This is a genomic window from Psychrobacter sp. FME13 (assembly GCF_014861395.1).
GTDB lineage: Bacteria > Pseudomonadota > Gammaproteobacteria > Pseudomonadales > Moraxellaceae > Psychrobacter.
In genome coordinates this window covers 1-48,874 of the sequence record NZ_RRYV01000009.1, presented here as the reverse complement: position 1 = coordinate 48,874, position 48,874 = coordinate 1, and the positions used below count along the sequence as shown (strand labels likewise).

Genomic DNA, 48,874 nt, shown 5'->3' with positions numbered 1-48,874 from the left:
GCAATCGGTAATACTCTACAGATTGGCTCGACTCCATATTGTTGTTTGTGATCGTTAATAAAATCAACCATTACTTGGGTTTGCGGTCGAGCTCCGCCTGGGCGAAAAAAGCAGCTGCTTTCTTTATAATCTCATTGGCTTGCTTTAACTCTCTGTTCTCACGTTCAAGCTCTTTGATACGCTCCGCTTGGCTTTGAGCTTGAATGTTTGCACCAATGGTTTTATCAATGTGCTTTTTATGCCATGATCGTAGGGTCTCAGGCGTGCAACCTATCTTTGGCGCTATGGCTTTGATGGCTGACCAGGTGGATGGGTAGTCGTCTTTAGCTTCAATTAGCATACCAACGGCGCGCTCTTTCATTTCAGGGGTATAGTTTCGTGTTTTCATTGTCGTATTCTCTCAGAAAATTGAGTCTCCGACAATACCGGGGCGGTTCAGCTTTAAAAACCCATTTATTCGAAATGAGTCTGGCCATACATTATCAGAGCAAGACCAATTAGAAATGATTGAAACTATTAACTTGATAGTTAACAATCATGATAAGGCTGTTGAAATATTTGATGAGCTTTACAGTAGCTATACGTATAAGATTGATAACAATATTACCTTGTATAATGACCAATCAATTAAAGATAAAATTTTTCATACCTATGTTTCATATGACGACTTATATTTTGAGCTTTGGGGCGTAAGACAAACAGGTCATCCTATAGCCGAATGTAATTTTGACATGATAGATAAATTAACGATTAGTTAGACCGATATTGTACTTTCTTATCATATTAAACCTTGAACGCTCATAGAGTCATTCACTGAATTCCTATCATTGATTCGAATATTACCAATTTCCTAGTACCTAATCGCCTGATCCCTAATCTCCTAGCACTCAATTATTAGTGCTTATCAATCACAGAGCGCCTTGCCTCACGTCTTGAAGTCATCCCTAAGCTCGCTTCAAACGCAATGCATTCAATACCACAAATAATGAGCTGAGCGACATACCAATAGCAGCGAGCCATGGTGGCACGTAGCCCAAAGCGGCTGGTATGAGAACAATACTATTATATGCAATTGCCCAGCGGAAGTTTTGCTTGATGATACGTTCTGTTTTATCAGCGATACGTTTGGCCGCAGTAATAGCTTCTATTTGACCATTTAAGATAATACTATCACTCGATACTTGCGCCAAATCTGCTGCGCCAGCAATCGAGGTCGAGACATCTGCCGCTGCCAGTACAGGTGCATCATTGATACCATCGCCAACCATCAGAACTACTGCACCTTCAGACTGCAATTTTTGAATATGATTGACCTTATCCGTTGGTGATAGACCATTATAAGCAGACTCCATGCCCAAACCTTCAGCCATGACTAATGCTTGTGGACTTGGGTCACCGGTCAGCATCACAGACTCAATGCCCACTTCTTTAAGGGCATTAATCATCGACTTCGCACTGTCACGCACCTTATCATTGAAATAAAAGCATGCCAGCGCCTGCCAGTTTTCTGAATCATAATTTTGACAAGACAAAACTACCGCTGAACTAGCACGCTGTGCTACTAAATCAATAGTTATACTATTATTTACACTAGCATCATTGGTATTGTCTAAGGCAAAACCCACATGACCAATTCGATATGACATACCATCAATTGTCGCTTCTACCCCACCCGCTGGATAATGCTGTAATGCTTGCGTGGTTGGCAAATGCAGTTGATAAGCCGCCGTGAGCAATGCGTGGGCAATGGGATGGCGACTACCCACTTCTAGAGCAGCAGCGATGGCTAATATCTTATCTTTTTGATCAGATAATGCTAAACCTTCTGTCTCTGTTTGATTTAAAGAATCCGTTAACTCGATATTGAGCAAGTTTGGCTGACCATAAGTCAGCGTTCCCGTTTTATCAAATGCTACATGCGTGATTTCAGCAAGCGTTTGCAGCGTATGTCCACGCGTGGTCAGAAACCCATAGCTAGCGAGTCGGTTGGTCGCTACCGTTAGCGCGATAGGCGTCGCTAAGGATAGCGCACAAGGACAGGTCGCGACCAATACCGCAACGGTCGCCCATATTGCTTGGCTTGGGTCAACGATATACCAACCGACAAACACCAAGACAGACAATACTAAAATCCGCGCCACGAACCAGCGTGCCAGCTTATCCGCTTGCTGCGCCAGTTTTGGTTTTTCACTCATGGCACGGTTCATAAGTCTGTCAATCAAGCCGATCTGACTGTCTTCTGGTAATGCGGTGACCAGCATCTCAAATGGCTGACTGTCATTTTGCGCACCGCCAACGATATAGTCGCCTTGAGATTTGGTAATCAAGTCACCCTCACCCGTCAGCAGACTTTGCGAGACGGTGGCGGTTGGGCTAAGCAAAATACCATCACTGATAATCTCAGATCCAGCTTCTACCATGATGATGTCACCCACTTGCAAGCTGTGAGCAGTCACCATCTTTTTGTCTTCTGTACTCTCTTGTGTGTCTTTACTGCCTTTGATATTTGACAGTGGCAATCGTTGATTACGCGACTGTTGCCAATCTTGGGCAATACGTGTGGTTAGCTCATGAACATTAGCATCTATGCTCTTCATAAAATTGGGCATAGCGCTAGATAAATCTTGGCTACTCATGCTATCTAGAGCATTGTTTTGAGTGGCAAGATTATCTTTTTGAATAGCAGTAGCATCGTTTTGAATAGCAATAGTGTCATTTTTAATAGTAAGCGTATCGCTTTGAATATCAGCGGTATTATTTTCTGTACTCACAGCCGTTTCATGCAGCAGGTTCTGCGAGATTTGTTGCAAGATACGCTCAGCCGCTTGCTTATCTTCAGCAATTTTTTGCACCAGTACAGGCTCTACTACCACCAAATCATTGGCCATGGTCGCAGCTTTGAGGCGGGCATTATGTTCGATGTAACGCCCTGCCAACAAGAAGAAAATAAACATACTGACCGAATCATAATACGTCTCCCCTTGCCCAGTAATGGTGGCATAGAGGCTAGCAAAAAAAGTCACAACCAGTGCAATACTGACAGGCACATCCATATTAACTTGACGGGCGCGAATCGCTGACCAAGCTGACGTAAAAAACGGTAATCCAGCATAAAAAAACACTGGCGTACTGACAAACAATGAGACCCAGCGCAAAAAGTCACGCTGCAATATCAGCATGTCGCTATATTCACCAAAATAAAGCGCCACCGCATACATCATCGCTTGCATCGAGCCTAGTGCTGCGATACCAAGCCGCAGCAGCATTTGATTGGTATGACGTGCCAGCATAGCCTCATGCGTGTCTTGACGATAAGGCTTGGCTTCATAGCCGATTTCATTGATAACCGCTAAAATACGACTAATCGGTAACTTATCTTCGTTCCAAATCACCCGCATACGCTGATTGGTCAAATTGACCTGACATTTACTGATACCGTCCAACTCATCGAGACGTGACTCAATCAACCACGTACACGCTGCACAGCGCAGGTTGTTCACAGACAGCTCTGCCACCGACATGCCATCCTGCGCATACACAAACTGCTGCTTTATTTCATCATGATCATAAACCTCAAGGCGTGTCATCTCTACCGGTAAGCTGGCCGTACGGCTGATCTCTGAGCGATCCAGATAATATTGCTCAAGCCCAGCCTCTACGATGCTCTGCGCTGCCAACTGACAGCCCATACAACACATCTCACGTGATTGACCCAATATATCGGCATAAAACGGCGGCTGCGGTACAGGATCACCGCAATGAAAACAATGGTCCTCGAGTGGTAGCACCAAACCTTCGGTAATCGAGCTATTTTCATGATGATGATTTTGGGTAGAGGCTGTTGATGGAGGGACACTAGACATAATCGCGCTTACTTCCTTTAGACAGGTTTGCTCGAACCATATTCACTTGCAGTAAATTCGCTTTTATATACATACTCATCATTAAAGATGCTCAAATCCTATGAAAGTATATAACAACAATAACAACTGATAATTCATAAAAAACACATCGTTGCAGCAATATTAAACTGCTATCGTAGATAACGATCTTATATGGCGCTCGTCATCTAAATTAAAAGCACTAAAAGCTTTAATACTAATATAAAGGTATCGATACGAAGATATTGATACAAGTGTTTTTATAGAGATTATACTACAAGCAAGTGCTGTGAGTGGCGTCACTACTCACAGTCTAATACTCATGAATGCCTGCTTCAGCGATGATAGATTGAAAAATTTGTCAATTTACGTCATTATGAAGCAGTTTTTTATACCAAAATGGTGCGACATCAGTGCAAAAATCAAATCCAAAGCTACCAAATACTAAATTATCACAGTCTTCTAAGGCTATGACAAATACGCTACCTTCAAAACAGCGTGGTTTAGTACTTAGTAGTCTCATATTAATTATTATTATCGTTGGTATGGTGCTGTTGGCACTATACTTGATTAAACTTGATCGCACCATTACCCAAAAATTTGAGGGTAAGCGCTGGGATATCCCTGCAAAAGTATACTCGCAGCCACTTGAATTATATCAAGGTGCAAATGTCGATACAGATACGATGAAGACGTGGCTAGAGCTGCTCAACTACCAGAGCAACAAAGCCTATGATCGTACTGGTACTTATCATAAGACTGGTAATACCTACTTTATCCATACGCGTGGCTTTACTTATAGCGCTAATGATGTGGATAAAGAGCAAGTCATCAAAATGACTATTAATGGTAATAAAATTGCATCTATCCAAAGCACGTTACCTGCCAAAAGTGGCATTATCCGCTTAGAGCCCGTTAATATCGGTGGTATTTACCCAGACAGCAATGAAGATCGTATGGTCGTCTCGTTAGAGGATGTGCCACAACCGCTTATCGATGCACTGATAGCCACTGAAGACCGTGCATTTTATGAGCACAAAGGTGTTTCTATACGTGGGATCGCACGTGCTGTCATAAACAACTTCTCTGGCGGCTCTCGTCAGGGTGGCTCAACGATTACTCAGCAGCTTATTAAAAACTTCTATCTCAATTCAGACCGTACGCTCAAACGCAAAGCCAACGAAGCATTAATGGCTGTATTGCTTGAATTACATTATAGCAAAGACGAAATTCTACAAACCTATCTCAACGAGATTTACTTAGGTCAAAACGGTAAACGCTCTATTAATGGTTTTGGCTTGGCGTCACAGTTTTACTTTAACAAACCCCTCAAAGAGCTCAGCCTAGACCAACAAGCGCTGTTGGTAGGTATGGCAAAAGGCCCGAGTCTTTACAATCCACGCCGCAATCCAAACGACTCAAAAGAACGTCGTAATATTGTGCTTAAAAACATGTTGACGGTGGGATCGCTGGCTCAAGAAGATTACGATGAAGCAATAGAGCAACCACTGGGTATTGCTGAAAAGGCAGTCGAAGGCAAGAGTCAATTCCCTGACTTTTTGGACATCGTTAAACGTGAGTTGAATGAAGTATACTATTCTGACGACCTCAAAAACGAAGGTCTGACAATCATCAGTACTTTAGATCCTATCGCCCAATTAGCAGCAGACAAAGCGGTAGATAAAAAACTGGGTGAGCTACGTCGTAAAAACAGCAAAACTAAAGACTTACAAGGTGCGCTCGTCAGTGCCAATCCTGAAACTGGTGAACTGGTATCTGTGGTAGGTAGTGGTAGTGAGTTTACTGGTTTTAACCGTGCTGTCGATGCCAAACGCCAAGTAGGCTCGATACTAAAACCTGTTATCTATATGACAGCACTCGAAAGTGGTCGCTATAATCTAGCAAGCCCAGTCGATGACTCCCCTATCACAGTCAACCTCGGTGATGGCTCTAAGTGGAACCCTAAAAACTACGACAACCGTGACCACGGTTATGTACCTCTGACGACAGCACTTTCACAATCATATAACCAAGCGGCGGTACATCTAGGTATGGAGTTCGGTGTCGATACCTTTGTCAAACAACTACAGCGCATGGGCGTCAAAGAAGAAGTACCACCTTATCCTTCGGCATTGCTAGGTTCTGTCAACCTTAGCCCAATGGATATGTTGGGTGTATACCAAGTCTTTGCCACAGGCGGCTTTCGTACACCTATTCATAGTATTCGTACTGTTATTGATGATCGCGGCAGTATCTTACAACGTACTGGTCTTAATACTCAGCGTAGCATTCCACCTGAGGCCAACTTCTTGACTAACTATGCGTTACAGCAAGTGGTGGAAACTGGTACGGCTAAACGGGCAAAATCACTGGGTAGCAATTTACACTTAGCAGGCAAAACAGGTACTACAAATGATTATCGTGATGCATGGTTTGCAGGCTACAGTGGCAACTATGTCAGCGTGGTTTGGGTAGGCCGTGATGATAACCAACCCATTGGTTTGAGCGGTGGTAGTGGCGCATTACCAGTTTGGATCGACTATATGGACCGTCTCAAACTGACGCCTGTATCGCTACCAGAGCCGAAAGGAATTGAATGGTTATGGCTAGAGAACAACTCAGGAAAGCTGTCTAATGAGCGCTGTGCTGATGCACGCTATTTACCAGTACTATCATCTCACTTGCCACAAGAAGCCAGTAGTTGTGCGATAGGCTTGTATCAACAAGATCGTGCTCGTGAACTGTCACAATTTCAAAACCAACAAGGTGATAATGGCGGTTTTGGCAGCACCGATGGTGAAGCTATTGATTCGGAAAATCAAGAAGGCAACGAGCAAGATGAAAACGATGCGGATACTTGGTTTGACCGTGCGGTTGAATGGTTCTAAAGTTGCTTTTAAACATTACAAAAGGTCTCAACATGTTGTCAATTTCCAAACAAACTATGTCAGTTAAGCAAGCTGTTATTGGTTTTCCCAAAAACACCATCCCAACCAATACAGTATTGATAACTGGTACGCTTATCAGCATGTTGAGCCTCAGCGCTTGTCAGACCGCACCCACGACGATGAATACCACACCGATTCAGACAGCGCCATCATCACAGATACCCGAGACACCTGCGGCAACTGTGACACCAACAACTGTCACTGAAGCGGATGACGATGACCAATATGTCATTGAACCGAGCATCTCATCTGAACAAACGACTCAGACAAACCCGTTGACGCAAGAGCCTCCAGTCTTTGTCCCATCCGAGCCTATACCAACTCAACAACCTGACACCGTTATTATTATTCCTTCTGGTGAGGAGTACGTCGTCCCTGAGCCGTCTCTACCGTCACACAGCGAAATGTTGGAACGTGCTAGAAATAACTCGCAGCAACGAGCGCAACAAACTACCTCTAATAATAGTAACCTACCAGCGTTTCGGAGTTTAATGCAGACAGGGATCAGTCAGCTTAAAGCAAATCAGCTAACCAATGCTGAAAACAGCTTTACCCGTGCACAGCGCCTAGCACCCAAATCATCGGCTGTGTATTTCTATTTGGCACAAGTCGCATTGAAAAAAAACCAACCCCGTAAGGCAGAGGCTATGGCACGCCGTGGCCTTAGTGTCTCTCAAGATGCCAACCGCAGACGCGCACTATGGCAAATCATCTTGCAATCAGGACAAACACAAGGCAATTCACGTGTGATCAGTGAGGCGAAACAAGCCTTGCGCTAATAACATAGTAGATCTAGCAGCATATCTGAGTGAATAGGTTTCAAGTTTACAACCTATTCGCTTTCTGTATTTTCTATATTCAGAATTCATCCAAAATATATATTTATTTTCAATTTAGCTTAAGGTTATCGTTATGGCATGGCAACAACTACATTTACAATGTGAAAAAGCAAACGTCGATTTGGCTGAGGCATTGCTACTAGAAGCAGGTGCACTATCCATCGCCTTAGATGACGCAGGTGACCAACCTTTATTTGAGCCATTACCAGGTGAGTCTCCATTATGGGATGAGGTCATACTTACAGGACTGTTTGATGCCACGACCGATGCTGGCAGTCGCCAAGCTGTCGAGAAATTAAGCCATGAAATCGCAGCACAAGTACAAGCCACTCGTATTTGGTTAAGTGCTGTCGATGACAAAGACTGGGAACGTGAATGGATGAACAACTATCATCCAATAGAATGTGCCAATGATCTATGGATTGTGCCCAACTGGATAACACCGCCCCATCCTGACGCGACCAATATTATTATGGATCCAGGGCTGGCCTTTGGTACTGGCTATCATGCTACTACCCGATTATGTTTAGACTGGTTAACAGAGCAAGAGATTAAAGATAAAGTGGTTATTGATTATGGTTGTGGTTCAGGTATTTTGGGTATCGCTGCTTTACTGTTAGGTGCACGTAAAGTTTATGCGGTTGATATCGACCCACAAGCGGTCTTGGCGACCAACCAAAATGCAGCACGCAATCATGTCGACGATCGTTTGCAAGCTTTTTTGCCAGAAGAGTTTACCGATTATTGCTCACAAAACGACATTATTCCAGTCGACATCATTGTAGCCAATATCTTAGCAAAACCCCTCATTGGCTTAGCACCTTACTTTGCTACTTTAATTGCACAGAAAGGCCGTATTGTTTTGGCAGGACTGATCGAGTCACAAACAGATGAAGTGACTGCTGCTTACCAAGCTTACTTTGCGCTTGATGCAAAGCATGCTTTTACATCACAAGAAGACCAACATTGGCAACGTTTATCTGGTACATTTACAGGCTAGCAACATTTAATTACATCTGTTACGATAGAGGGTAGTCAGATATTATGTGTTTGACGCCACTCTATTTTTGCCTATGACTCGCAGCCTTTAAGAGCTTTTCAACAACTCTCTTGGCGTCATAGGCGACCTTTATTGAGTGGCGAATCGGTATTGATAACCATACTTTTTTGGATTCGACCCTATGACCACGCCCATAAAAACTCAGTGCCCTCATTGCAAAGCTTGCTTTAAAATACAATCAACCCAGTTAAATAAAGAAAACGCCATTGTAAGCTGCAATCAATGCCAACAGAGTTTTTTGGTAAACAAAAATCTTGTTGTGACATCTGATACCACCACAGCACCTAATCAAGCAGACACTGTGAAAACTGATATTAATAATAAAAATGGCTCAAACGATTCTAAATCTTCACTCAATAAACAACGTCCAAAGAAACCGTCTTCTGATATATTAATCTATGACGACATGGATGCTTATGAGCCAGAAGAAACCCCTTTAGAGTACGATTCTTTAGAGAGTATGGACGCATGGCTAGATCAAATAAATAATGCATCCACCCCTTCGGCTAATGAATCCTCAAAGAGCGCATCTGAAACTATCAATCAAAGTACCAGTTCAGCAGCATCAAATGATATTCATGCCAATGTTGATGAAAAGAACGACGACTTATGGCTCGAAAAACTGCTCAAAGACCAAAACAAACATGAAGACATGCCACAGGATGATACAGACCTGTCTCGATTATTGCTAGATATGGGTGTGCCTCTCAAAGACGAAGATAAAGCTCTTAACGAGCGTAGAAGAAAAACACAGGAAAGCTTCATACCAACGCCGAAAAAACGTTCGGCAGCATCGTTATTATGGATACTTGGATGCTTGGTATTGGCACTGCTACTTTTTGCACAGTATGTCATTTTCAACTTAGAAACCTTAGTAAAAAACCCCACTTATGCTGAAAGGCTACAAGCAATATGTTCAGCAGCTGCTTGCAGTTTGCCGAATGCTGACATAAATGCTTGGAAAATTACTAATGCCACTCATAAATCGAGTCAAATAAAAAGGTCTAGAAAATTCAGCGATATTAGCGCTACATTAAATAATCAAAGCGCAAATACACAGCTATATCCGAGTGTTAAAGTCAGTGTATATGGTGAAAATGACCTGATTGGTGAGTTTATCGCTGATCCAGGTGACTATTTATTAAGCAAACAAAGCCAATTGGCTGCAGAGAGTAGCCGCAATATACTTTTCACTGTGCCTGTTTCTAATGCAAAAATTCGTGACATTAGCGTAAGCCATGTATATTAGGGCGTCTTTTTGGTTCAAACGATAGTCATCATCTAACTGAACTGAATGCTGCCAAACATCGTCAAATAGTTGATCGATATCTCGATATTACATTACCTACGCTATCTTTCTCGTTTGATGACAGTTTTTTCCATTTTTGCAATAAGGACAAACTCTATAGTCAAGGCAATTCAAAAGTAATACAGACAGCCAACTGTAGATTGTATGTCTAAGTACAGTCGATCCACTATAAAATAAACACAGCGATACTGGGTGCATTTTGCGTAGCCTCTGTCTGCGCAGGCACAGCAAGCAAGGAAAATATATGCCTGTATCGCATGGTTACATTTGTATCTTTTTTATTTAGGACTGACTATTGGGTAACGCCATAATATTTTTATAGTGGCATGACTATACTGCAAAACTAACTGTCAATCTATCAGTGCCAAATGATATTAATTTGATATAATACCTCAATATCTTATGGTTTGATTCTCACCAATCCCAAGGACATTATCTTATGGCACCTCATGCACAGCATTATGCGCCTCATTTTGCTACAAGCTCTGAGCATCCTGCCGACTATAATAAAGAAAACCACCCTCATTATTCTCAGCACCGTTTTAGCAGCTCAGAAGATGGCTATGCGAACCATGCGCACGAGCCACTACGGGTGCATGTTGAACGCGTGGTACGGCAGTATTTTACGATGCTAGGCGATGAGATACCCACCGACTTATACGATCTAATCTTAAAACAAGTAGAAGAGCCACTGTTATCCGTTGTCCTTGAAAAAACTCGTGGAAATCAAACCAAATGTGCGCAAATCCTAGGTCTCAACCGCGGTACTTTACGCAAAAAACTCAAAACTTATGACTTAATGTAGCCCCTGCTCTATGAGCGCACTTACCTTTAATAACTATCATTATGCACGGCAATTTAATATTCGTGACATTATCTATCCTGATACTGTCTACAGTAATTGTCTTGATCACCTTGCCAGACGTTTGTGTCAGGCTTTTTTTATGGAAGTTTTTTTATGAGTACTACCCCACTTGCTCTATTATCGGTCTCCGATAAAACTAATATTGTTGAATTTGCTCAAGGCCTTATCAAAGCAGGTTTTGGCTTACTGTCTACTGGCGGGACTTATCGACTGCTCACAGAAAACAACGTCGCTGTCACCGAAGTCTCAGACTATACTGGTTTCCCTGAAATGATGGATGGTCGTGTAAAAACGCTACACCCTAAAATCCATGGTGGTATCTTAGGGCGCCGCGGTACAGACGATGCTGTCATGAGCGAATACGCCATTGAGCGCATTAATTTGGTGGTAGTAAATTTATACCCATTTGCTGAAACCATTGCTCGTGCTGATGTGACTATGAATGACGCTATCGAAAATATCGATATTGGCGGCCCTACTATGGTACGTTCGGCTGCAAAAAACCACGCCCACGTGGGTATCGTCACTGATCCAACAGATTACGATCGTATCCTGACTGCTTTAGGCGATAGCACCAAACTGTCCTCTGCTCTACGCTATGACTTAGCAGTTAAAGCTTTCGAACATACAGCCCAATACGATGGTATGATTGCCAACTTCTTAGGTAGCCGTGTGAACGAAAACCAAGAACCAGAAAATTTCTCGCGTACATTCAATGTGCAGCTTGAGAAAGCACAAGACTTACGCTACGGCGAAAACCCACATCAAAACGCTGCTTTCTACATCGAAAATCAACCTCTAAAGAGCCAACAGGCCTCTATAGCGACTGCTAAGCAGCTACAAGGTAAAGCACTCTCTTATAACAATATCGCTGACACTGATGCAGCTCTTGAATGCGTTAAAGCTTTCAGCACTCCAGCTTGTGTCATCGTAAAACACGCCAACCCTTGTGGTGTCGCGGTTGACAATGACCAAGTAGTTGCCTATAACACTGCATTTAGCACCGATCCTGAGTCTTCATTTGGTGGTATTATCGCCTTCAACCGCCCATTAACACTTGCAGCAGCAAAAGCCATTATCGACAATCAATTTGTAGAAGTGATTATTGCGCCTAGTATCGAAGATGGTGTGCTCGAAGCAACGGCTGCTAAGAAAAACGTACGTGTATTGGTATGCGGTGAGCTACCAGCACCAAATCAACGTGACCCTCAACTTGACTATAAGCGCGTCAACGGCGGCTTACTAGTCCAAGAACAAGATCTTGGTTTAATTACGGCTAACGATTTAAAAATCGTCACAGACGTACAACCAACCGAAGCACAAATTGCAGATCTATTGTTCAGCTGGAATGTGGCCAAATACGTTAAATCTAACGCCATTGTCTATGCTAAAGGACAGCGCACTATCGGTGTGGGCGCAGGTCAGATGAGCCGCGTTAACTCAGCTCGTATCGCTGCTATCAAAGCAGAGCATGCTGGATTAGCGACTGAAGGCGCTGTTATGGCATCAGACGCTTTCTTCCCATTCCGTGATGGTATCGATAACGCTGCTGCAGTAGGCATCTCTGCTATCATCCAGCCAGGTGGCTCTATGCGTGATGACGAAACCATTGCTGCAGCAAATGAGCATGGCATCGCGATGGTCTTCACTGGTATGCGCCATTTCCGCCATTAAGAAACCAGAGTCCACGTCATACGCAATAAGACTGACGTGGATAGTACGAGCATAAAAAAGCCACTGTAGATATATCTACAGTGGCTTTTTTTGTACTTATCAATACTTAACTTAACGCCCTTGCGCATTCGCTACATTGGCATCATTGATCTCAACTTTATATACCAAACGTAGATAATCCAGATAATCTTGCAGTTGATCTTGACCCAAATTATCACGGATAATAGTCGCCGTTTGCGCACGTTGGTCATCAGTCAATTGAGACTGCGGTTCTGTTTTAATACGATCACCGACTAGCAGAGTAGCACCTATTTCAGTCTCACTAGCGATAGCAACGACACCATTGTTAGCAGCTTGCTGACTAAACGCCAATCCGCGCTCTTTTTCTGTCAATAGTGGTGTTTGACGATTTACTGTACCTAATGACTGAAGTGCAACTGGTTGCTGACTAATATCAGCTGGAATCTTAATACCAGTGGCCAGTGCTTTGGCTTCTTTTAGTGCCAATGCTGTGGCTTTTTGCTGATGTAGTATCTGAGTCACTCTTGGCGTGGCAGCTTCTAAAGTCAGCGTCTTAGTAGGACGATAGTTACTTGGTTGCACCCATACTGTTCCAGCACCTACTTCAATACCGGCAGTCACAGCCTGATCCTGAAGGGTAAATTCATCAAAGGCTTGCTTAATCACTGCTGGTTGAGGCAATGCTGAGCTATTATTCTCTTTACGATAATCTTTGATGCTTTTCAATGTGACATTCTCTTGCTCAGCGATATCTTCGATACTAAAGCCATCTGCTGCCATGTCATTAATCGCTGTCATTTTGTCTGCATACATCTCTTGACGCTTATACTCTGTCGCTCGAGCTGTTAACTCATCACGCATGCTTTCTAGTGTCGGTATAGCGCTGCCATTGTCTTCAGTAACCGTAAATATCTGATAACCAAAACTGGTCTTAACAGGGGTTGTCACATCGCCAACACTCAGTCCTTTTAGGGCATCTTCAACGGCTACCGCGTCATTACCAAATACCGAAGGGTTAAAGAGACCGATAGCACCACCTGTTTCTCCTGATGGATCATCTGACTCTGATTTTGCTAAGGCGACAAAAGACTCTCCATTATCTAGACGAGCTTTAACCTGATCTGCTCTTGCTTTAGCATCATCACCGGTTAATAGAATTTGACTGATTTGACGCTCATCAACGATTGCTTGCTCTTGCTTATAAGCCTCATATTGCTGCTGCAAATCTTCTGTCGTAATGTCAGTTACCTGAATAGTTTGAGGGCTGAGTTGCAGATAAGCCAAATCTACCATTGCCGCACTTTTGAGTGTCTCTTTATTGGCATCATAATAAGTTTGGATATCACCCGCACTTACGTTAACCTGATCCGTATAATCTTGCCAATTAAAACGGTACAACCAAATATTGCGCGACTCAAGCTGCAGGTCTATCAACTGACTGACCGCTTGCATGGGATACACTGCGGTACTAACGATACTGGCATTGAGCTGGTCCAGACTGAGCTGATTACGAAACTCAGCAAACAGTTGATTTTTCGTCATATTGCGCTGACGCAAAAAACTGGCAAATTGATCGTTAGAAAAGTTACCATCAGCATCCTGAAAAACCTCTTCTTGACGTAACAAACGGTTAATTGTGTCATCAGAGACGGTCATACCCAACTTGCCGGCTTGCTGCTCTAGTAGCGTACGGTCAATCAAACCTTTTAATACTTGCTCATGCAGCACATCTTCATTTAATAAGCTGGCATCATCAACTTGTTCTAATACCTCAGTACGACGGCTATTGACAGCAGACTGATATTGAGTCAGTCCCACGCTGGCATCACCTACCTGAGCAACTTGGTTGGGATCGACTCCTGCTCCCAAATAGCTTTCGATACCCAATAGAGCGAGCGGCGATAGGCATAAAATCAATAAAATGCGACCTGGCCAGGTTTTTAAAAAATCGCGCAACTTATCCATAGTTATCTCTGCTTTATTAACCTATATTGATGAAAAACCATTGTAATATTAATATGAAAATCAATGCTATTTAAACTGGCAATGGTAAGAGTAAGCACGCGTGCATTTGATATAAAAGAATAAGGCGAATCAAAGCCATCTTATTTAAACAACGTATCTATCGCGCGCGCCCTATGATACGTGATTTTTGGTGTAGACTCAAAATATTCACGCTGCATGCTACAAACTGTCGCAATAAAAAAAGCACCTAATATTTAGGTGCTTTTTGATAATGTACATTATAGCTTAAAGCGATACGATACATCATCTATTATTTCATTATTTACAGACTTTGCTTTGTCGTATATTACGTCATCACACAATGTCTGCTTATAATAAAACGGCTTAGTTCAAGCGCTCTTTTAAGTTTTTGCCAGCTTTAAAGCTTGGTACTTTGCTTGCTGGAATGCTAAGCTCTTCACCAGTCTTAGGGTTACGGCCAGTGCGGGCTTTACGGTCTTTTACGCTAAAAGTACCAAAACCAACTAATGAGATGCTATCGCCAGCTTCTAGCGCTTCACCAACACTTTCCATAACAGCATTCAATGCATCACCAGCTTGGGTTTTATTTAGACCACTTTTGTCTGCGATGCTATCGATTAATTCTGACTTATTCATAAAATTTCCTTCAAGTTTAAGGGGGATAATAAACGCTCACGCCAAGCATTTTAACGCTCTCATAGCATTTAAGCAATAAAAACCGCCTGATTAATGTACTAACAGGTCTCGCTTTGTTATCGTCTTTATATCAAGGCAGCATAAGGAGCGCAAGCGATTTTACATATTTTTGTCTACTGTACTACGTATTTGACACTCAATGTTACGCAAAGTATCTGCAATTGCTCTATCAATGCTTAATATTAGAGAGACTTGATTGTTTTTGAAATAACTGACTATATGTCGTCCTTTCGTGTCAAAGACTTGGCAGCTAATACTAATACATTATCAGTCATAAATACCAGTGTCTTTGTTGACTTGTAAATTGTAAAGTAATAACTTAAGCACTGACAGAAACTAGCGTTACTTTTTATTATAAAGACGTTACTATAGGCAAAATATCACTGCATACTGATAGTCGAACGATATATTTCAGATGTGTTGTGACGCTTGTTTATTTCTAATTTTTAATGTAATACATACAAAAACGGATTATCTACATGAAGCGTTCTACGTTGTCTCACTCTTTTTCTAATATCGTTCTGATGTTCACCGAGTCGGCGTTGACATTATTGTTACGTTTAGATCCTGAACTACGTAAAGCCGCTTATCCCCTTGCTAAGCAAGGTACTGTCGTCGCCCTACGCTTATATCTACCTCATGTTGAAGTTTTTGCTACTTTCAGTACCAAAGGCGTTTTATTGGATGCCCAGTTACCAGTGGGACGCAGTGAGCCTGATGTCATCATCAATGCTTATAGCATCCAAGTTATCAATGCCATCACGACACACGACAGTGAAACGACTGAAAAGTTACAAATGCGCGGCGAATCCGTGCAAGTACAGCTGGTCAAACAGTTTATTATGCAGCTCGGAGTTGCTAGCTTGATTCAAGGCTTGGTTAAAAAATTTAAAGGCGGCAAAGACAAGTCTAAACCTACCGAAGCTGAAACCGAAGAAAAAAAAGAAAACTACAAATTACGTATTAAAGAACAGCAAACCCAAATCAATACCCTAACCATGAAAAATCGCGAGCTTGAAACCACGACCAAAGAATTACAAAGCAAGCAAAAAACACTTATTATCGTAACCATCGCTGCACTTATTATCATGATTATCGCAATCACTGCATTATTGATTAGCTGATTTAGCTCACTTAACCCGAAGCTATGGCTTTTTTATGAGTGAAACATGGTGCATATTCAGTCATCATATATTTGACTCACTATAAAAAAAATACAGCAACACTGGGTGCATTTTGCGTAGGCTTTGTTTCCGCAGTCATAGCAAGGAAGATGTATGCCAGTATCACATGGTTGTATGGGTGCCTCCTTTATTTAACATTGATAACAATGTTCAACCTACCTTTGATTCAGCCAATGGTCATTTAAATGGGTTGACCTTTACTACGCACAACCTGATTTCCACCCTCCTCTCCGACCATTGTTTTTATCAATCACCATTGTTTTTATCAATCATAGTAATAAGATTGATTAACCATTCAACCACATTTTAATCTTGACTAATTTACTCAGGATTAAGTATAATTACCTTAATCGTTGCACACATCGGGTTAACCATCTGTTGTTTAATAGCGATAAGACACAACTTAGCTATTCAGAATTTATATCAGCAACTTATACATTGATATAAGTTATGACAAATATCATTCCGCTAAGATCGTTGTTAAATAAAAATAATGTAAAAGTTTGGAGATAACACATGCGTTTGACTACTCGAGGCAGATATGCCGTTACTGCGTTACTAGATTTGGCATTACAAACGAGCCAACAAGAAAACGCAGTATCTTTATCTGATATCGCTCAACGGCAATCGATTTCTATCTCTTACCTTGAACAACTATTCTCCAAACTTCGCAAACGTGGACTTGTTACCAGTATTCGTGGTGCCGCAGGTGGTTACTATTTAGCCAAGCCATTACATGAAATAGATGTCATGAGCATCATATCAGCCGTCGATGAGTCAGTTAATGCGATGCAGTGTGAAGGACGCGGTGATTGTCAAGGTGGTACAATGTGCCTAACCCATGATTTGTGGTGTGCACTGTCCAATCATATCGAACAGTACTTGAATAATATAACATTAGCACAATTATTAGACATGGAAAATGTGCAGTCGGTCTCAGAACGCCAGCATAGCTCTACTAAAGAGATTTCCATAAAAGATATAAATACTATTACTCTATCGAACAGCGAGGCAAACCCAGCATGAGCCAACATAACAACCTTATATACTTAGATTATGCCGCCACTACACCAGTTGCTAAGTCAGTTGCTGCCAAAATGAGCGAGTATTTGACTGTAGATGGTGTCTTTGGCAACCCGGCCTCACGCTCGCATGGCTATGGCTGGCAAGCAGAAGAAGCAGTAGAAACGGCGCGTCAGCAAGTGGCTGAAGTTATCCATGCCGATCCACGCGAAATCGTTTTTACTTCAGGTGCAACTGAATCTGACAACCTAGCTATTAAAGGCGCTGCACACTTTTATCAGTCTCGTGGTAAGCACATCATCACCAGCAAAATTGAACATAAAGCAGTACTAGATACTTGCCGTGAGCTTGAGCAAGAAGGTTTTGAGATTACTTATCTTGAGCCACAGCCAAGCACTGGTCTTATTTTGCCAGAGCAAGTGAAAGCAGCATTACGCGATGATACCATTCTAGTGTCGTTGATGATGGTAAACAACGAGCTTGGTACAATTACTGATGTTGCCGCAATTGGTGAAATCACTCGTGAAGCTGGTGTCGTATTCCATGTCGATGGCGCACAATCTGTAGGCAAAATATCTGTTAATCTTGAAGAGATGAAAGTGGATTTAATGAGCTTTTCAGGCCATAAAGCATACGGCCCTAAAGGTATTGGCGCATTATTTGTTCGTCGCAAGCCACGTATTCGTTTGAAAGCAGAGCAACATGGTGGTGGTCATGAGCGTGGTATGCGTTCAGGTACTTTGCCAACGCATCAGATCGTTGGTTTAGGAGCAGCATTTGCTTTAGCCAATGAGCGCTATGAAGAAGACCATGCACACGCAGCTGAATTACGTCAACGACTTTGGGATGGCCTACAAGACATCGAAGAGATTTACTTGAATGGTGATCTTGAAAATAGCGTACCTAATATTGTAAATATCAGCTTCAACTTTGTTGAAGGTGAGTCGCTCATGATGTCACTTAAAGACCTCGCTGTATCTTCAGGATCAGCCTGTACATCAGCGACGCTTGAGCCATCATATGTACTACGTGCTATTGGTCGTCCAGACGAATTGGCACATAGCTCTATTCGCTTTAGCTTTGGCCGTTATACGACTGATGAAGACATCGATACTGTTATCAAACAGATGCACGAAGCCGTTGATAAATTACGTGCCTTATCACCACTTTGGGATATGTACCAAGAAGGTGTTGATTTAAATTCAGTGGAATGGGCTGAACACTAAAGCCACCGCAAACAACGATATGGTTATCTAATAATAACCATTAAACGATTGATCAGACAATTAAAATTAAGTGTTTGACCCCAATTACCAATGAGTGGAGCACCTTAAAGCAATTAGCACTGCTCATTATCTAACTAGGAGAAAACCCCATGGCCTATAGCGACCAAGTTATTGATCATTACGAAAATCCACGCAACGTTGGCAACCTTGACAAAAACGCTAAAAACGTTGGTACTGGTATGGTTGGTGCCCCAGCCTGTGGTGATGTAATGCGCTTACAAATTCAAGTCGATGATAACGGTATCATTGAAGATGCTCGCTTCAAAACTTACGGCTGCGGTTCAGCCATTGCTTCAAGCTCACTTGTTACCGAGTGGCTCAAAGGCAAAAGCCTGGATCAAGCTGGTGAAATCAAGAATAGTCACATTGCTGAAGAATTGGCACTACCACCAGTAAAAGTACATTGTTCTGTACTTGCAGAAGATGCTATTAAAGCCGCTATTAGCGACTATCAAGGTAAGCATGGCGCAGCAGTAGTAACCGAAGAAGCTACTATCTAAGCTGAACCTACTAGTCTGTATGTGGTGCTAGATTGGCCACGTACGGTAGCAGTAATACGTTAAAAACAGCTACTGACGCTAAAGAGGTGACAATGACACTTATGTAATTGTCACCTTTTATTTTCTACTTGAATTTCTTGATAGTCGCTAGCATATTACTTTGGCAAACTCATGATTTTGATTGCCAGTGTACACATATTTTGATATTTATGATTAATAGTCAATGGGAGTTGGCATGATAGAAATGACAGAACGCGCCGCTCAGCATGTTCGAGACTTTTTGGACAATCGCGGTAAAGGCGAAGGCATTCGAGTGGGTATTCGTACAGCAGGATGCTCTGGGTTGGCTTATGTCTTAGAATTTGTAGACACACCTGACGAAAATGACACACGCTATGAAAGCCGTGGTGTTAGCATCTTTATTGATCCTAAAAGCTTAGTATATTTAGATGGTTTGCTGATGGACTACGAAAAAGAAGGTCTTAACGAAGGCTTTAAATTCAGTAACCCTAACCAAAAAGGCGAATGTGGTTGTGGTGAATCGTTCACGGTCTAATGGTTTATATCTTCCAATATTGATGCCCAAATAACGGCAAACAGTTTACATCGTAAACTCAGTTATAAAACATCAGCCAAACAGACCTTTTTAAACAAATAAAAAAGCAAGGCGTATGATATGACAGACATTACACCAGAAACACAGTTTGATAACTTCTTTGCCTTATTTGAGCAGCCAGTACAGTTTGAAGTTAATCAAGACAGTCTCGATCAACATTTACGCCTGCTACAAAAACGTTATCACCCTGATAATGTCGCCAAAAATCAGACAAATATTATCCAAGCACAGCTAAAGTCTGAAAAATATTCAGCACTGATCAATCAAGCTTATCAAACACTAAGCTCACCTGATAGTCGTGCGAGTTATCTATTAGACATAGCAAATCAAGCTCAAAATCTAGAACATTCAATCGCAGACTTAGACTTCTTAGAAGACGCTATGGAAATGCGTATGGACTTAGATGAAGCCACCGAAGATAAAAATCGTCTAACTTTACAGCAGTTACATCCGCAAATTACAGAGCGCTTAGCTAACCAGTCGCAACGATTTAATGACGCTTACCAGACACAAAGCTGGAATACGGCGATTGATGCAACACAAAAACTAAAGTTCTTAGTAAAGCTAGATGCTGATGTCACTACTGCTCTTGATGAAGTAGCAACAGCAGAGCATCAAGACGATGATGACTTATATGTTTAGCTATCTGCAAGTTGCGCCTCTTATCCATAAACTAGAGTCGAATACCGATTTCTAAATATTTGGCTAAAATAGCAGTAGCAATCTCTTATCTCAGAACTGTGAGCCGTTACTCTTTTCTATTTGCAGAGTAGACTAACTATAGTCGAAGCAATGTAAGGTTGATACAAAACAACCAAACACAGAGGATATGGCTGTACAATAAATGAGATTGAAACCGTACCAAGTTACACATGCGTTGATTATAGTCATTGGACTACCCTAGTGCATACATACGCTGCACTGACTCCATTTCACTTATTCATTTTATCTCTGAGTTATTTTATGTCTTTATTGCAAATTGCTGAACCCAATCAAAGCGCCCAACCTCACCAGCATCGTTTTGGTATAGGTATCGATCTTGGTACCACACGATCATTGGTCGCTGTGGTACGTTCAGGTAAGGCACAAGTTTTAGAGGCAGGCGTAGCGACAGATACATTATTACCATCTGTTGTCTACTATCCAAGCACAGGTAAGCCATTAGTTGGCTATGATGCCCTAGCCCATTTAGCAGATGATCCAAAAAATACAATCGTCTCGGCTAAACGCTTTATGGGTCGTAGCCAAGCTGACATCAAATTTTCTCATCCTTATGAGTTAAGTGGCAGCACGGATGATATGCCTACATTTGTGACTGCTCAAGGCGAAGTATCTCCTGTGGAAGTATCAGCCCATATATTAGCCACTCTTGAACAACGTGCAGCGAGTGCATTGCCTGCAGATAGTATCGAAGGTGCTGTTATTACCGTACCTGCTTACTTTGATGAAGCCCAACGTCAAGCGACTAAAGATGCAGCTCAAGCAGCTGGCATCAAAGTTTTACGTTTATTAAACGAACCCACCGCTGCTGCCGTTGCTTATGGTCTTGATCAATCTGCAGAAGCAAGCGAAAAAGAAAGCTATTATTTAATTTACGATTTGGGTGGCGGTACGTTTGATGTTTCTATCTTAAAATTGACAGATGGTGTCTTTGAAGTATTGGCCACTGGTGGTAACAGTGCATTAGGCGGTGATGATATCGATCGTCTCATAACCAACTGGCTTATTAAGCAATTGAATATCGACCCTAAAAAGGTAAGTCTTCATGATAAGTCAATATTGGCGCAACAAGCCAAAGCTTATAAACAGGCACTGACGGATAGTGAACAAGTCGATATCGACATCACAGTCAATAATCAGTCTTATCAAGGTGTATTGAGCCGTGTAGATTTACTGACTATTATAGAGCCTGTTAGCCGCCGTACGTTAAGCGTTTGCGAGCAAGTACTGCGTGATGCCAAACTCTCTAATACTGATTTGGATGAAGTTATCTTAGTTGGCGGCTCTACTCGTATGCCCGCTATTCAGCAAGTCGTGACTGATTTTTTTGCCAAACAGCCCTTATGCCGTCTTAATCCAGATGAAGTAGTCGCCCTAGGCGCCGCACAAACTGCACACCAATTGGTTAATGGCGATGGTGACAACAACCTACTGTTGTTAGACGTGACACCTCTCTCGCTTGGTCTTGAAACCATGGGTGGCCTAGTGGAAGTACTGATACCCCGCAATACCCCTATTCCTGTTAAAAAACGTCAAGTATTTACCACGTATCAAGATGGTCAGACAGGTATGGTGATTCATATAGTACAGGGCGAGCGCGAAACCGTAGATAATTGCCGCTCACTTGGCCGATTTGAGCTGTATGGTATTCCAACAATGAAAGCTGGATTTGCTCGTATTGAAGTCACTTTTAGTATTGATGCAAATGGTCAGCTAACTGTCAGTGCACAAGAAACGACAACCAAAACAGAAAGTAAAATTGAGATTGTACCTTCTTATGGTTTATCAGACGAACAGAAAGAGCAGTTATTGATTGCTGGCTTTAAGTATGCCGAAGAAGATAAAAATGCACGCTCTTTAATTGAGACCAAAGTAGAAGCTGAACGCGAAGTACTTGCGCTAGAGTCTGCACTTCACGAGTTTGCAGCATTACTATCTCCTGAAGAACAAAACGTATTATCTGAGCAAATACAAATGTTAAAAACAGCGCTAGGCACTGATGATCTAGCTGTTATTGAAGCTCAACAAGTACAACTTAAGCCCCATAGTGATAATTTTGCATCCCGTATCATGAATCAAAGCGTTAAAACCAGCATGGCTGGTACTAGTGCCCAAGATTGGTAGCCAGATGCGCTCAATGATACCAAACACGCCTATTACACTTTTTATTTCTTTAAATTGATTAGCCTCGGAAAGACGATTTATGCCAAAAATTACTGTACTACCCCATCACGAAATTTGCCCTGACGGCGCCGAAGTCGAGCTAGAGGCAGGGAGCAACCTGTGCAAAGCATTGGTAGAAAAAGGCATTAAAATTGAACATGCCTGTGAGATGTCAAAAGCCTGCACAACCTGTCATGTGGTCGTACGTAAAGGCTTTAATAGTCTAGAAGAGATGGATGATATCGAAGCGGATTTGTTAGATCGTGCTTGGGGATTAGAGCCTGATTCACGCTTATCTTGTCAGGTGATACTCGATGATGAAGACTTAACCATCGAAGTACCTAAATATACGCTAAACCACGCTAAAGAAAACCATTAGGCATGAATTAGTAAGCATTTCTTTATTATCAGATTAAAAAGCCAACTATCATAATGGTAGTTGGCTTTTTTGTACTTCGTTTGAAAGACTACTTATACCATTCACAAGAATACGATTATCTGTGTCAAAATCGCTTAGCCTACAATGTGTAGTACTTGCACTCTTTTTCCTTGCTACTCTAATTTTTGTGAATGGTATTACTTACGTATCAGCTACTTAAATAATGTTTTTGGCTTTGGCTACTATTTCTAGAAATCTAATTACGATTACTGTCACTGCGTTGACTCTCTGCGATACTATCAGTGACCGCTTTTTCTTTCTCTTGTTCGACACGCTCCAATGCAAAGTTTAACCGTGCTCTAATATCTTGATAATCGTTATAATCCATGTCTTTGAAATTTAAATGTAAGTTAAATCCAGGTAGTGTGTAATCAACCCATTTTGACAGATGAACTTTATTAATATCAGGATCAAACACTCGCCATGCATGTACTTTACTATCAAATCCTTTTAGCTGAAATGCACCTGCATGCTGACACTCATAATTATGACAAATATAATCGTACGTACTTTCGCTGATCAATATCTCATCTTTCCCAGCACTCGACTCTAATCTTGCTGCCAAATTGGCTTCCTTACCAATCAATGTGTAACTAAGTCGGTTGTTACTACCAAAATTACCCACATGGCAATACCCTGTGGTAATACCCATACGTATATACAAACCCTCAAAACCCATCAGACGCCACTTCTGTCTTAACGTTCGCATTTCACGACGCATGTCTATCGCCATGGCAATACAGTCCAAGGCATCTTGCCGCGCACCTTGGCTATTAGGCTCACCAAAAAAGCATACCATACCATCACCAATGAACTTATCAAGCACTGCTCCATGCTTATTGGCAATCATAGTCATACAATGCATATAAGTATTTAAAATATCAGCCAAATTATCAGAACTCAGACTGTCAGACAATTCCGTAAAACCAACGATATCTGAGAACATAATAGTCAGCTTAGCACGTTTATTAGAGACAGCCACGGGAACATCAGACTGTACAATCGGCTCCCAAATCTGCGGTGGAATAAAACGTGTTAGCTTATTAATGACTGAAACCATCGTAGTCGATCGTCCAGTTGCCTGATTAGCACGTACTTCATAATCAATATATCCTTGATAAATATGCCTGAACTGCCATAGAATAACAACCATACTCGCCAATAAGACCAAAGGCGACAGCCAGCCTTCTTTACAGTCTACACCTGTACCATTCAATGTCACGCTGACATAATAAAAAATGATGATGGCAGCTATCGCTATAATTATCAGCTTAAATCGGTTTTCACGGCCACTGAGAATAATACGTAAGATTATTAGTGCAATTAAGCTAATAGATATTACTGCACAAAACTGTATCGACCCAATAACTGAAGACAATAAAATAATAACAATATTAGACGTCCAAAAGCTGGCTTGGCGACGGTAGTTGTAAATCAAAATCAGTAAACTAGGCAGGACAACAACAACAACAACCAATGCCATTGCCGTGGCTCTGAAATCAAAATGCCAAGCAAGAAACACAACAGTCATTATCAAAACGAAGACTTCTGGATAGTCAAATCGATAGGCCACTTTATTTTTTAATGGACGATTCGGTGTTGGCGTATCTAGAAAAGGCATATTAAATATTCGCTTAAGAAGAACAGACGATCAGAAAGCCGAGAAGGCATGAGGATAATCGAGAGATAATGGAAATGCAGGACTCACCTTTATAGTTATTTGGATGTAAAAACACTTAGTCAACGTATTATTATACTTTTCAAATATGATAAAAACTATGTCATTGATGGCTAAAAGCCTACCACTTGTCACTCATCTTGCCTTAAAAGTCATATTAATAAAATTATAATATTCATTATCTATACTGACAATAGAAAAGCCAGATAATAAATATCTAGCTTTTTTATACTTAAATGATAATAAATATTCAGTGACGGACTAAAAGGGTCTGTGTAATTAGAAAGACCCTCATTTAAGAAATAACTGAACTACATTTGCCAATCAAACGGCATTTGGTGGTGGCCACGTAGTGCCATCATTAGAGTCTGCTGCATCTGCGCCAATACTTCTTTAGTATAAGGAACAGCGGGAACACCCCATACAGGATTGGGCCATTGCATATCATTTTGATAGCGAACGATATGATGAAAATGTAGCTGCGGCACTTGATTACCCAATGCTGCCACATTCATCTTATCTGCTTGAAAGGTCTTGGCAAGTTGGCTTGACAACCAGCTCGACTCACGTAAAAATTGCGCTTGGTCTGCTTCAGTTAGTTCATACAATTCTTTGATACCTGATACACGGGGGACCAATATCAACCAAGGAAACTGACAATCATTGATCAGACGACAAGTTGATAATGGAAAATCACCTACTAAAAAACTGTCAGCAGCAAGTTTATGATGAAGTTGGAACATAATAACGGTTCTCTTGTTATGAAGCTTAAATAAAAGCGTAGAAAGATTTAATCTTTCTATTTTATCAGTTATCTATCCGATAAAATAGCGCCATCACTCGCATACTGTTACGCATATACATAACTAGACAGGCTCTGCCACCATATGCTCGCTAAAATAGCGTAATAATTCTTGAATCACTGTCACACGCTGTTGTGGTGTTTCGAGTTTATCGGCATGTTGATAACGAATGCCAGACGCACCGTTCATTCGATAACGCTGACCATCTGTCTGAATTAATTTAATGATAGCTAAGGCATCAACGGGCGTATCAGGCGCAAACTCTAGTGTCATGCTATTGCTATTCGCATCAATTTTATTAATTTTCAGTGGTTCTGCTTGTAAACGCAGGCCATGAATGGCGAACAGTTGCTTGGTTTGATCTGGTAGCATACCAAAACGGTCAATCATTTCAGTCCGAATATCCGTCAGCGCCTCTTTATCATCGGCATTACTGATGCGTTTATAAAATAACAAACGTTGATGCACATCATGTAAGTATTCTTCTGGTATCAGTGCAGAGCTGTGTAGATTAATCTCACTGGTGAGTGATAATGGCGTACTCAAATCAGGCTCTTTGCCTGCTTTTATCGCCTTTGTCGCACGCTCTAGCATATCCATATATAAGCTAAAGCCAATCACTTGCATATTTCCACTTTGCTGCTTACCGAGTATCTCACCTGCCCCGCGAATCTCTAAATCCTCACTTGCCAGCATAAACCCTGCGCCCAATGTGTTGGCACGTTCAATCGCATGTAATCGGCGTTTAGCATCGCCTTTTAGACCTTTAATAGAAGGCACAAGTAAATAACAATAAGCCTGGTGATGACTACGACCAACACGGCCACGTAGCTGATGCAACTGAGCCAGACCAAATTTATCAGCACGCTCAATAATAATAGTATTAGAGTTGGGCACATCAATACCCGTTTCGATAATGGTCGAGCATACCAGCACATTAAATTTTTTGTGATAGAACTGCTGCATCACTTGTTCAAGTTGACGCTCTTGCATCTGTCCATGTGCAACACCTACTCGTGCTTCAGGAACCAACTCACGAATGGTCTCTGCCATGCGCTCAATGCTCGCTACATCATTATGTAATAGATAAACCTGTCCACCGCGCAACAACTCACGCAAGATAGCTTCTTTCATCAAGGCTTCTGTCTTTTGCATGACAAAGGTTTTAATCGCCAGACGGCGTGCTGGTGGTGTTGCGATAATCGACATATCACGCATGCCTGACAACGCCATATTAAGCGTTCTAGGGATAGGAGTTGCCGTCATAGACAAGCTATCGACATCGGTCTGAATGGCCTTAATACGCTCTTTATGACGCACACCAAAGCGATGTTCTTCATCGACAATCATGAGACCTAAATTAGAAAATTTTACATCAGGTTGCAATAACTTATGGGTACCAATAACGATATCAACTTTACCCTCTGCTAAATCCGCTAAAACCGTATCTTGATGCTTTTTGCCACCAAATCGTGATAGTGTTTCGATACGTATTGGCCAGTCCGCAAAGCGATCACGGAAATTGTCTTCATGTTGACCTGCCAGCAATGTAGTCGGCACCAATACAGCCACTTGATAGCCTGCACTCACCGCAATAAAAGCGGCGCGCATAGCAACTTCTGTTTTACCGAAACCAACATCGCCGCAGATAAGACGATCCATCGGCTGATTTTGTCTCATGTCTTCGATCACTGCATGGATAGCATTTGCTTGGTCAGGTGTTTCTTCAAACGCAAACTGACTGGCAAATAGATCATATTGTGAAGCATCTATTTTAAAATGAATACCCACTTTGGCTTCGCGCCTTGCTTGCATATTAAGCAATTCAGCTGCGACATCATGAATTTGCTCCAATGCTTTTTGCTTAGCTTTGTCCCATTTACCACTACCAATCTTATGCAGCGGTGCAAGTGCTGGATCGCCGCCGCTATAACGGCTAATCATTTGCAAGTTAGCCACTGGCACATAAATGCTGGCATCATCGTCATATTTAAGATGGATAAACTCTTGATCGCCATCACCCACATCTAACGTAATCAAGCCATTATAACGCCCAACGCCGTGTTCAATATGAACAACAGGACTGCCTGCTGTTATTTCGGTAACACTCTTTACTAAAAATTCTTCTGACACGCCGCTTTGACGACGGCGCCGGGTTTGCAGTACCTGACGACCAAATAGTTGCGTTTCACTAATCAGTACTAGGCGCTCAGGGACATAAACCCCACGTTCAATAGGCGCAACGGTTAGACCAACCTGTGGTAACTTTTTATGACCAGCACCACTCGTTTTGTCTGCTACTAGAAAAGCTTCAAAGCTATCATAGGCTTTAATATCGATTTTACCTTTGAACAGCTCAGTTAGAATCTCACGACGACCAGCTGTTTCGGCAACAATCAATACTGGCGTTGCCGTTTGTGCTTGTCTCTCTAAGAAACCTAACAGCTCAGTAAGCGGCTCAGCTTTTTGATGATTCACTGCTAGCTGCGGCGGTTCTTGGGCGGTTAGGGTGACCACACCTTGTTGTTTATTCGTCGCAACCTCGTCACGAGCACTTAAAATGACACGGGGGTAGTGATTAAGCTGCTCATTAAGGGTATTGGATAACAAGTATAGTAACTCAGGAGCAACGATTGGCTTATCAATATCATGGCGACGCTCTTCATAGCGGCGCTGAATTTGTGACCAATAATCTGCTTGTTTTTCAGTTATCAACTCATCGGTGATAAACAAGGCATCGTTTGGTAAATAAGAGAATAAGCTGCTTTCAGCTTCCCACTCTTTTATGTCAAAAAACAATGGTTGATAGTATTCAAGTCCACTACTAGCAATACCTGCCATCACATCTTTGTGTAGTTCAAACTTACGACTACTGCTATTAGGGAACATCGCGGCAAAATTGGTACGAAAAGTCTCACGCCCTTCATCGAGCGGGAACTCTTTTGCGGGTAATATTTGGAATTGCTGAAGGGGTTTTGAGATGTCTGGCAATTTATGTAGTAGTGATAGTGACTCTTTACCAATATTACTATCATTACCACTCATCATTGACTTGAGGTCATCGACGGTTAATGTACGCTGAGTCTGCGGGTTAAAAAATCGAATCGTCTCAATCTCATCATCGAATAAATCAAGACGCAACGGAAACGGCTGACCCATGGCAAAGATATCAATGATACTACCGCGCACAGCAAACTCACCTGGTTCAAAGACATTATCAACAGCTCGGTAGCCTGCCTTTGCCAATAATCCGCGCTGGGTACTGATATCAAACTGATCTCCCACACTCAAATCAAAATGTTGACCAATCAACCAGCTAGGTGGCGCCACTCGATGCATCAACGCTTGTACTGATATCAGCAATACACCTGATGTTGGCATATCGGTTAATAGGTTGATGCGCTCACTAACAATGTCTTGATGTGGTGACAACTCATCATAAGTCAGTGTCTCCCAATCAGGAAACACATAAGCATCTACCCCGCAAAATGCCAACTCAGTCTCTATCTGATTGAGCTGATTTTGGTCTCGCGTCACCACGACTTTTAGTCGGTCAGCAACATCCCCTATCGATGCCTGCATCAAACTTGCCAGCCATAAACTACTGACGGCTCCATGCACAGGCGCTAACCAACGGCGCTGGGCATTTTGGATAGGAAATAGCTGCTGGTTAATCGGGTCAAACGCGTCAGTCAAAGCAGTGATAGGCATAAAGGATAGGATCAAATTTAAGAGTCAGATAGCTATTATACGAATATTTGCGCAATTACCAAAACTTATGCCGTAACGGTTTGTCACTTCACATTTTACGCATCATTAAGACTCATGATAAAAGATATTTTTTCTAAATTAACGGCCTATCGCTAGCGATGATGCCGTTATTGTCTGCATAAACAAACATGCCTGAAGTTAAGGTTAAATCGCCAAAGCTAATTTCAATATCAGTCTGCCCTTCGTCACGACGGTTCGATTTACGCGGGATACAACCGAGTGCTTTTATCCCAATAGCCATATCCGCCATATCATCCACATCGCGCACACAGCCATATACAATGACACCTGCCCAGCCGTTATCGATTGCCGCCTGCGCAATCATGTCACCTAACAGTGCACAGCGCATCGAACCTCCACCATCGACGACCAATATTTTGCCATTGCCATCTTTATCTCTGCCATCACTATTTAACAATGATTTCACGCGACTGTTATCTTCAAAGCATTTAACAGTCACAATTTCACCGCAAAATTTGTCCTTGCCACCAAAACTATAAAATGACTTGCCTTCAATATTTGGCAAGCAGACCTGCGACTTAGGGTTGGCGTCTAATAAATCACATGTCACAAAATTACTTTTATTCACTGTTTGTGATTCTGGCATCATGTTTGGCATGGTTACACTCCTTGTTATTTGTAATTCAGTGCTACTTTTAAATATTTACTTCATTTTTTACTTAGGCTATTTATTAACGCTAGTCATCGCAAGCATCTGTTTATTTTCGATAATATCAGTCGTTTTGATCGTAGGGCCAGTACGATACTTACTACGTTCGTAGATATCATGCGCGCTCATTACTATTGCACTAGCAACACGTTTAGCGGAAATAGGATGTAGTGACAATGATTCTGAAACAAAAGGTGATATTAGCCTGAAAGCCTTTTGACCAATACTTTCAAGTGGCCGACCTTTATGCTTACCGAGCAGCAATGAAGGACGGAAAATTACGAGCTGTGTAAAACCCAATGATATAATAGACTGTTCAGTCTCAGCTTTGACTCGATTGTATAAAAAACGACTGCGAATATCAGCATTCATGGAGGACAATAAAAAGAAGTTTTCAACCCCTTTATCTTGGCACAATTGAGCAAATCTCACATTATAATCATGGTCAACTTTTCTAAAAGCTTCATCACTACCAGCCTCTTTTTTGGTAGTACCAAGACAACTAAACGCATCAGTCTTACGATCGGCACCAACGCTTGCAAATATTTCAGTTAAGTTGTCAAAATCGTTTACCTGATAAAAACGCATACGGGCATTGATATAGCGTGGTGGACGCCTTGCAATCACAATTAACGTGTCATAAAGCTCACTAAGTTGCTTAACCAGATACTGCCCTACCAGCCCTGTTGCACCAATTACAATTGCTTTTCGCTGCATACCCTATCCATTTATATAGTGTTAAAAATTTTATAGTGATGATAAATCTTGTATTTTATAAGTCCATCACTTTAAGCGGTGCCCCCATTTTAAAAGTAATACTCAGAGTGAGGACTTGCCTTAGTATCATACCTAAATTAATACATAACTGACGGTATTCTATAAAATATATTGTAAAAGTTGTTATCAACCGCCGGGAATTACGAGTCCACCTTAATATTTTTAGGCCTAAATGTGCTACAGAACCCTAATAGCCACTAGAGAAACCGATAATCCATATGCTAGCATAACTTCTTTTACTATTAATCATCAAACTTATTGTTCTAAGCGCAATAATTTGATAAGATAACCGGCTTTACACGTCAACGCTGTTTAATTATTCCAAACAGTTATGGCGATTGCGATGCACTATTAATATTAGATACTTTAATATTAGACATCGATATCATGTTTGACGAGAGGCTGCTCGTCACCGGTGATTGTTAAACTTTTTTACACCCAACATTCATATTTTATCTGTCTTTATCAAGGAGATACGCGTGGCTAATACTGCACAAGCTCGTAAACGCGCCCGTCAAAACACCAAACGTCGTCAGAACTCTGCGTCACAACGCTCTATGGTTCGTACTTACTTAAAACGTGTTGATGCGGCTATCACAGCTAAAGATTATGATGCGGCTACCGAAGCTTACAAAAAAGCGGTACCAGTTCTTGATCGTATGGCTGACAAAGGTATTATTCATAAGAATAAAGCTGCTCGTCGTAAGAGCCGCCTAAACAAAACAATCAAAAGCTTACAAGCTTAAGATTTGTCACGTTTAGACCCTATTACGCTGTAATAGCGTAATAAAAAAGACCTTATCCTAGTGATGAGGTTTTTTTATGCGTGTCTAAAAACTGATACCATTCACAACATTAGAGTTGTAGGGAAAACGGTTGTAAGGAAAACAAGTGCGAAGCCGCTAATCGTACTGTTTGGAATTGGTGTTATAAAGAGAAATTACTCCCATTTTGCTTCTGGTGGTAATAGCAATTTGCTTGGGTGATGTCCTGCTGCACAGTAGCCTTCTAATAGAGTGTGAATTGGACGAGTATAGAGCACACCGCGCCAAACAAAATGGGCACTTGCTTGCTCAAAAGGTTTGTCATCAAACCATAAGAACACCCCTTCCATCATCTTTGGCCAATCATTCCAATCAATTTCAATGACATCGAACATCACCGCTAAAAATGCAGACAGTAAGGTATCATGACTGACCGCAAGCATTAAATGCCCGTGCTGTGGTTGATTCTGATAAAACAGTGACAAAATATCAAGACCACCTTGATAAGCATTTTTAGTACCTTCTAGATTGCCTTTTAAGAATCGATTAATAAAGTTCAGCACACCCACTTCTTTAAATATGGGGTTGGCAATGTCAGGCTCTGTAACTAAACTACCAGGCTCTACCAATAATGACTGGTGCGAAATGTCACGTTTTAAACCAGCCCCTTCTTGCATCAACGCAGCAGTATCAACGCAGCGACCAATCGGGCTTGAGATACTATCGACATCGAGTGAGTATGGTAGATTCCCTCCTAACCAACGTCCCCAAGATTTTGCTAATACACGACCTTTCGGCGTCAGTGGTAACTGATAACTGGCAAAACCATTACCATCCGAACGCTCACGTAGAGAGTGTCTAGTAAAGAGAATCAAACGCTTGTTATCAGGCAATAAGCTGACTGAGGGAATCATACTGTCAGGCAGGTGCGAAGGCGCTGGCGCATTACGAGTGTGACTCATAAGCTTTTCAGCGGGGAGTTGCGAGAGTGTGCTATTCGTATTTTGGCTCATGGTAGCAAGCGTAGCAGATTTTTTGGTAGTAATGAACAAAATATCCGTACAATTGTAATATCCATAGCTTAGATGATATCTAAGGTCTTCACCTAATTACTTAATTACAAACTAGCACCTTATAAACATACGCTAATGGATATCAATGACTCTATCCCATGCAAACTCTAATGCCGTACTACTCACCTCGTTTGGATAAGCACGAGGATTAACAACGACCCGTGTTTTATCAATCTGGTAGTCAAAAGCCTCGTGTGTGTGGCCATGCACCCATAATTCAGGCGCCCATGGCTCTTGCATCCATGCCGAGAAATCACTAACAAAAGCCGCATTACTGGGTAAGGACGCATATTTTTCAGACACAGACAAAGGACTGATACTATGGTGACTCATTACCACTGCTCTTTTGCCCAATTGCTGTGCAGTTATGAGCGACTGTTTCAACCACTGACGTTGTTTTGCATGTAATTGCATGGAGATTTCAGGAGAAAATAATGCATCACCTGCATAAATTTGGGTGTAATCACGCATAAATTTCTTAACTGCTACCATGGTATCTTCATTGGCTTGATACTGGTAATCGGTCCAGAGAGTACAGCCTAAGATCCTGACATCCCCAATATCAACATACTGACACTGCAGTACGCGCAGGCCTTGAGCTAAAACTTCGTCATAGTTATCCCATGTTGCTATTTTTTTATCAAAACCCAGAACATCTTCACCAAAGTATTCATGATTGCCCGTAATAGTAATGAGTGGCACTTGTAAGCGTGCAGCTTGTTCTTGCAGCCATGGCATACCGCTATCGCTGTTTGCTGTATCTCCCGCCACTAATACTACATCTGCGTTCGTTTTAGGAATATGTCCTATCGGATGTGACTGACGAGCATAACTGTCAATATGTAAGTCACTCAAAATTTGTAATTTCATATATGCCAATATCATCAAGTAAACACAAATAGTTTAGCACCTTTTTACTTACCAACAAAAAGTAAAAAGACAGCGAGTTAGGCTGTCTTTTTTTATATCTTGGAGTTACTTTGTGCTATTCACCGTCAGATGCCTTTAAGTATCAACTGCAACTTAGCAGCAGGATTTTCTGCTTGAGTGATGGAGCGTCCAATAACAAGATAGTCTGAACCATCCGTTAATGCTTGTTTCGGTGTACAAATGCGTTTTTGATCATCCGCATTGTCTTCTAGCAAACGAATACCAGGAGTTATTAGTTTGAAGTCTGCTCCACATAAGGCTTTAAGGGCCTTGGCTTCTTGTGCTGAGCAAACCACACCATCAAGCCCAGCTTGCTTAGTCAGTTGTGCCAATCGACTCACTTGTGCATCTAAGCCATCAGTAATGCCTGTTTGCATCAATGCTTCGTTGTCCATAGAGGTCAAAACAGTCACTGCTATCAGTAATGTCTCGTAGCCACCATCTAGCAACCGCTGTTTTGCGAGTGACATGGCTTCAAGGCCTGCACTGGCATGGACGTTTACCATCCATACGCCAAGCTCAGCCGCTGCCAAAACGGCTTGTGCAGTAGTATTGGGAATATCATGAAACTTCAAATCTAAAAACACATCAAAATTTCGCTGATGTAGTGATTTAACAATCTCAGGACCACAACGAGTAAATAGCTCTTTGCCGACTTTCAGGCGACACAATGCTGGATCCAATTGATCAGCCAGTGCTAAAGACGCCTCCATCGTCATATTATCTAGAGCAACGATGACTGGAGACTTAGTTATATCATTCATAGTTTTGCCATATCAGAGTTCTGAAAGAAGTGTAAATAGTTTAGCCGCAAACTTCTTGTTTATCGTTAATCACGCTTAGATTTAGCAAGCGTAGACCCTTCATCTGAATCATTGACCATGATATCGTCTGTATTCGTTGTCGCAAAGTCATAACCAGACTCATCTAGCGTGGCCGCGTTTGCTTGACGATCAATCACGATATTAGCTTGTTCGACTTGCTCTTTCAGATTCTTATTGAGTTTATGCAAACGAGAAATCTCCCATTTGTTCTGTAAGACACGGAAGATAAGCAATGCCAATAGAATACCAATCACAATACCAAGCATCAAACAAAGTATCAGTAGTAACCCTAAATTCATCGTAGGTGCTTGCGAAAATAATAGATTTACACCGACTTCAGTATTGTTTGTTAACACCAAACCAAGTGAATAAGCAAAGCTCAAAAACAGTAATACAAATAATATAAAACGCATGAGACAGTTACCTCAATTTGGTGTGTTATTTATACTTTTAGGATACAATTTCAAAAAAAGCACAGAGCAAAGCATTTCTTAGAAAATGCTTTGCTCAATGATTAGTATTAACCGTTTGCAACAGTATCATTAACTGCTTCACGTAGTGCTTTACCAGGCTTAAAGTGTGGAATAGCTTTAGCAGGTACTGGCACGCTCTCTCCTGTCTTAGGGTTACGTCCTAGACGGGCACGACGATGATGTAGACAAAAACTACCAAACCCTCGAACCTCTACTCGGCCATCATTGGCTAGAGTATGGGTCATTAGATTCAATATTTCACGTACTGCGTCATCGACCACGGTATCAGCCATGTTGTCACAGTTCGCACTCAAATTACTAATAAATTCAGACTTATTAATTGCTTGCTGCATTATTACGCTTGCCTTGTAAATTAATGGATAAAATGATTGTGAGTCACAACGATATTTATTTGTTATTTCAATAGCAACTTTTTTAGATATTAATCTTAAAGCCATATATCTATGAAATATCATTCATATGAAAATTAAACGTTTAAGACACTATAATCGTTCTATATAAATGGTTACTCAATGCTGCAAATGATAACGGATATCATAGTAAATGCAAATAAGAGTTTGCCCATATTGGATAAAAATATCGCCAATGAATCTCAATGTTAAAAGTTATTCATAAAAAAAAGCGACCGGAGTCGCTTTTTTATTACTTAAATATCAATAATTTAGCAGCTTACTGCATTTGTTCTTTGATCAAATCACCAATAGTTTTTGGTTGAGCTTCAGAACCAGTAGCGGCAGTAGTACTTGTGCTGCTTAATTCTTTAATCGCTTGACGCTCTTCAGCTTCGTCTTTCGCTTTGATAGACAAGTTGATGTTGCGTGTTTTACGATCAACACTGATGATTTTAGCTTCAACATCATCACCAACATTCAGATGCTTAGTTGCATCTTCAACGCGGTCACGTTGAATTTCAGAGGCACGTAGGTATGCTTCTACTTCGTCAGCAAGTTCGATAGTAGCGCCTTTAGCGTCTACTTCTTTTACTTTACCATTAACGATAGCACCACGGTCATTGTTGACTAGGTATTCGTTGAATGGATCAGAGCTTAACTGCTTAACGCCTAGGCTGATACGGTTAGCTTCTGCATCTACTGACAATACCATTGCTTCAACGGTGTCGCCTTTGTTGTAGTTACGGATAGCATCTTCGCCAGTTTCGTTCCAAGAGATATCAGATAGATGAACCAGACCATCAATACCACCATCTAGACCGATAAAGATACCGAAGTCAGTGATTGATTTGATCGTACCAGTGATTTTATCACCGCGCTCATGTTTCTTATCAAACTCATCCCATGGGTTAGCAAGAGTTTGTTTGATACCTAGGCTGATACGGCGACGTTCTTCGTCGATATCAAGAATCATTACTTCAACTTCATCGCCCACTTGAACAACTTTTGATGGGTGGATGTTTTTGTTGGTATGGTCCATTTCTGATACGTGTACTAGACCTTCGATACCTTCAGAAATCTCAGCAAAACAACCATAATCAGTTAGGTTGGTTACGCGTGCTTTAACAACACTACCTACTGGATAAGTTCCGCCAACGTTATCCCAAGGATCAGTACCAAGTTGTTTTAGACCTAAGCTTACGCGATTGCGCTCACGGTCAAACTTCAATACTTTAACTTTTAGGTCTTGACCCACTTCAACCACCTCAGATGGGTGCTTGATACGGCGCCATGCCATATCAGTGATGTGCAATAGACCATCAATACCGCCAAGATCAACGAATGCGCCGTAATCAGTAAGGTTCTTAACGATACCTTCGATTTCGATGCCTTCTTCAAGCTTGTTCAATAGCTCTTCGCGCTCAGCTGAATTTTCAGCTTCCATAACTGCACGACGGCTAACTACAACGTTGTTGCGTTTTTGATCAAGTTTGATAACTTTGAATTCTAGCTCTTTGCCTTCAAGATGCGTCGTATCACGGATAGGACGTACATCTACCAATGAACCTGGTAAGAATGCGCGTACTGAACCGATATCTACAGTGAAACCACCCTTAACTTTGCTTGAGATAATACCTTTTACGATTTCATCATTATCAGCGATTTTTTCAAGGAAGTTCCAAGTTTCAACACGTTTGGCTTTTTCACGTGATAGCAAGGTTTGACCCATGCCATTATCAACTGCTTCAACCACAACATCAACACTATCGCCAACTTCAACTTCAAGTTCGCCTTCTTCGCTTAAAAACTCTTCACGAGCGACAATACCTTCAGATTTCAGACCAGTATCAACAGTGATCCAGTCGCTATCGATGGCTACAACAGTACCGGTGATAACTGAGCCACGCTCAATATCCAGACCTGTTTCTTCGATGCTCGCTTCAAATAGTTCAGCAAATGATTCCATTATGTCTACCTTTGTATAGCCGTATCCTGTCCAGCACAGTACGGATCAAATTTATGATTGCATAAAACGAGAATACTGGTTTTATATCTCATGCAATCATATATAAAAACCTTTGTTGTTAATAAGCGCATTGTAGAACAAACTAATTAACAACAACTGTCTTATATTAAAAAAATTATATTTACCGTGCAAAACTCTATCTTTGCTAAGTTGTCTAAACCCTGTCAATTTTCGCAGGTATGATTTTATACCAAAACCCAACCTGATAGCAAAGCTTTTAATGCTTAATATATTGTTTTTATTAACTATTAAAAAATATACCTTTAATCTGACAGTGTTGCTTAACTTGATCATAAACCGTATCAGCATCTAATGTTGAGCTGTCTAATCGTAACGCATCTTCTGCAGGCTTTGATGGTGCTGTTGTCCGGTTTTCATCACGATCATCACGGGCTTTAATCGTGGTTAAGATTGCGTCAAAATCTGCCGCTTGCCCCGCATTTTTTAGCTGTGCCACACGGCGTTCCGCACGCGCTTCAGCACTCGCTGTCAAGAACACTTTGACATCAGCATCTGGAAACACAACGGTTCCCATATCACGACCATCCGCTACCAGTCCTGAGCGAGTTGCCATATCCTGTTGTAATTTTAGCAATGCCTCGCGAACTTTTGGAAATATAGCTATTTGTGATGCATAACCGCCAACGGTTTCATTACGCACTTGCTCACCAACAGCCTCACCATTGACAAGAATATCGACACGCCCTGACTGGTTATTAGGTAAAAATGCAATTTCTAAGCTCTGCGTCAGTTTTAATACAGCTGCCTCATCGATGGCTTGACTGGCATCTGCTGCAATCAACCCTGCTTCGAATGCTTTAAGCCCTACAATACGGTATAAAGCACCTGAATCAAGCAGCTGGTAATTCAATGCTTGGGCTAGACGCCACGTGACTGTACCCTTACCTGCACCACTTGGCCCGTCGATACAAATAACTGGGTAACGTTGTGATTGCATTGGGTTGGCATTATTGTCAGAGCTAACCTCATTAAGTGTAGAATTATCAGATGTAGAAACGGTCATAATACTCACTTAAATAGTAGACAATACTTATACAGCTCACTGTTAGCAATGGATCAATATTTACTTGTTTATCAAATACTTGATAGTAGATATATAATCACATTAACAAATAGGGCAATATTATAGCAAAGAAACGATAGCATCACTAGCAGCAAGATACTTATCTTGTTAATTACTTGTTTTCTCTTTGCTTTTTGCTAATTTTCGACGTTCGCGAAAAAAGGTTTTAAGCATCTGACTACTATGCTTGCTACACAGACCACTATGCACTCGAATATTATGATTATAAAAAGGCTGTATGGATAAATCCATCTGACTACCAACCATACCTGCCCTTGGCTCGCTCGCTGCATATATTAGTCTATCAACACGAGCATGAATCAAAGCGCCAATACACATTGTGCAAGGCTCTAGGGTCACATAGAGTGTTGTCTGTAATGGCAGGCGGTAGTTCTGTAAGCGCGTACAAGCATCTCGTAAAGCGATAATTTCGGCGTGTGCCGTCGAGTCATGTCGCCCAATCGGCTCATTAAATCCTTGTCCAATGATCTGATCATCATGCACCAAAATCGCGCCTACTGGCACCTCTCCGCATTCAGCACCTTGCCCAGCAAGCTGAAGGGCTTTGTGCATCCACTTAGCATCTTCGATAGACCAAAATATACTGGTTTTTATCTGATGTTCGGTTGGCAGAGTATTACTAGTAAGATTATCAACTAACGAATAGGTACCTAAATTCATATGCTTAATACTTATCATTTACTGTGGCAGTTGCCAATCAATCGGCGTTTGACCATACTGCACTAAGTAATCATTGGTCTTAGAAAACGGTTTAGAGCCAAAAAACCCACCTCGATTCGCAGCAAGTGGTGACGGATGCACAGCTGTTAAAACGAGATGTTTGTCAGTATTAATATACTTACCTTTTTTCTGTGCTTTACTACCCCATAATATAAATACAGTGTGTTCTGTTTGTTCATTAACCACATCAATCACTGCATCAGTGAACTGCTCCCAACCTTTATTTTGATGACTGTTTGGCTCACCTTCTTTTACCGTCAGCGAACTATTAAGTAATAGTACACCCTGCTGTGCCCAGTAGGTTAAGTCACCATGCGCAGACGCACCGATACCGATATCACTGGCCATCTCTTTCAGCACATTATTTAATGACGGTGGCTTAGGAATCGCTTTAGGTACTGAAAATGACAGTCCCATGGCTTGTCCTGGGCGATGATAAGGATCTTGCCCTAGTATCACGACCTTAACACTAGATAAAGGTGTCAAATTAAAAGCGTTAAACATCAGTGGTGCAGGCGGATAAACACTATCCTCTGATTGATAAGCTTCTTTTAAAAACGCTCTCAGCTTGTCCATGTTTTCAGATGTTAACTCCTCTGCTAACGCAGTCTTCCAATCTATTGGCAATCGCACATTATCTAAAATTGCCTGCTTTTGCTCTGGGGTTTTGGTTGCTTGCTCATCAAACAGCTCCATCATATATCCTTTTTTATTTGTTATAACCGTTTATGTACCTACTTTATGGCTCATGTGACAATCAATACATATGACAATTAATATTAGATTGGTTCTATTATGAATTATAGCAATAAAAAAAACGGCTACCGCAACAACATGGTAACCGTTTTTATCGTGCTTGTTTAATATTTACAATATGTTGCTAATACAACAATCAGCTGGCCACTGATTCAGAATCAGAATACGGCTCATGAGTCTCAACCACCGTCAAAGTGATGCGACTGTCTTCTGATCCTTTATCTATAGACTTATCAAGCTTAACCGTATCACTCTGTGTCTCGTTCATCTCACTAGGTTCTAAGGTTAAATGCACCACCCCACCATTAACTAACTCACCAAACAAAATCATGCTAGCTAGTGGTTTTTTGATTTCATCCTGAATCAAACGTTGCATTGGGCGAGCACCCATCAAACGGTCATAGCCTTTCTCAGCCAGATAAGTACGCACATCATCATCAATCTCTAATGTCACTTGTTTATCATCAAGTTGGACTTGTAACTCAACCAAGAACTTATCAACCACTGATACCACTACTGACGTATCCAGTGGATTGAACTGAATAATAGCGTCAAGACGGTTACGGAATTCAGGAGTAAAAACGCGCTTGAGAGACTCTGTATTATCACGACTGTGGTCTTGTTCAGTAAAGCCCATAGACGAGCGACTAATACTGTCAGCACCAACGTTGGTGGTCATGATAACGATAACCTGTTTAAAGACGGCAACACGACCATTATTATCTGTCAATGTTCCATGATCCATAACCTGTAATAACAAGTTAAAGACATCAGGATGCGCTTTTTCAATTTCGTCAAGCAATAACACACAATGTGGATGCTGGTTAATTTTTTCGGTAAGCAAGCCACCTTGATCGTAACCAACATAACCTGGAGGCGCACCAATCAGACGTGAAGCAGTATGCGCTTCCATATATTCTGACATATCAAAACGCACCAACTCAACACCAAGCAAATTAGCTAACTGACGTGACACTTCCGTTTTACCAACTCCAGTTGGACCGGCAAACATAAACGATCCAATTGGTTTATCTGGTGATTTTAGACCCGCACGAGATAATTTAATAGCATCTGCTAAGGTTTCAATCGCTTCATCCTGACCAAATACGAGATGCTTAAGGTCACGGTCTAAGTGCTTCAGAATACTCTTATCATCACTAGATACAGACTTGGGCGGAATACGTGCAAGCTTAGCTACAATGGCCTCAATATCCGCCACATCGATTTTCATTGGTGGTTTCTTCTTGGTCTTAGCCGCTTTTGCCTCACTGGTTGATTGGAGAGGATCATCAACTTTTGCAGTGTTTGTTTGGTCCTGTGTTTCACTACTAGTAAAATCATTGTCAATTTCACTATCGCTCTCTTCATTCAGGCCTTCTTCATCAGCCTCAATTTGCGCATCAAAGTCTTGCTCTATATCCGCAATAAAGCTTTCTTCTGCATCGATATCATTGGTATCAGGAATCACACCTAGACGCTTATATGCACCCGCTTCATCGATCACATCGATTGCTTTATCTGGTAAAAAACGCTCGTGAATATGTTTGGCAGATAGCTGAACGGCTGTAACCAATGCCTCATCAGTATATTCAACATTATGAAACTCTTCATAACGTGGTTTTAGACCGCGTAAAATATCGATACTGTCATCAACGCTAGGCTCTTTTACATCAATTTTTTGGAAACGACGAGAGAGCGCATGGTCTTTTTCAAATACTTGACGATACTCAGTAAATGTAGTCGAACCAATACAACGTAGCTCACCGTTAGCCAGTGCTGGCTTGATTAAATTAGACACATCCATATTGCTACTCATTGACGACCCTGCGCCAATAATCATGTGAATCTCATCGATAAACAAAATAGCATTGGGTTTTTTCTTTAGTGCGTCTAACAGTGATTTCATGCGTTTTTCAAAGTCACCGCGGTATTTAGTACCTGCAATTAACGAACCAATATCAAGACTATAAATCACACAACCATTAAGTGGCTTCGGTGCTTTATCGTTGATAATCAACCATGCCAAGCCTTCTGCGATAGAAGTTTTACCAACACCAGGCTCACCGACTAACAACGGATTATTTTTGCGGCGACGACACAATACTTGCGCAGCGCGCTCAATCTCAGAGGTGCGTCCAATCAATGGATCTGTTTTACCTTCCGCAGCACGTTGATTTAAATTGGTCGCGAATTCAACCAATGGGTCTTTGCTAGTCTTCTCTGAGGCATTACGGCGCTCACCAGTCATCGAAGCACGCGGCTCAGATGGCTCTTCTTTATCTTGACCATGTGACAAGTATTGAGTCAGCTCAAGGCGACTGATGCCTTGCTTTTTGAGCAAATAAACAGCATACGTATCATGCTCTGAGAACATAGACACCAAAATATCCGAACCTTCTACCAAACGTCCACCACCGATAGATTGCACATGAAAAATAGCACGCTGCAGGATACGATCAAAACTTTGGGTTGGCTGTGGTGACTGCTCTGTATCTGCATCTATCGTTGGCGTGTGCTTATTAATATAAGCTTCTAGCTCAGTACGCAGCGTTGAGACATTTGCATTGCAAGCAGTCAATGTATTAGCAGCATGTGTATTTTCTAACAATGCCAGTAGTAAGTGTTCAACAGTAAGATACTCATGCGATTTTTGACGCGCAAGTGTCATTGCTAAACGCAAAGAAACTTCAAGATGACGACTTAACATAACAACTTCCTACGGTTATACCTATCTTTATAATTGATAGCTTTATAAATGAGTTAGTAAGTAAATCAGGGCGATAGATGGATTGTTCAAGGGTAATGTTTGTATTATTAAGACATCTTACCAAATGGCATTGGTAAAACACTATATAAATAACGGTATTGCCTACCTATCATCAATTAAGGTTTTTGATAACGCATATTCGCTGTTCTTTATCTCAACACGATACTCAGCGAGAGTCAATCTATTAACATCGATTAAAATGTATCAAAGCATAGTCTATAGTCAGAGAACCACGCAATGGCTACAGCGTTACCCTCTCTAAATATACTATCTGGCACACTCTGAACTTAGCTGACTTGTAACTATTTTAGACTTTTTTGACTATACATCAATAGCGATAAAAATGTAGAGAATGACATAGATAAAAAAATGAGAGGATAATAAAAGAGGGTGATAGGATGTAAAAACATTACTTAGAGTTTATTAAAGCAGTCAGCTGATAACATCCAAAAAAACATAGTGGAAAAAAGAGCATACGTACGATGTACAAGCTAAACGTGTTTGATATAGGTGCGTGTACTTTTTGAATTGATCATGAAGGATACGATATGTGGGGATGTAGGACATATACCAAACTCACTATAAAAGCGAGTTATTCATAATAGTTATGACAATTGAGAGCTTTGAGAAAGTTGCAAATACTAGCATTTTTTGAACATTGAAAAATATTTCTATTCGCCTTGATGTGGCTCTATCTGAGTCAATAATGGATATCCTTCACGATGTGCCAAACTATTTACTTTTTTGGCTTTAGTCTCAGCAATATCTTTTGGATAAATACCTGCAATACCTTTGCTGCTATTGTGGATTGTCAACATAATCTCAACGGCTGAATCCATGCTATGACGAAATTCTGACTGCAAAATATAAACAACGAATTCCATCGGTGTATAATTATCATTATACATCACAACTGCATACATGGGCGGTTTAGCCACTTCAGGCTCTGCTACTAGTACATCCGCTTGTGGTGAGGTATCATCGTCTGTATTACCATCTTGCGCACGAACATCTGGCATATGGGGAAAGTGCCAGTCAGCAACAAGTGGCATGGTCTGTAATATCATTTGTTTTATCATAATTAGAATGCAAATTAATAAGTATGTTTATAATAGAAATAAGAAAGATTAGCAGACATGATAATAAGCATACAGCTACGGCTCGATTGGACTATCATCGACTTCTGGTAACTCTAAAAGTGATAGCGGCATATTATTAACTCGAGCACCATTCTTCCAATCATAAAGCTGCTCTACCTCTTGTCCATCAGCTTCTAAACTGAGTTTAACTTGTAATGGTTTAAAGTTTGATGGCATGATAAAACGGCCACGAATACGGACAATACCTTCTATCATATCAACTGGATGATCCAGCGGCACCTCTACAAAGTTATCATCATTAAGCAATATCAGCGTTGGCGTCAAAAGTTTTGATCTGCCATCATTTGCCAGCATGCCAATATCGAACTTGTATTCAAAAGCATTTTCAGGCAATGGATTAATATTGGCGCCTAATACCTGTAATGGCATGCCACCCTTACCACTTAAGGTCTCAGCATACACATCGTTGAGCTGTGAGAGCTTTTTATTTTCAGTCGTCAATTCTTGCTTACTCTCACGCAACTTTTTTACATTAGCCAAGCTTATCGCTAGCTCTTGCTTGGCAGTCGCTGCTTGATTGAGTGCGATTTTATTGCTTAAACGCAAATCTTCAAGTTCTTGAGTCGCCTCTTTACTGTTGGTTAATGCTTGTTGAGTTTCCTTATTCATAGAATGATAGCCTCGCTGATACCCTAAATTATGACCAAGTATCAATCCAGCCATAGCAGTTACTAATACAACAACCACAAATAGCACCAATATCAGCGTAGATGCACCTTGTTGAGTACCACCCACACTTTTAATCAAGCTGTTTTTATTTGTAATAAAAAGGAGTTCACACTCATCATTATGACAAATAGAATTTTTGCACAATAGACGTGCTAACTGTGAGTAAAAACGTAATACGGACTTGGCACGCATTTAAACAGTATCTCTTAATAATAAAGGCTTTTTATTATAACGGAATTTATAGGCAATACCTAGCAACATGAATGTGCGCCGTTTGGCGAGGACAAACTACATTAAGGAACAATAGGAGCAAAATTCAGCCCCATTGTCTCATCAAAGCCAAACATCACGTTCATGTTTTGTACCGCCTGACCTGCGGCTCCTTTGACCAAATTATCTTGCACCACGATAACCGTCAACTCAGCACGATCATTGTCTTGATGCACGGCAATGCGTAAGCGGTTACTAGCACGCACGCTACGTGTATCTGGATAAATACCTTTTGGCATCACATCAATGAATGTCTCTGATGCGTATACCGTCTCAAAAACTTGCTGCCAATCAATAGCTGCACCAGCATCAGTAAGCTCTAGATGAATAGAACTCAGCATACCGCGTATCATTGGCACCAGATGCGGTAAAAAACGAATACGATGGGTAAATTGACTGTCTAATAACTGTGCAACACCCTGCTCAATCTCAGGCAGGTGACGATGCCCCTCGACACTATAAGCCTTAAAATTATCAGTCGACTCAGCATAGTTAAGCGCAAGCTTTGCTTGACGACCTGCGCCTGAAACGCCTGACTTTGCATCAATGACAATACGAGACTCAACCAGTCTTTCTGCTTGCTTATTTTGCGCTTCAATTATTGGCTTCAAACCTAAAATAGCCGTGGTTGGATAACAACCAGGGTTACCTACTACCAAAGCATCAGCAAGCTTATCGCGATTGACTTCAGGTAAGCCATAAACAGCAGTCTTTAACAACTCAGGGCAAGCATGAGACTGTTTATACCAGTGCTCAAAGTCGTTCAATGATTGCAACCGAAAATCAGCAGCCAAATCAATGACCTTTACACCCGCTTGCGTCAATGCTTCCGCTTGCTTCATAGCAACGCCATGCGGCGTCGCAAAAAACACCACATCGCACTGCTGTAGCGTAGCAAGAGTCTTGTCACCTAAATCACTAAATACAATGTCAGATATACCACGTAAGCTTGGAAATATCTCATCAGCTCGTGTACCCGCTTCACTACGTGATGTTAGCAAATCGATAGATACTTTTGGATGGGCAGATAATAAGCGAATAAGCTCAATACCTGTATAGCCCGTACCACCAACAATCGCAGCTGAAATCATAAGATATCCTTTTTTCTTTTACTTAATAAATAGTAGATAAGTTTAGAGTCTGCTTTAAATATTCAACACTCAAAATTAATAAACAATTACTTTTAAAGCTTATAATCATGTACCGCATCGATAAACACTTTTGCGTTATCAGGGTTGACCCACTGAGTGATGCCATGACCTAAGTTTGCTATATAACCTGTTTTTTCGCCACTAGCATAAGCACTATCAAGCATCGCATTAACTTCAGAACGAATAGTCTCAGGTGATCCATAAAGCGTCGCTGGATCTAAATTTCCTTGAACGGCTTTGCTACGTTGTGGTTGATTGTACTGTTTGGTTAGCTCACGCTGACTATCCGTCAAAACTTGTCTAGCACGATCAATCGGCATCGTCCAATCCAGACCCAAAACATCCGCTTCACTATCCGCTTGAATATCTAGCCACAATCCACCACCTTTAGTGAATAATACTACTGGTACTTGTGGGTGGCGTACCTTTAGCTCAGCGATAATACGTTTATTATAAGCGTGAGAAAACTCGATAAATTGACGATGGCCAAGCGCCCCACCCCAACTATCAAATATCTGTAATATTTGAGCACCAGCAACCACCTGCGCGTCTAAATAATCGATAACCGACGTTGCCAATTTATCCAATAATTGATGCAAAAACTGAGGATTGCTGTATAAAAAGCCTTTGGTATAGCGGTAATCTTTTGAGCCGCCACCTTCTACCATGTAAGTAGCCAGTGTCCAAGGACTACCAGAAAAACCAAATAGGGGCACTTGCCCATTCAAAGCCTTACGAATGCTCGTTACCGCACGCATAACATAGTCAAGAGAGTCATTGGGCTCTAACACTGGCAATCTATCAAGATCGGCTTGCTGACGGATAGGATGCTTGAACTTTGGACCTTCGCCAGCTTCAAAATATAGTCCCAATCCCATTGCATCAGGGATAGTCAAAATATCACTGAATAAGATAGCAGCGTCTAAATCATAACGACGTAATGGCTGTAAAGTCACTTCAGTAGCACGGTCAGTATCTCTGCATAGGCTCATGAAATCACCTGCATCGGCACGAGTCGCCTTATACTCTGGTAAATAACGGCCAGCTTGACGCATCATCCAAACGGGCGTGGTGTCGATCGTCTCAAATCGCAATGCTCGGAGCAATCTGTCATTTTTTAAGGGCGCAAAGTCTTGCTGAACTGAGTTACTGCTATCTGAAGCACTCATGTGCAAATCTCCAAAATATCACAGCTTTCATCATGATCAATGTAAGCTGTGATAAATACAATAAGTTGAATAAAAAGATATGAAATATTTACAATATATAAGTATGGATAGATAAGGATAACTATTATCCTATAGCCTGTATTTACCTTTATATGACTTGCATACTAGGGCGTGTCCTCATTTTAAAAATGGTGATAAAAATGAGATAAACTGCAGTCAAACAAGGAAAATAGCGCAGATAATATCGAGATATTAATCAGCTATTTGACGCCGTTTGGCAAGATTTAGCCATTTTTAACCCATTTAGATGATTATCGATTGAATTGAGGACACGCCCTAACGTTTGCCATACAATCCATAAACTATACTGTGAGTGCTAAATTATCACGGTGTACCATAACCACACGCTCTTCATTACTACCAAAAATCTTATCGAATTGCTCTGTACGCTCACGTGCTGCTCGATGCGCATCATCCGATGAAAAGTTTACTTGTCCAACGGCGATACGCTCGCCAGTATCCTGATGAATAATTTCAACCACATCACCTTCATCAAAACCACCACGCACTTCTACCACACCAACTGGCAATAGACTTTTATTAAGTTCAGTCAACGCCTTTGCTGCACCCGCATCGACCACTAAGCTGCCTGACATACGCAAGTGAGCTGCGAGCCATTGCTTACGAGCGATGATTTTATCTTCATCGTTGGTTGTCAATAGTGTACCAACCGCTTCACCTGACACCACACGAGTGATGACATCATCAATAGCACCGCTCACGATAACAGTTGGGCAACCACCCATTGCAGCCAAACGACCAGCACGTATTTTGGTCAACATACCACCACGTCCAAGTTTACCGCCATCCCCTGCTATATCAAACAAGTAATCAGCCATGGCACGCTCTTGGCGAATCATTTTAGCATTAGGGTTATCACGTGGATTATCAGTAAAAACACCTTTTTGATCCGTTAAGATAATGTACAAATCAGCATTAACCATTGCTGCTGCCATTGCCCCTAAAGTGTCGTTATCACCAAATTTAATTTCATCAATAGTAATGGTGTCATTTTCATTGATGACTGGTAGCACATGCCACTCTAGTAGTTGAGTCAACGCACCCGTAGTATTGAGATAACGGCTGCGGTTAGACAAATCATCATGAGTCAATAATAGTTGCGAGCTTTGGATACCATGCTGAATCAATGCTGACCACCAGGTTTCAATCAAACCCATTTGACCGATAGAAGCACAGGCCTGTAGTGCTGCTAATTTTTTAGGGCGTTCCTCAAGGTCCATACGTACCACACCTTCAGCAACTGCGCCTGACGATACCAATAGTACTTCGATGCCTTGCTTATGTAGTTTAGCAATTTGCTTTGCCCACTCATATATGGCAGTTCGATCGAGCCCTCGACCGTTATTGGTTAATAACGATGAGCCAATCTTGACAATAACGCGCTGAATGTCAAAGTTGCGAGTTTGTTTAACAAATCGTGCTTCTTCGACCGTGTTTTCTATGTCATCTGCCATATAAACTCCTGTTTATTTTGTGAATTGATTAGGGATTGATTTAAAAAATTCAGATATATTCACGTAAACTCATTAGCTTACGTGTTGTAGTTTCTTAATAATTTTGGTGGTGTTCTAAAAAGTATGCTGGCATCAGACATAGCCATAATTGACATAGAAG

General features: G+C 41.4%; 39 protein-coding genes, 1 pseudogene and 1 other annotated feature. Of the genes and pseudogenes, 16 read left to right on the top strand and 24 right to left on the bottom strand.

The genetic code is table 11. From position 1 onward, the window contains the following. Positions 1-113 (bottom strand) — a sequence feature (AL1L pseudoknot). This feature is flagged as partial in the annotation. Continuing rightward, positions 1-388 (bottom strand): annotated as a pseudogene (locus EI164_RS02600) (transposase); the annotation flags it as partial. It overlaps the preceding feature by 113 nt. A gap of 115 nt (positions 389-503) precedes the next feature. Between EI164_RS02600 and EI164_RS02595 the strand changes: the two are divergent. After that, positions 504-758, top strand: coding sequence for a hypothetical protein (locus EI164_RS02595; RefSeq protein ID WP_192518443.1), 255 nt, complete (start codon positions 504-506; stop codon positions 756-758). Positions 759-944: 186 nt separating this feature from the next. Here EI164_RS02595 and EI164_RS02590 read toward each other — a convergent pair whose 3' ends face one another. After that, positions 945-3,863 (bottom strand): heavy metal translocating P-type ATPase, encoded by a 2,919-nt coding sequence (locus EI164_RS02590; RefSeq protein ID WP_192518442.1) that lies wholly within the window; start codon positions 3,861-3,863, stop codon positions 945-947. A 488-nt stretch (positions 3,864-4,351) separates the two neighbouring features. Between EI164_RS02590 and mrcB the strand changes: the two genes are divergently transcribed. From mrcB to purH, 6 genes are all read left to right on the top strand, one after another. Then, a complete protein-coding gene (mrcB, locus tag EI164_RS02585; protein WP_225739075.1) occupies positions 4,352-6,769 on the top strand; it encodes a penicillin-binding protein 1B in 2,418 nt (805 codons plus the stop codon). A 32-nt stretch (positions 6,770-6,801) separates the two neighbouring features. Continuing rightward, positions 6,802-7,608: a tetratricopeptide repeat protein gene (locus EI164_RS02580; RefSeq protein ID WP_192518440.1), complete on the top strand. Its 807-nt coding sequence runs from the start codon at positions 6,802-6,804 to the stop codon at positions 7,606-7,608. A 133-nt stretch (positions 7,609-7,741) separates the two neighbouring features. Next, positions 7,742-8,668, top strand: coding sequence for a 50S ribosomal protein L11 methyltransferase (gene prmA, locus EI164_RS02575; RefSeq protein WP_192518439.1), 927 nt, complete (start codon positions 7,742-7,744; stop codon positions 8,666-8,668). Positions 8,669-8,849: 181 nt separating this feature from the next. Beyond that, positions 8,850-9,977 carry a DUF3426 domain-containing protein gene (locus EI164_RS02570; protein ID WP_192518438.1) on the top strand — a complete coding sequence of 376 codons (1,128 nt, stop codon included), beginning with the start codon at positions 8,850-8,852 and terminating at the stop codon, positions 9,975-9,977. A 499-nt stretch (positions 9,978-10,476) separates the two neighbouring features. Next, positions 10,477-10,842 (top strand): helix-turn-helix domain-containing protein, encoded by a 366-nt coding sequence (locus EI164_RS17455; protein WP_192518437.1) that lies wholly within the window; start codon positions 10,477-10,479, stop codon positions 10,840-10,842. A 153-nt stretch (positions 10,843-10,995) separates the two neighbouring features. Beyond that, positions 10,996-12,576 carry a bifunctional phosphoribosylaminoimidazolecarboxamide formyltransferase/IMP cyclohydrolase gene (purH, locus tag EI164_RS02560; protein ID WP_192518436.1) on the top strand — a complete coding sequence of 527 codons (1,581 nt, stop codon included), beginning with the start codon at positions 10,996-10,998 and terminating at the stop codon, positions 12,574-12,576. A gap of 111 nt (positions 12,577-12,687) precedes the next feature. On the opposite strand, the gene EI164_RS02555 is transcribed toward purH, so the two are convergent. Both EI164_RS02555 and EI164_RS02550 read right to left on the bottom strand, forming a co-directional pair. Continuing rightward, positions 12,688-14,562 (bottom strand): SurA N-terminal domain-containing protein, encoded by a 1,875-nt coding sequence (locus EI164_RS02555; RefSeq protein ID WP_192518435.1) that lies wholly within the window; start codon positions 14,560-14,562, stop codon positions 12,688-12,690. Positions 14,563-14,946: 384 nt separating this feature from the next. Continuing rightward, complete coding sequence (locus EI164_RS02550) at positions 14,947-15,219, bottom strand: HU family DNA-binding protein (RefSeq protein ID WP_045445077.1); 273 nt, start codon at positions 15,217-15,219, stop codon at positions 14,947-14,949. Between the two features lie 539 nt (positions 15,220-15,758). Between EI164_RS02550 and EI164_RS02545 the strand changes: the two genes are divergently transcribed. From EI164_RS02545 to fdx, 8 genes are all read left to right on the top strand, one after another. After that, positions 15,759-16,403, top strand: a complete 645-nt coding sequence (locus tag EI164_RS02545; protein ID WP_192518434.1) for a hypothetical protein — start codon at positions 15,759-15,761, stop codon at positions 16,401-16,403. Positions 16,404-16,979: 576 nt separating this feature from the next. Then, a complete protein-coding gene (locus tag EI164_RS02540; RefSeq protein WP_192518433.1) occupies positions 16,980-17,489 on the top strand; it encodes an Rrf2 family transcriptional regulator in 510 nt (169 codons plus the stop codon). Next, positions 17,486-18,712, top strand: a complete 1,227-nt coding sequence (locus EI164_RS02535; protein WP_192518432.1) for an IscS subfamily cysteine desulfurase — start codon at positions 17,486-17,488, stop codon at positions 18,710-18,712. Before EI164_RS02540 ends, EI164_RS02535 begins: the two co-directional genes overlap by 4 nt. Positions 18,713-18,861: 149 nt before the next feature. Continuing rightward, positions 18,862-19,272, top strand: a complete 411-nt coding sequence (gene iscU / locus EI164_RS02530; RefSeq protein ID WP_192518431.1) for a Fe-S cluster assembly scaffold IscU — start codon at positions 18,862-18,864, stop codon at positions 19,270-19,272. 235 nt (positions 19,273-19,507) lie between these two features. Then, entirely contained in the window at positions 19,508-19,828 is a 321-nt protein-coding gene (iscA, locus tag EI164_RS02525) for an iron-sulfur cluster assembly protein IscA (RefSeq protein WP_192518430.1), read from the top strand. Positions 19,829-19,948: 120 nt separating this feature from the next. Beyond that, positions 19,949-20,530, top strand: a complete 582-nt coding sequence (gene hscB / locus EI164_RS02520) for a Fe-S protein assembly co-chaperone HscB (RefSeq protein ID WP_192518429.1) — start codon at positions 19,949-19,951, stop codon at positions 20,528-20,530. Between the two features lie 321 nt (positions 20,531-20,851). Continuing rightward, positions 20,852-22,732 (top strand): Fe-S protein assembly chaperone HscA, encoded by a 1,881-nt coding sequence (gene hscA, locus EI164_RS02515; protein WP_192518428.1) that lies wholly within the window; start codon positions 20,852-20,854, stop codon positions 22,730-22,732. Between the two features lie 79 nt (positions 22,733-22,811). Continuing rightward, positions 22,812-23,150: an ISC system 2Fe-2S type ferredoxin gene (gene fdx, locus EI164_RS02510; RefSeq protein ID WP_192518427.1), complete on the top strand. Its 339-nt coding sequence runs from the start codon at positions 22,812-22,814 to the stop codon at positions 23,148-23,150. 256 nt (positions 23,151-23,406) lie between these two features. Here the strand turns inward: fdx and EI164_RS02505 are convergent, their stop codons facing one another. From EI164_RS02505 to EI164_RS02485, 5 genes are all read right to left on the bottom strand, one after another. Next, positions 23,407-24,831, bottom strand: a complete 1,425-nt coding sequence (locus EI164_RS02505; protein ID WP_192518426.1) for an adenylate/guanylate cyclase domain-containing protein — start codon at positions 24,829-24,831, stop codon at positions 23,407-23,409. Positions 24,832-25,199: 368 nt separating this feature from the next. Next, positions 25,200-25,631: an HIT domain-containing protein gene (locus EI164_RS02500; protein ID WP_192518425.1), complete on the bottom strand. Its 432-nt coding sequence runs from the start codon at positions 25,629-25,631 to the stop codon at positions 25,200-25,202. 123 nt (positions 25,632-25,754) lie between these two features. Continuing rightward, the gene (gene mfd / locus EI164_RS02495) at positions 25,755-29,402 is read right to left on the bottom strand and encodes a transcription-repair coupling factor (protein ID WP_192518424.1); all 3,648 of its coding nucleotides are present in this window, start codon (positions 29,400-29,402) and stop codon (positions 25,755-25,757) included. Between the two features lie 133 nt (positions 29,403-29,535). Beyond that, the gene (gene rraA, locus EI164_RS02490; protein WP_192518446.1) at positions 29,536-30,069 is read right to left on the bottom strand and encodes a ribonuclease E activity regulator RraA; all 534 of its coding nucleotides are present in this window, start codon (positions 30,067-30,069) and stop codon (positions 29,536-29,538) included. A 78-nt stretch (positions 30,070-30,147) separates the two neighbouring features. Continuing rightward, positions 30,148-30,849 (bottom strand): NAD-dependent epimerase/dehydratase family protein, encoded by a 702-nt coding sequence (locus EI164_RS02485; protein WP_192518423.1) that lies wholly within the window; start codon positions 30,847-30,849, stop codon positions 30,148-30,150. A gap of 539 nt (positions 30,850-31,388) precedes the next feature. Here EI164_RS02485 and rpsT point away from each other — a divergent pair. Then, positions 31,389-31,655: a 30S ribosomal protein S20 gene (gene rpsT / locus EI164_RS02480; RefSeq protein ID WP_192518422.1), complete on the top strand. Its 267-nt coding sequence runs from the start codon at positions 31,389-31,391 to the stop codon at positions 31,653-31,655. A 194-nt stretch (positions 31,656-31,849) separates the two neighbouring features. Here rpsT and EI164_RS02475 read toward each other — a convergent pair whose 3' ends face one another. The 15 genes from EI164_RS02475 to proB all read right to left on the bottom strand — a co-directional run bounded on the left by EI164_RS02475 (position 31,850) and on the right by proB (position 48,714). Beyond that, positions 31,850-32,635 (bottom strand): histidine phosphatase family protein, encoded by a 786-nt coding sequence (locus tag EI164_RS02475; RefSeq protein ID WP_413038424.1) that lies wholly within the window; start codon positions 32,633-32,635, stop codon positions 31,850-31,852. 183 nt (positions 32,636-32,818) lie between these two features. After that, positions 32,819-33,616: a metallophosphoesterase gene (locus tag EI164_RS02470; RefSeq protein ID WP_225739073.1), complete on the bottom strand. Its 798-nt coding sequence runs from the start codon at positions 33,614-33,616 to the stop codon at positions 32,819-32,821. Positions 33,617-33,741: 125 nt separating this feature from the next. After that, positions 33,742-34,440, bottom strand: coding sequence for an orotidine-5'-phosphate decarboxylase (pyrF, locus tag EI164_RS02465; protein ID WP_192518419.1), 699 nt, complete (start codon positions 34,438-34,440; stop codon positions 33,742-33,744). A gap of 65 nt (positions 34,441-34,505) precedes the next feature. Further along, a complete protein-coding gene (locus tag EI164_RS02460) occupies positions 34,506-34,913 on the bottom strand; it encodes a lipopolysaccharide assembly protein LapA domain-containing protein (RefSeq protein WP_192518418.1) in 408 nt (135 codons plus the stop codon). 107 nt (positions 34,914-35,020) lie between these two features. Then, a complete protein-coding gene (locus EI164_RS02455) occupies positions 35,021-35,326 on the bottom strand; it encodes an integration host factor subunit beta (protein ID WP_192518417.1) in 306 nt (101 codons plus the stop codon). A 337-nt stretch (positions 35,327-35,663) separates the two neighbouring features. Beyond that, entirely contained in the window at positions 35,664-37,352 is a 1,689-nt protein-coding gene (rpsA, locus tag EI164_RS02450) for a 30S ribosomal protein S1 (RefSeq protein ID WP_192518416.1), read from the bottom strand. 301 nt (positions 37,353-37,653) lie between these two features. Then, positions 37,654-38,370 (bottom strand): (d)CMP kinase, encoded by a 717-nt coding sequence (cmk, locus tag EI164_RS02445; protein WP_192518445.1) that lies wholly within the window; start codon positions 38,368-38,370, stop codon positions 37,654-37,656. Positions 38,371-38,604: 234 nt separating this feature from the next. Next, complete coding sequence (tadA, locus tag EI164_RS02440) at positions 38,605-39,177, bottom strand: tRNA adenosine(34) deaminase TadA (protein WP_225739072.1); 573 nt, start codon at positions 39,175-39,177, stop codon at positions 38,605-38,607. An 18-nt stretch (positions 39,178-39,195) separates the two neighbouring features. Continuing rightward, complete coding sequence (locus EI164_RS02435) at positions 39,196-39,933, bottom strand: uracil-DNA glycosylase (protein ID WP_192518414.1); 738 nt, start codon at positions 39,931-39,933, stop codon at positions 39,196-39,198. 196 nt (positions 39,934-40,129) lie between these two features. Then, positions 40,130-42,700, bottom strand: coding sequence for an AAA family ATPase (locus EI164_RS02430; RefSeq protein ID WP_192518413.1), 2,571 nt, complete (start codon positions 42,698-42,700; stop codon positions 40,130-40,132). Positions 42,701-43,431: 731 nt separating this feature from the next. After that, positions 43,432-43,827 carry an ATP-dependent Clp protease adaptor ClpS gene (locus tag EI164_RS02425; RefSeq protein ID WP_192518412.1) on the bottom strand — a complete coding sequence of 132 codons (396 nt, stop codon included), beginning with the start codon at positions 43,825-43,827 and terminating at the stop codon, positions 43,432-43,434. 87 nt (positions 43,828-43,914) lie between these two features. Then, positions 43,915-44,781: a hypothetical protein gene (locus EI164_RS02420; protein ID WP_192518411.1), complete on the bottom strand. Its 867-nt coding sequence runs from the start codon at positions 44,779-44,781 to the stop codon at positions 43,915-43,917. Positions 44,782-44,882: 101 nt separating this feature from the next. After that, complete coding sequence (gene argC / locus EI164_RS02415) at positions 44,883-45,950, bottom strand: N-acetyl-gamma-glutamyl-phosphate reductase (protein ID WP_192518410.1); 1,068 nt, start codon at positions 45,948-45,950, stop codon at positions 44,883-44,885. A gap of 92 nt (positions 45,951-46,042) precedes the next feature. Beyond that, on the bottom strand, positions 46,043-47,179 hold the full coding sequence (hemE, locus tag EI164_RS02410) for a uroporphyrinogen decarboxylase (protein WP_192518409.1): 1,137 nt from the start codon (positions 47,177-47,179) through the stop codon (positions 46,043-46,045). 362 nt (positions 47,180-47,541) lie between these two features. Beyond that, a complete protein-coding gene (proB, locus tag EI164_RS02405; RefSeq protein WP_192518408.1) occupies positions 47,542-48,714 on the bottom strand; it encodes a glutamate 5-kinase in 1,173 nt (390 codons plus the stop codon). Positions 48,715-48,874 lie beyond the last annotated feature (160 nt).

Coding starts and splice junctions, on each gene's coding strand:
- EI164_RS02595 (WP_192518443.1), top strand. CDS start 504: ATGATTGAAACTATTAACTTGATAGTTAACAATCATGATAAGGCTGTT.
- EI164_RS02590 (WP_192518442.1), bottom strand. CDS start 3,863: ATGTCTAGTGTCCCTCCATCAACAGCCTCTACCCAAAATCATCATCAT.
- mrcB (WP_225739075.1), top strand. CDS start 4,352: ATGACAAATACGCTACCTTCAAAACAGCGTGGTTTAGTACTTAGTAGT.
- EI164_RS02580 (WP_192518440.1), top strand. CDS start 6,802: ATGTTGTCAATTTCCAAACAAACTATGTCAGTTAAGCAAGCTGTTATT.
- prmA (WP_192518439.1), top strand. CDS start 7,742: ATGGCATGGCAACAACTACATTTACAATGTGAAAAAGCAAACGTCGAT.
- EI164_RS02570 (WP_192518438.1), top strand. CDS start 8,850: ATGACCACGCCCATAAAAACTCAGTGCCCTCATTGCAAAGCTTGCTTT.
- EI164_RS17455 (WP_192518437.1), top strand. CDS start 10,477: ATGGCACCTCATGCACAGCATTATGCGCCTCATTTTGCTACAAGCTCT.
- purH (WP_192518436.1), top strand. CDS start 10,996: ATGAGTACTACCCCACTTGCTCTATTATCGGTCTCCGATAAAACTAAT.
- EI164_RS02555 (WP_192518435.1), bottom strand. CDS start 14,562: ATGGATAAGTTGCGCGATTTTTTAAAAACCTGGCCAGGTCGCATTTTA.
- EI164_RS02550 (WP_045445077.1), bottom strand. CDS start 15,219: ATGAATAAGTCAGAATTAATCGATAGCATCGCAGACAAAAGTGGTCTA.
- EI164_RS02545 (WP_192518434.1), top strand. CDS start 15,759: ATGAAGCGTTCTACGTTGTCTCACTCTTTTTCTAATATCGTTCTGATG.
- EI164_RS02540 (WP_192518433.1), top strand. CDS start 16,980: ATGCGTTTGACTACTCGAGGCAGATATGCCGTTACTGCGTTACTAGAT.
- EI164_RS02535 (WP_192518432.1), top strand. CDS start 17,486: ATGAGCCAACATAACAACCTTATATACTTAGATTATGCCGCCACTACA.
- iscU (WP_192518431.1), top strand. CDS start 18,862: ATGGCCTATAGCGACCAAGTTATTGATCATTACGAAAATCCACGCAAC.
- iscA (WP_192518430.1), top strand. CDS start 19,508: ATGATAGAAATGACAGAACGCGCCGCTCAGCATGTTCGAGACTTTTTG.
- hscB (WP_192518429.1), top strand. CDS start 19,949: ATGACAGACATTACACCAGAAACACAGTTTGATAACTTCTTTGCCTTA.
- hscA (WP_192518428.1), top strand. CDS start 20,852: ATGTCTTTATTGCAAATTGCTGAACCCAATCAAAGCGCCCAACCTCAC.
- fdx (WP_192518427.1), top strand. CDS start 22,812: ATGCCAAAAATTACTGTACTACCCCATCACGAAATTTGCCCTGACGGC.
- EI164_RS02505 (WP_192518426.1), bottom strand. CDS start 24,831: ATGCCTTTTCTAGATACGCCAACACCGAATCGTCCATTAAAAAATAAA.
- EI164_RS02500 (WP_192518425.1), bottom strand. CDS start 25,631: ATGTTCCAACTTCATCATAAACTTGCTGCTGACAGTTTTTTAGTAGGT.
- mfd (WP_192518424.1), bottom strand. CDS start 29,402: ATGCCTATCACTGCTTTGACTGACGCGTTTGACCCGATTAACCAGCAG.
- rraA (WP_192518446.1), bottom strand. CDS start 30,069: ATGCCAGAATCACAAACAGTGAATAAAAGTAATTTTGTGACATGTGAT.
- EI164_RS02485 (WP_192518423.1), bottom strand. CDS start 30,849: ATGCAGCGAAAAGCAATTGTAATTGGTGCAACAGGGCTGGTAGGGCAG.
- EI164_RS02475 (WP_413038424.1), bottom strand. CDS start 32,635: ATGAGTCACACTCGTAATGCGCCAGCGCCTTCGCACCTGCCTGACAGT.
- EI164_RS02470 (WP_225739073.1), bottom strand. CDS start 33,616: ATGAAATTACAAATTTTGAGTGACTTACATATTGACAGTTATGCTCGT.
- pyrF (WP_192518419.1), bottom strand. CDS start 34,440: ATGAATGATATAACTAAGTCTCCAGTCATCGTTGCTCTAGATAATATG.
- EI164_RS02460 (WP_192518418.1), bottom strand. CDS start 34,913: ATGCGTTTTATATTATTTGTATTACTGTTTTTGAGCTTTGCTTATTCA.
- EI164_RS02455 (WP_192518417.1), bottom strand. CDS start 35,326: ATGCAGCAAGCAATTAATAAGTCTGAATTTATTAGTAATTTGAGTGCG.
- rpsA (WP_192518416.1), bottom strand. CDS start 37,352: ATGGAATCATTTGCTGAACTATTTGAAGCGAGCATCGAAGAAACAGGT.
- cmk (WP_192518445.1), bottom strand. CDS start 38,370: ATGCAATCACAACGTTACCCAGTTATTTGTATCGACGGGCCAAGTGGT.
- tadA (WP_225739072.1), bottom strand. CDS start 39,177: ATGAATTTAGGTACCTATTCGTTAGTTGATAATCTTACTAGTAATACT.
- EI164_RS02435 (WP_192518414.1), bottom strand. CDS start 39,933: ATGGAGCTGTTTGATGAGCAAGCAACCAAAACCCCAGAGCAAAAGCAG.
- EI164_RS02430 (WP_192518413.1), bottom strand. CDS start 42,700: ATGTTAAGTCGTCATCTTGAAGTTTCTTTGCGTTTAGCAATGACACTT.
- EI164_RS02425 (WP_192518412.1), bottom strand. CDS start 43,827: ATGATATTACAGACCATGCCACTTGTTGCTGACTGGCACTTTCCCCAT.
- EI164_RS02420 (WP_192518411.1), bottom strand. CDS start 44,781: ATGCGTGCCAAGTCCGTATTACGTTTTTACTCACAGTTAGCACGTCTA.
- argC (WP_192518410.1), bottom strand. CDS start 45,950: ATGATTTCAGCTGCGATTGTTGGTGGTACGGGCTATACAGGTATTGAG.
- hemE (WP_192518409.1), bottom strand. CDS start 47,179: ATGAGTGCTTCAGATAGCAGTAACTCAGTTCAGCAAGACTTTGCGCCC.
- proB (WP_192518408.1), bottom strand. CDS start 48,714: ATGGCAGATGACATAGAAAACACGGTCGAAGAAGCACGATTTGTTAAA.